General features: G+C 30.5%; 51 protein-coding genes, 1 tRNA gene and 1 other RNA gene (1 of these 53 running past the window's edge). 8 read left to right on the forward strand and 45 right to left on the reverse strand.

The genetic code is table 11. From position 1 onward, the window contains the following. Nucleotides 1-59: 59 nt before the first annotated feature. Complete coding sequence (gene hflX / locus B3J31_RS00470) at nucleotides 60-1,307, reverse strand: GTPase HflX (RefSeq protein WP_346866679.1); 1,248 nt, start codon at nucleotides 1,305-1,307, stop codon at nucleotides 60-62. Between the two features lie 659 nt (nucleotides 1,308-1,966). On the opposite strand from hflX, the gene B3J31_RS00475 reads away from it, so the two are divergent. Then, the gene (locus B3J31_RS00475; RefSeq protein ID WP_346866680.1) at nucleotides 1,967-2,293 is read left to right on the forward strand and encodes a hypothetical protein; all 327 of its coding nucleotides are present in this window, start codon (nucleotides 1,967-1,969) and stop codon (nucleotides 2,291-2,293) included. 100 nt (nucleotides 2,294-2,393) lie between these two features. Here B3J31_RS00475 and hcp read toward each other — a convergent pair whose 3' ends face one another. From hcp to B3J31_RS00545, 14 genes are all read right to left on the reverse strand, one after another. Beyond that, entirely contained in the window at nucleotides 2,394-4,034 is a 1,641-nt protein-coding gene (gene hcp / locus B3J31_RS00480) for a hydroxylamine reductase (protein ID WP_346866681.1), read from the reverse strand. 209 nt (nucleotides 4,035-4,243) lie between these two features. Next, nucleotides 4,244-4,924 (reverse strand): Crp/Fnr family transcriptional regulator, encoded by a 681-nt coding sequence (locus B3J31_RS00485; protein ID WP_346866682.1) that lies wholly within the window; start codon nucleotides 4,922-4,924, stop codon nucleotides 4,244-4,246. A gap of 34 nt (nucleotides 4,925-4,958) precedes the next feature. Beyond that, on the reverse strand, nucleotides 4,959-5,927 hold the full coding sequence (locus tag B3J31_RS00490) for a lysylphosphatidylglycerol synthase domain-containing protein (protein ID WP_346866683.1): 969 nt from the start codon (nucleotides 5,925-5,927) through the stop codon (nucleotides 4,959-4,961). A gap of 208 nt (nucleotides 5,928-6,135) precedes the next feature. Then, complete coding sequence (locus B3J31_RS00495; RefSeq protein WP_346866684.1) at nucleotides 6,136-6,333, reverse strand: hypothetical protein; 198 nt, start codon at nucleotides 6,331-6,333, stop codon at nucleotides 6,136-6,138. A gap of 166 nt (nucleotides 6,334-6,499) precedes the next feature. Next, nucleotides 6,500-6,574 (reverse strand) — tRNA-Glu (locus B3J31_RS00500). 151 nt (nucleotides 6,575-6,725) lie between these two features. Then, complete coding sequence (locus B3J31_RS00505; RefSeq protein WP_346866685.1) at nucleotides 6,726-8,042, reverse strand: 2-hydroxyglutaryl-CoA dehydratase; 1,317 nt, start codon at nucleotides 8,040-8,042, stop codon at nucleotides 6,726-6,728. Between the two features lie 3 nt (nucleotides 8,043-8,045). Next, nucleotides 8,046-10,952 (reverse strand): acyl-CoA dehydratase activase, encoded by a 2,907-nt coding sequence (locus B3J31_RS00510; protein WP_346866686.1) that lies wholly within the window; start codon nucleotides 10,950-10,952, stop codon nucleotides 8,046-8,048. Nucleotides 10,953-11,334: 382 nt separating this feature from the next. Next, entirely contained in the window at nucleotides 11,335-13,347 is a 2,013-nt protein-coding gene (locus tag B3J31_RS00515) for an ATP-dependent DNA helicase (protein WP_346866687.1), read from the reverse strand. Between the two features lie 318 nt (nucleotides 13,348-13,665). Beyond that, on the reverse strand, nucleotides 13,666-13,899 hold the full coding sequence (locus B3J31_RS00520; protein WP_035134530.1) for a TIGR04540 family protein: 234 nt from the start codon (nucleotides 13,897-13,899) through the stop codon (nucleotides 13,666-13,668). Between the two features lie 253 nt (nucleotides 13,900-14,152). Beyond that, nucleotides 14,153-15,094 carry a lipoate--protein ligase gene (locus tag B3J31_RS00525; RefSeq protein WP_346866688.1) on the reverse strand — a complete coding sequence of 314 codons (942 nt, stop codon included), beginning with the start codon at nucleotides 15,092-15,094 and terminating at the stop codon, nucleotides 14,153-14,155. Beyond that, nucleotides 15,087-16,781, reverse strand: coding sequence for a dihydrolipoyl dehydrogenase (lpdA, locus tag B3J31_RS00530; protein ID WP_346866689.1), 1,695 nt, complete (start codon nucleotides 16,779-16,781; stop codon nucleotides 15,087-15,089). Before lpdA ends, B3J31_RS00525 begins: the two co-directional genes overlap by 8 nt. A 96-nt stretch (nucleotides 16,782-16,877) precedes the next feature. Beyond that, complete coding sequence (locus B3J31_RS00535) at nucleotides 16,878-17,231, reverse strand: carboxymuconolactone decarboxylase family protein (RefSeq protein ID WP_346866690.1); 354 nt, start codon at nucleotides 17,229-17,231, stop codon at nucleotides 16,878-16,880. A gap of 99 nt (nucleotides 17,232-17,330) precedes the next feature. Next, on the reverse strand, nucleotides 17,331-17,753 hold the full coding sequence (locus tag B3J31_RS00540) for a MarR family transcriptional regulator (RefSeq protein ID WP_346866691.1): 423 nt from the start codon (nucleotides 17,751-17,753) through the stop codon (nucleotides 17,331-17,333). A gap of 72 nt (nucleotides 17,754-17,825) precedes the next feature. Continuing rightward, on the reverse strand, nucleotides 17,826-18,731 hold the full coding sequence (locus B3J31_RS00545; RefSeq protein ID WP_346866692.1) for an AEC family transporter: 906 nt from the start codon (nucleotides 18,729-18,731) through the stop codon (nucleotides 17,826-17,828). Between the two features lie 171 nt (nucleotides 18,732-18,902). Between B3J31_RS00545 and B3J31_RS00550 the strand changes: the two genes are divergently transcribed. Continuing rightward, nucleotides 18,903-19,169 (forward strand): DUF1294 domain-containing protein, encoded by a 267-nt coding sequence (locus tag B3J31_RS00550; RefSeq protein WP_343824367.1) that lies wholly within the window; start codon nucleotides 18,903-18,905, stop codon nucleotides 19,167-19,169. Between the two features lie 212 nt (nucleotides 19,170-19,381). Here B3J31_RS00550 and B3J31_RS00555 read toward each other — a convergent pair whose 3' ends face one another. The 9 genes from B3J31_RS00555 to B3J31_RS00595 form a co-directional block, all read right to left on the reverse strand. Then, the gene (locus tag B3J31_RS00555) at nucleotides 19,382-19,891 is read right to left on the reverse strand and encodes a flavin reductase family protein (protein WP_346866693.1); all 510 of its coding nucleotides are present in this window, start codon (nucleotides 19,889-19,891) and stop codon (nucleotides 19,382-19,384) included. A gap of 30 nt (nucleotides 19,892-19,921) precedes the next feature. Continuing rightward, nucleotides 19,922-21,076, reverse strand: a complete 1,155-nt coding sequence (orr, locus tag B3J31_RS00560) for an ornithine racemase Orr (protein ID WP_346866694.1) — start codon at nucleotides 21,074-21,076, stop codon at nucleotides 19,922-19,924. Between the two features lie 45 nt (nucleotides 21,077-21,121). Continuing rightward, nucleotides 21,122-22,450, reverse strand: coding sequence for a GlmL-related ornithine degradation protein (locus tag B3J31_RS00565; RefSeq protein WP_150843893.1), 1,329 nt, complete (start codon nucleotides 22,448-22,450; stop codon nucleotides 21,122-21,124). 166 nt (nucleotides 22,451-22,616) lie between these two features. After that, entirely contained in the window at nucleotides 22,617-24,797 is a 2,181-nt protein-coding gene (oraE, locus tag B3J31_RS00570; protein ID WP_346866695.1) for a D-ornithine 4,5-aminomutase subunit OraE, read from the reverse strand. Further along, on the reverse strand, nucleotides 24,797-25,159 hold the full coding sequence (locus B3J31_RS00575; protein WP_346866696.1) for an ornithine aminomutase subunit alpha: 363 nt from the start codon (nucleotides 25,157-25,159) through the stop codon (nucleotides 24,797-24,799). Before B3J31_RS00575 ends, oraE begins: the two co-directional genes overlap by 1 nt. 72 nt (nucleotides 25,160-25,231) lie before the next feature. Beyond that, nucleotides 25,232-26,644 carry a 2-amino-4-oxopentanoate thiolase subunit OrtB gene (gene ortB / locus B3J31_RS00580; protein WP_346866697.1) on the reverse strand — a complete coding sequence of 471 codons (1,413 nt, stop codon included), beginning with the start codon at nucleotides 26,642-26,644 and terminating at the stop codon, nucleotides 25,232-25,234. Nucleotides 26,645-26,668: 24 nt separating this feature from the next. Continuing rightward, nucleotides 26,669-26,965: a 2-amino-4-oxopentanoate thiolase subunit OrtA gene (gene ortA / locus B3J31_RS00585; RefSeq protein WP_346866698.1), complete on the reverse strand. Its 297-nt coding sequence runs from the start codon at nucleotides 26,963-26,965 to the stop codon at nucleotides 26,669-26,671. Nucleotides 26,966-27,002: 37 nt separating this feature from the next. Next, nucleotides 27,003-28,049, reverse strand: a complete 1,047-nt coding sequence (gene ord, locus B3J31_RS00590) for a 2,4-diaminopentanoate dehydrogenase (protein WP_150843898.1) — start codon at nucleotides 28,047-28,049, stop codon at nucleotides 27,003-27,005. 332 nt (nucleotides 28,050-28,381) lie between these two features. After that, nucleotides 28,382-29,740 carry a sigma 54-interacting transcriptional regulator gene (locus B3J31_RS00595; RefSeq protein ID WP_150843899.1) on the reverse strand — a complete coding sequence of 453 codons (1,359 nt, stop codon included), beginning with the start codon at nucleotides 29,738-29,740 and terminating at the stop codon, nucleotides 28,382-28,384. A gap of 236 nt (nucleotides 29,741-29,976) precedes the next feature. On the opposite strand from B3J31_RS00595, the gene B3J31_RS00600 reads away from it, so the two are divergent. Both B3J31_RS00600 and B3J31_RS00605 read left to right on the forward strand, forming a co-directional pair. After that, on the forward strand, nucleotides 29,977-30,744 hold the full coding sequence (locus tag B3J31_RS00600) for a threonine/serine exporter family protein (protein ID WP_150843900.1): 768 nt from the start codon (nucleotides 29,977-29,979) through the stop codon (nucleotides 30,742-30,744). A gap of 1 nt (nucleotide 30,745) precedes the next feature. Then, nucleotides 30,746-31,207 (forward strand): threonine/serine exporter family protein, encoded by a 462-nt coding sequence (locus tag B3J31_RS00605; RefSeq protein WP_150843901.1) that lies wholly within the window; start codon nucleotides 30,746-30,748, stop codon nucleotides 31,205-31,207. A gap of 152 nt (nucleotides 31,208-31,359) precedes the next feature. On the opposite strand, the gene ssrS is transcribed toward B3J31_RS00605, so the two are convergent. From ssrS to B3J31_RS00700, 19 genes are all read right to left on the reverse strand, one after another. Then, nucleotides 31,360-31,539, reverse strand: a non-coding RNA gene (gene ssrS, locus B3J31_RS00610) — 6S RNA. Nucleotides 31,540-31,679: 140 nt separating this feature from the next. Next, a complete protein-coding gene (gene aspS / locus B3J31_RS00615) occupies nucleotides 31,680-33,464 on the reverse strand; it encodes an aspartate--tRNA ligase (RefSeq protein WP_150843902.1) in 1,785 nt (594 codons plus the stop codon). A 93-nt stretch (nucleotides 33,465-33,557) separates the two neighbouring features. Continuing rightward, entirely contained in the window at nucleotides 33,558-35,006 is a 1,449-nt protein-coding gene (locus B3J31_RS00620; protein WP_346866699.1) for a coproporphyrinogen III oxidase, read from the reverse strand. Between the two features lie 62 nt (nucleotides 35,007-35,068). Further along, on the reverse strand, nucleotides 35,069-35,671 hold the full coding sequence (locus tag B3J31_RS00625; RefSeq protein WP_150843904.1) for an MBL fold metallo-hydrolase: 603 nt from the start codon (nucleotides 35,669-35,671) through the stop codon (nucleotides 35,069-35,071). Nucleotides 35,672-35,707: 36 nt separating this feature from the next. Further along, nucleotides 35,708-36,157, reverse strand: a complete 450-nt coding sequence (gene dtd / locus B3J31_RS00630; RefSeq protein WP_150843905.1) for a D-aminoacyl-tRNA deacylase — start codon at nucleotides 36,155-36,157, stop codon at nucleotides 35,708-35,710. Between the two features lie 15 nt (nucleotides 36,158-36,172). After that, nucleotides 36,173-38,344: a bifunctional (p)ppGpp synthetase/guanosine-3',5'-bis(diphosphate) 3'-pyrophosphohydrolase gene (locus B3J31_RS00635; RefSeq protein WP_346866700.1), complete on the reverse strand. Its 2,172-nt coding sequence runs from the start codon at nucleotides 38,342-38,344 to the stop codon at nucleotides 36,173-36,175. A gap of 106 nt (nucleotides 38,345-38,450) precedes the next feature. Continuing rightward, a complete protein-coding gene (locus B3J31_RS00640) occupies nucleotides 38,451-38,969 on the reverse strand; it encodes an adenine phosphoribosyltransferase (protein WP_150843907.1) in 519 nt (172 codons plus the stop codon). Nucleotides 38,970-39,092: 123 nt separating this feature from the next. Beyond that, a complete protein-coding gene (locus tag B3J31_RS00645; protein ID WP_035134475.1) occupies nucleotides 39,093-39,938 on the reverse strand; it encodes a DHH family phosphoesterase in 846 nt (281 codons plus the stop codon). 251 nt (nucleotides 39,939-40,189) lie between these two features. Then, the gene (gene secD / locus B3J31_RS00650) at nucleotides 40,190-42,334 is read right to left on the reverse strand and encodes a protein translocase subunit SecD (protein WP_150843908.1); all 2,145 of its coding nucleotides are present in this window, start codon (nucleotides 42,332-42,334) and stop codon (nucleotides 40,190-40,192) included. A 168-nt stretch (nucleotides 42,335-42,502) separates the two neighbouring features. Then, nucleotides 42,503-43,867, reverse strand: a complete 1,365-nt coding sequence (gene scfB / locus B3J31_RS00655; RefSeq protein WP_150843909.1) for a thioether cross-link-forming SCIFF peptide maturase — start codon at nucleotides 43,865-43,867, stop codon at nucleotides 42,503-42,505. 58 nt (nucleotides 43,868-43,925) lie between these two features. Further along, nucleotides 43,926-44,063 carry a six-cysteine ranthipeptide SCIFF gene (gene scfA / locus B3J31_RS00660; protein WP_035134469.1) on the reverse strand — a complete coding sequence of 46 codons (138 nt, stop codon included), beginning with the start codon at nucleotides 44,061-44,063 and terminating at the stop codon, nucleotides 43,926-43,928. Between the two features lie 27 nt (nucleotides 44,064-44,090). Then, complete coding sequence (locus B3J31_RS00665) at nucleotides 44,091-44,459, reverse strand: TIGR04086 family membrane protein (RefSeq protein ID WP_150843910.1); 369 nt, start codon at nucleotides 44,457-44,459, stop codon at nucleotides 44,091-44,093. A 54-nt stretch (nucleotides 44,460-44,513) separates the two neighbouring features. Then, the gene (gene yajC, locus B3J31_RS00670) at nucleotides 44,514-44,804 is read right to left on the reverse strand and encodes a preprotein translocase subunit YajC (RefSeq protein ID WP_035134465.1); all 291 of its coding nucleotides are present in this window, start codon (nucleotides 44,802-44,804) and stop codon (nucleotides 44,514-44,516) included. A 51-nt stretch (nucleotides 44,805-44,855) separates the two neighbouring features. After that, a complete protein-coding gene (gene tgt / locus B3J31_RS00675) occupies nucleotides 44,856-45,983 on the reverse strand; it encodes a tRNA guanosine(34) transglycosylase Tgt (RefSeq protein ID WP_150843911.1) in 1,128 nt (375 codons plus the stop codon). Between the two features lie 16 nt (nucleotides 45,984-45,999). Then, complete coding sequence (gene queA / locus B3J31_RS00680) at nucleotides 46,000-47,028, reverse strand: tRNA preQ1(34) S-adenosylmethionine ribosyltransferase-isomerase QueA (RefSeq protein WP_150843912.1); 1,029 nt, start codon at nucleotides 47,026-47,028, stop codon at nucleotides 46,000-46,002. Nucleotides 47,029-47,066: 38 nt separating this feature from the next. Continuing rightward, complete coding sequence (gene ruvB, locus B3J31_RS00685) at nucleotides 47,067-48,074, reverse strand: Holliday junction branch migration DNA helicase RuvB (RefSeq protein ID WP_035134458.1); 1,008 nt, start codon at nucleotides 48,072-48,074, stop codon at nucleotides 47,067-47,069. A 38-nt stretch (nucleotides 48,075-48,112) separates the two neighbouring features. Next, nucleotides 48,113-48,706 carry a Holliday junction branch migration protein RuvA gene (gene ruvA, locus B3J31_RS00690; protein ID WP_346866701.1) on the reverse strand — a complete coding sequence of 198 codons (594 nt, stop codon included), beginning with the start codon at nucleotides 48,704-48,706 and terminating at the stop codon, nucleotides 48,113-48,115. Nucleotides 48,707-49,000: 294 nt separating this feature from the next. After that, entirely contained in the window at nucleotides 49,001-49,660 is a 660-nt protein-coding gene (locus B3J31_RS00695) for a hypothetical protein (protein ID WP_346866702.1), read from the reverse strand. 268 nt (nucleotides 49,661-49,928) lie between these two features. Further along, entirely contained in the window at nucleotides 49,929-50,342 is a 414-nt protein-coding gene (locus B3J31_RS00700; protein ID WP_150843916.1) for a DUF3785 family protein, read from the reverse strand. A gap of 233 nt (nucleotides 50,343-50,575) precedes the next feature. Between B3J31_RS00700 and B3J31_RS00705 the strand changes: the two genes are divergently transcribed. From B3J31_RS00705 to B3J31_RS00720, 4 genes are all read left to right on the forward strand, one after another. Continuing rightward, nucleotides 50,576-51,967, forward strand: a complete 1,392-nt coding sequence (locus tag B3J31_RS00705) for a hypothetical protein (protein WP_346866703.1) — start codon at nucleotides 50,576-50,578, stop codon at nucleotides 51,965-51,967. 198 nt (nucleotides 51,968-52,165) lie between these two features. Then, nucleotides 52,166-52,459 (forward strand): metalloregulator ArsR/SmtB family transcription factor, encoded by a 294-nt coding sequence (locus B3J31_RS00710; protein WP_150843918.1) that lies wholly within the window; start codon nucleotides 52,166-52,168, stop codon nucleotides 52,457-52,459. Between the two features lie 158 nt (nucleotides 52,460-52,617). Next, nucleotides 52,618-55,110 carry a CoA-disulfide reductase gene (locus B3J31_RS00715; RefSeq protein ID WP_346866704.1) on the forward strand — a complete coding sequence of 831 codons (2,493 nt, stop codon included), beginning with the start codon at nucleotides 52,618-52,620 and terminating at the stop codon, nucleotides 55,108-55,110. Nucleotides 55,111-55,541: 431 nt separating this feature from the next. Next, on the forward strand, nucleotides 55,542-55,709 hold the full coding sequence (locus B3J31_RS00720; RefSeq protein ID WP_167402853.1) for a hypothetical protein: 168 nt from the start codon (nucleotides 55,542-55,544) through the stop codon (nucleotides 55,707-55,709). Between the two features lie 107 nt (nucleotides 55,710-55,816). Here the strand turns inward: B3J31_RS00720 and B3J31_RS00725 are convergent, their stop codons facing one another. Next, entirely contained in the window at nucleotides 55,817-57,274 is a 1,458-nt protein-coding gene (locus B3J31_RS00725; RefSeq protein WP_346866705.1) for a basic amino acid/polyamine antiporter, read from the reverse strand. A 21-nt stretch (nucleotides 57,275-57,295) separates the two neighbouring features. Beyond that, nucleotides 57,296-57,671: the 3' portion of a dimethylarginine dimethylaminohydrolase family protein gene (locus B3J31_RS00730; protein ID WP_346866706.1), read on the reverse strand. It continues 392 nt past the right edge of the window; the window shows 376 of its 768 coding nt (coding positions 393-768); its start codon lies off the right edge, out of view; its stop codon occupies nucleotides 57,296-57,298.

A 57,671-nucleotide genomic window follows, 5' to 3' on the forward strand; every position in this document is an offset into this window, starting at 1 on the left:
TTTAGGACAAAGTCAAAAATCGTTGACATTCTTTTTAATAATTTTTAATTATTTTTAATTTAGCCTATTACATATTCCCTATATTTTTCATAATCTATATTGGAACACTCAATAGATAACTCAGTACCATCATTTCTATATTTTCTATCTATAATTCTTGCATTATCACTAAAATAAGATAACAAATTTCCTTTGTCATAAGGTATAAACATATTACAATTTATATAATTATTAAATACCTTAGTAGATATAGTTTCTACAAGTTTATCTATACCTAAATTTTTCTTTGCTGATATATAAACTCCATTTTTATCAGTTAAATAATCATCTACTAAGTCAATCTTATTATAAACATAAATCATAGGAACTGACTCTGCTCCTATCTCTTTTAATGTTTCATTTGTTACTTTAAGATGATGTTTATAATCTGGATTAGAAATATCTACAACATGGAGTAATAAGTCAGCTTCACAAACTTCCTCTAGGGTAGATCTAAAAGCCTTTATTAAATTGTGTGGTAAGTTACTTACAAACCCTACTGTATCTGACAATAAAAATTTTTTATTATCATCTAATTTTATGCTTCTTATAGACGTTTCTAAGGTTGCAAACAGCATATCTTTTTCAAAAACCTTTTTTTCTTCACTATCTTTAAATGTATCTATCATACTATTCATAATTGATGATTTCCCTGCATTAGTATATCCAACTAAGGCTATTTGGGGTACACTAGACTTTTTTCTTAAGTTACGCTGTGTTTCTCTTTGATGTTTTAACTCTTCAAGTTCCTTGTTTAAGGCAGCTATTTTTGCCTCAATCTTTCTGCGGTCAAGCTCTAACTTTTTCTCTCCAGTACCCTTATTTTTTGTTCCTACACCTCCACTTTGACGACCTAAATTTTCATTAGCCCCAATTAGTCTTGGCAATAAATACTGAAGTCTTGCTACCTCTACCTGAAGTTTTGCTTCTCTAGTTTTTGCTCTTTCAGCAAATATACTTAGTATTAGTGCAGTTCTATCAATAACTTCACATTCAATAGCCTTTTCTACATTTCTTAATTGCGATGACGATAGCTCATTATTAAAAATTACTATGTCTACTTCTTCACTATTTACTAATGATTTTAATTCATCAAGCTTTCCACTTCCAATATAATGTGCCTTATTGATTTGTTTTGAATTTTGTACAAGCTCTCCTATAGCTTCAATATCACAGGCCATACATAAATTCTTAAGTTCAACCATAGATTCTTCAAATCCATTTTCATTATTTATATTTATTCCTACTACTATTCCTTTTCTTTCCATTTCCATAATCTCCTTTAATCATACTATTTAAGCTACTATAGTATGGATTCATGATTATAGAATTTTAACTTTAAAGTTAACTTCTTTAAAGAAATCTCCATGATATATACGGAGTAAATTCTACTATCTAAATCATATGTTTAGATAGCCACATTTAAGGCAACTCATAAATCCACCTTTTAGCCTCTTAATCTAACACTAAAAATTCCACTCTTAATTCTCATCTTACACGCCTCCATAACCTTGAATTATTTAATAAAAAAATACCTTGGCATAGAAAATTATCCATTTCTCTGCTCAAGGTATTATAATTACTTAAATAAAATATTATAAATTACATAAATAAAGCCTTAAATAACCCTATTATTATAAGCAGTATGGATTTTATTAAATTTCTTTAAAACTATAAATAATTTTTTCATTTCATACCGCTCCTTTTCTTTGTAATCATTTACCAATAATATAGCATACATTACTTCAGTTGTAAACATTATAATAAATTATTAATAAATAAATTATTTTATTTATTAGGTCTACAAAATTTATATTTTATATTTCTTACCGATAATCATTTTAATGAATTATTAATTGCAAATCACTTTCATTTTATGTATAATACATGTTAAATAACCATAAACTTACCTAGAGGAGGTAATAAAATGTCAGTATATCAAATAACTTATTATATAGCTGAAACTCATAATCATGAATGTGACCATGATCACCAGCATGATGAGAATTGCAACCACGACCATCATCACCACCATAGTAATCTGCCTAGAAAAATTAAATCTTTAGGGGCTTGGGCAAACATTATGCCAACCACATTTCTTTTACATACTGAAATGAATTCTAAGGATATAAAGCTAGCTTTAGATGAAGTAAAAGAAGATAATGAAATATTTTTCATTTCTCAAATTACTTTGGATAATGATGGTTCTATGCATCCAGGTGCCCTAGCTTGGATTGAATCCCGACTTAAATAAAGAAATCTATACTAAATTAAGAGGTTCACTAGAATATCAATTTTAGTGAACCTCTTTTAATAGTTACATATTGGGCTTAATTATATATTTATTTTTTCAATTACATTTCCATGAACATTTTCATATCATCTTCTACGTTAGTTATTCCACCTATTCCAAAGTTTTCAACTAAAACATTAGCTACATTTGGAGATAGGAATGCTGGAAGCGTTGGTCCTAAGTGAATGTTTTTTACTCCTAAGTGTAGTAGAGATAATAAAACTATTACAGCCTTTTGCTCATACCATGCAATGTTAAATGCTATTGGTAATTCATTTATATCTTCTAACTCAAATACTTCTTTTAATTTTAAAGCAATTAATGCTAGTGAGTATGAATCATTACATTGACCTGCATCAAGTACTCTTGGAATTCCTCCAATATCACCTAAGTCTAACTTGTTATATTTATATTTTGCACAGCCTGCAGTTAAGATTACTGTATCTTGTGGTAATGCCTTTGCAAAGTCAGTGTAGTATTCTCTTTTCTTTTGTCTACCATCACAACCTGCCATCACAAAGAATTTCTTTATAGCTCCAGTTTTTACTGCTTCTACAATTTTATCAGCTAAGGCCAATACTTGATTGTGTGCAAAACCTCCAATGATTTCACCATGTTCAATTTCTATTGGAGCTTCACAAGTTTTTGCTAATTCTATCAATGCTGAAAAATCTTTATTTCCTTTTTCATCAGCTGCAATATGTGTACATCCTGTATATCCTGCAGCACCTGTAGTAAACACCCTTGCTTTGTAGCTATCTTTAGGTGGTACTATACAGTTTGTAGTCATAAGAATTGGTCCATTAAAGCTCTCAAATTCTTCTGTTTGCTTCCACCATGCATTTCCATAGTTTCCTATGAAGTGTGAGTACTTTTTAAATGCTGGATAGTAGTGAGCTGGTAACATCTCTGAGTGAGTGTATACATCTACTCCTGTACCCTCTGTTTGAATTAACAATTGCTCTAAGTCTTTTAAGTCGTGTCCAGACACAAGAATTCCAGGCTTATTACTTACTCCAATATTTACTTTTGTAATTTCTGGATGTCCATAGCTTTCAGTATTAGCTTTATCAAGTAATGCCATACCGTCTACTCCAACTTTACCAGTTTCTAATGTTAATGCTATATATTCATCTATTGTTATCTTATTATCTGCTGTTGCAGCTAAAGCTTTTTGCATAAATGCACATATGGCTTCATCATCATATCCTAATGCATTAGCATGTTTAACATATGCAGCTAATCCTTTTAATCCATAAGTTATCATTTCTCTTAAACTTCTAATATCTTCATTATCAGTAGATAGTACTCCTACTAAGCCAGCTTTACTATCCATTTCAGCTTCTGTTTTAGCTGTCCATAATGCAGCGTCACTTAAACCTTCTTTATTGCTTAATTTTGAAAGTAATTCTTCCTTAAGATTTAAAGTTTCTTTAACCATTTTATAGAATACTGCGTCATCAAAATTTGCATTTGTAATTGTAGTGAAAAGATTCATAGTCACAGCTCTATTTATTATATTAGAAACAGTTACTCCTTCTTCCCTAGCTCTTGTAGCTACTTCTGATAATCCTCTTGAACTGTATATTAATAAGTCTTGAAGTTTTGCAAGATCAGGAGTCTTACCACAAACTCCTCTTACAGTACATCCGCTGCAACCAGCTGCTTCTTGACATTGAAAACAAAACATCTTATTCTCCATATTTAACTCCCCTTTATTTCTTAATAATATTTTTTACTTTGCTGATTTAATAATTGAATTCATCTGAACTATGGTCTTATTGTACATAAAAAAAATACAGGAGTCCGTAACCTATGTTACGAATTCCTGTAATAATATATTTTTTTATATACTTCTATTTACATTAACCTGTTTTCCATATTTCTTAATACTTATCTTTTATATAATATTTAATTAAACATTTCTTCCTCTAAAGCTTCTATATCTAATATTTTTATATTGCTTCTATCAAAATCTATATATCCCATATCCCTTAGATTTATTAGCTCTCTTGACAATGATGGTCTTGGTATTCCTAAAGCTGCAGCAATACTTTCTTTACTTTCTTTTAATTTAATTACACTATTCTTCTGTAGTTTCATAGTTTCTAATATGTAATTTATAACTCTATGTTTTATATTCTTAAAGGATATATTTTTAATTTTAGAATTTAACATTAGTACTTTATTACTAAGAAGTTCTAAAAAATTCTCAAGAATTCTTTTTTCTCTTGAAAATAGTTCTAACATATCTACCTTATCAATGTATAATATACTGCATTGATTTAGTGCAATAACTGTTGCTGGATAATTTTCTTGCTTTGAAAATATTATGGCTTCTCCAAATACATCACCAAGGGTAAGTTTATTTAAAACTATATATTTACCACTTGGATATATCCTTTGAAGTTCAATGGTTCCTTCTAATATAAGTCCTATAGTACTGCATTTTTCTTCTTCATGGGCAATAATTTCCCCTTTATCATATTTATTAATATGATATTTTGTTTCCTCATAAATTTTTTTTAGATTCTCAGAATCAATTCCTTTAAAAAGGAAATTGTTTTGTAGTAAATTTAATATATCTTTCATTATTCATCCTCTTCTTTTATTGTATTAACTTATTTTATTCTCGTATATGATTACCTAATTTATTTGACCTTAATACTACTCTTCCTACCCATAGAATTACTCCAATAATCCAAGGTATTATAAAGTAATATAATCTAAATAAAAGCGTTATAGACAAAGCTGAGTTAGGCGAAAACCCCAGAGTCTTTAATCCTATTATAGCTACTAAATCAAAGGACCCTACACCTCCTGGTATAAAGCTTATAAGTGCAGCAATACATGCTAATATATTTACTCCTGTAACTGATACAAAGCTTGCATCACCTTTAAAATATTTAGCTATGGTAAAAAACATCATACTTCTCACTATCCACTCACAGGTAGATAGAAGGGTTAATCTTACCTTTAAATTTATGCTTCCTTCAAAGTATAAATTTAATTTTTCAAGTTTATTGCTTAACCAAGTGAACCTATCTAAAAAATAATATATAGGTAGAAAAGCACAAAATATTAATATTACTATCCAAAGCCACTTTTGGCTATGTAACAGTGGATATATTTTAAATACGTCTAATACACCTAAATAGCACATAACAGATAAGCCCACTATAGTTGTAGGTATTAGTATCATATTAAAATTTATCATGTCCTTAGTATCAATATTTTCATCTTTAAATAAAACAGTTCTAAGTGTAGCTCCTGTAAGCCCTCCAAACCCTATTATGTCATTAAAGCTATGAGCAATCCATGCAACTACAAATACCTTAAACTTATTTATATTGTATCTATAATGATCAGCTAGTACTACATCATAAAAGCATAAAAACGATATAGATATAATTGCAGATATTAAAAATATTACAAGATATGTATTAGGTATATTTCTTAATATATCTAGAACCTGATTTATATCTATCTCCTTAAATATACTCCTAGCTTCATAAATTACAAAAAGCATAATTATTATGGGAATTAAAATCTTTCCTCCACTTTTCACTTTGCTTTTTCCTTGATTACCACTCACATTATGTCCCCCTAATCCAATTTGAAAGCTAAATAAAATATATATATTTTATTTAGCTTATATTTTCAACATATTACCATTCTACTACTTATATGCATTAAAATCTATATTTTAGATTATACAGTAGTTCTATATTAAAACAAATAAAGCAAATCTACTTATTTATAAAGTAAATTTGCTTTCCCTTAGATATAATAATTTCAAAATATTAATCTTCTAATGTGTTATAAAGATATCCTTCTCCCTTTTCTATGGAATTTTCTATAGACTCCTTGTTCCTCTTTGTATTAGCTTCACTCTTTAATTCATTATCACTAACCTTGTTTCTTACTTCCCTTCCAAGATCTCTTTCTATAGTTCCTGGATTATTATTTAATAAAGAATGATGTTCATTTTTTAAAGTCATAATCTTACCTCCTAAAATGTAATTTATATTATTATCTTCATTAAGTAAGATTCATATACTTATTTATATAATGGAAAAACTTAATTATTATCTATTCTTTATAAGTTATTTTTAATATAAAAAATTAAAGGACTTAGCTATAATAGCTAAATCCTTCAATACAATATGGTAGCCTGTAGGGGGATCGAACCCCTGTTTCCACCGTGAGAGGGTGGCGTCTTGACCACTTGACCAACAAGCCTTATCAACAGTTTGATTACTTCTTTTCTCTACCTGTTAATAATATCATACAATTTAATTTAATTCCATATTATGAATTATTTTATTATACAATAGATTTCTTAATATCTATTCAGATTTATAATTGAATAACTTTTTTAAAATTTGTAGTTTTACACTAATGCAATTTCCTTATCTATATCACTATTAATATCTTTAGGATTGATATTAAGTTCCTTATGTTCTAGTTGTTCCTTTGCAATGGCAAGCATAAGTTTAATTCTATTTTCCTGATTTACTCTAGTAGCACCAGGGTCATAATCTATAGGTACTATATTGACATCATGATGAATGTTTTTTATTTTTCGTACCATTCCCTTACCTACTATATGATTTGGCAAACATCCAAAGGGTTGAGTGCATATAATATTTTTATATCCTAAATTATTCAACTCTAACATTTCTGCTGTAAGAAGCCATCCTTCACCCATATTATTACCATATCCAACTACACCCTTAGCTAACTTTTTAGTTTCTTTAAAGGATGAAGGTGGTATAAAATCTGAATTTTCCTTTACTGAAGCTATAAGTAAACTCTCAATTTTAAATAGGTAATTCATAAATTTTTGAACAATAAACTTAACTACCTTACTTCCACCATAAAGATTTATATTGTCTATTCTTTCATCTGTACAATAAAATACAAATCCAAGGATTCCTGGTATCATAACTTCACAATTCTGTGTAGCTAAAAATGCTTCTAAATCATTATTCCCTAAGCTTGCATATTTAATATATATCTCTCCCACTATACCCACCTTTACTTTAGGAGTTTTTTCAATTTTTATTTTTGCAAAGTCTTTTGTTATGTTATCCATATTGGTCTTAATTTTTTTTAGAGAATAAGCCTTATTATTTTTAAATTGCAAAGTCAACTCTTCAATCCATTTTTTTATTACTTTATCACTTTCACCTTTACTTATTTCATAAGGTCTCACTTGATTGCTTAAATGCATCAAAAGATCTCCATAAATAACTCCTGATAACATTTTATGAACCATAGGCAATGTTATTTTAAAGCCACTATCTTTTTCCATTCCAGCTAAATTAAAAGAAATAACAGGAACCTGTCCATATCCAGCCTTTTTTAATGCCTTTCTAAGTAAGTATATATAGTTTGATGCTCTGCATCCTCCTCCAGTTTGAGTGATAATTAAAGCTGTTTTATTAATATCATACTTTCCACTGTTTAAAGCATCTATCATTTGACCTATAACTAGTAAAGCTGGATAGCAAGTATCATTATGAACATATTTTAGTCCTGTTTGTACTACTGACTCACCTTTATTAGTTAATAGTTCTATGTGATATTTACTATTCAGGAATACATTTTTTAAAATTTCAAAATGTATGGGTGCCATCATAGGCATTAATATAGTATAATCTTTACTCATTTCTTTAGTAAAGGTTACTTTATTTTCCTTATCCATTACTTATTCACCCTCCCCTTGATGGATTGCTGCAAATAAACTACGAAGTCTTATTTGTATCGCTCCTAAATTAGTAATTTCATCTATCTTAATTTGGGTGTATATCTTATTTGACTCTTCTAAAATTTCTCTTACCTCATCGGTAGTTATTGCATCCACACCACAACCAAAGGAAACTAACTGAACTAAATTCATGTTAGGCTTGTCTGCTATATACTTAGCTGCCTTATATAATCTAGCGTGATATGTCCATTGATTTAACACTTGAAGGTCTACCTTATCTACCTTATGAGAAATCACATCTTCAGATATAACTGCAGCTCCATAGCTATTAATATACTTATCAATTCCATGATTAATTTCACTATCTATATGATAAGGTCTACCAGCAAGGACAATTATATCTTTACCCTCTTTTTCTGCTTTCTCAATAATTTCTTCACCCTTTATCCTTATTTTTTTTAAATATCTATCATATTCTTTGTAAGCAAGAGTAGTTGCTTCCTTAACTTCTTTTAAAGATATGTCCTTAAAATATTTTACCAATATTTTATGCATCTTTTTGGGGAAATCCTTAGGTCTATGAATTCCTATATAATCATAAATATAAGTTACCTTTGAAACATCTGGCATATTTCCTTGAATTACTTCAGAGTAATATGCAACTACCGGGCAGTTATAACAGTTATCAGCTGAACTATCTTGTATATTATAGGTCATGCATGGATAAAAAATTGTATCTACTCCACCATCTATTAATGACTGTACATGTCCGTGAATTAATTTTGCTGGAAAGCATACTGTATCTGATGGTATAGTTGTTTGTCCCTTCAGATAAATTTCTCTTGAAGATGGCTCAGACTTTTCTACCTCAAACTGTAAGGCTGTAAAAAATTTGTACCAAAATGGATATAATTCATACATGTTTAATCCCATAGGAATTCCAATCTTTCCTCTTTTACCTGAAATTTTAGGATAACTATCTAGCAAACTCCTCTTATACTCATATATGTTGGACACTTCTCCATGATTTTTGTTACTTATAGGTCTATCACATCGATTTCCACCAATATACTTTCTGCTTTCTCCAAAAGTATTTATAGTTAATCTACAATGATTATTACAAAGCCCACAGTTAGTCATTTTTACTTCATGATTAAAATTCTCTAATTCATTCTTACTAAGAATAGTACTTTTATCATTATTTTTTTCCTGAGCATACAAAGCTGCTCCATAAGCACCCATAAGCCCAGAAATTGTAGGTCTAAGGACTTGTACATTTAATTCTTGTTCAAAGGCACGAAGTACAGCATCATTTAGGAAAGTTCCTCCTTGAACTACAATGTTTTTTCCTAGTGACTCTGAATTACTGGCACGAATTACTTTATAGAGTGCATTTTTAACTACACTAACAGATAATCCTGCTGATATATCTTCTATGGTAGCTCCATCCTTCTGCACCTGCTTTACAGAAGAATTCATAAATACAGTGCATCTAGAACCTAAATCTACCGGATTTTTAGAGAATAATCCTAAGTTAGCAAACTCTTCCACTGAATATCCTAATGCATTAGCAAAGGTCTGCAAGAAAGACCCACAACCAGATGAACAAGCTTCATTTAAAAATATATTATCTATAGCTCCATTATGTATTTTAAAACATTTTATATCTTGTCCTCCTATATCAATAATAAAGTCAACATTACTCATAAAATGTTTCGCTGCTGTAAAATGAGCTACCGTTTCTACCATACCATAATCTACCTTAAAGGCATTTTTTATTAATTGTTCACCATATCCTGTTGCTGCAACTGCTGAAATTTTAACTTTTGGATATGTATTATATAAATTTTCTAAGTATTCCTTAACTACCTCTACAGCATTTCCACTATTAGGTCTATAAATTGAAGATACAATTTCTTTATCATCATTAATAGCAACAATTTTTATAGTTGTAGAACCAGAATCTATTCCTATAGTTATTGGTGATGAAGTTTCAATTTCATCCTTGATAAGCACCTTACTTTTTTCATGTCTAAGCTTAAACTCATCATACTCTTCTTTTGTTCTAAATAGTGGTGGTGCCATAGAATACGTTTCATCTTCTCGATAATTATTTAAAGTAATAATCAAGTTATCTATATCTATCTTTTCACTAGCATAATAGGCTGCCCCCAAAGCTACATAATATAGTGAGTTATCTGGGCACTTTCCTGTTAAATTTAAAGTTTTGTCGAAGGCTTTTCTCAATTCTGAGTTAAAGCTTAGTGGTCCTCCAAGGTATAATATATTACCTTTTATAACCCTACCTTGAGCTAATCCTGCAATAGTTTGATTTACAACAGCAAAGAAAATACTTGCTGATAAATCACTTTTTACGACTCCTTGATTTAAAAGAGGTTGAATATCTGACTTAGCAAAAACTCCACATCTAGAAGCAATAGTATAAATCTTTTTATAATTCTTAGCAGCCTCATTCATTTCTTCTAAGGACATATTTAACAAAGTAGCCATTTGGTCAATAAATGCTCCTGTTCCACCTGCACATGAACCATTCATCCTTACTTCCATACCATCCTTTAAAAATAGTATTTTAGCATCTTCTCCCCCTAATTCAATGATAACATCCACATCATCTTCTAAAGTAGTTGCAGCAATCCTTGTTGCATAAACCTCTTGAACAAAGGGTACCTTCCATTTTTCCGCCATGCCCATAGCAGCAGATCCAGAAATGCTTAGTTCCATGGACTTTTCTCTTGGATACTTGTCTCTAATTTTCTTTAGCAGTTCTGAAGTCTTTTCTTTTATTTTACAATAATGACGTTCATATGATTGATAAATAACTTCTCCAAAGTTATTTAAAACAACAGATTTAATTGTGGTTGAGCCCACATCAATTCCTATTTTCATAGTAAATCCTCCTAAATAAATGCCATACTATATAGCTTTTACCCTCTTAAAAATAACAATTAAAGATTTAGTTTTATAAATCTTCTACATATTATCTAAACACCATATTATACCATATTATTTACTAAATAACATATATTTAACTATTATTTAACATACTGTAAACAACTATTTCTCGATCTTTAGAAATTATAGTTTTTCAATTTAATAAATATTACTTTATTATTAAATATTTATAAATATATAACCATATACTTTAATTTATATTACTTATATTAATTATTTTCAAGTTACTGTTAATGTGCTTTAAGCCTCTATTTCATCATATTTATAATAAAAAGCAAGATATAGAATAACTTCCTTTCTATATCTTGCTTAAGCTCTATTCATCCATTTTTATCCAAAATCTTTCTATTTCTCTTATATCATTAGTTCTATTTTTAATAGGCAGGGAATCAAACACTATATTTTTATACGAGCTATTAGACATTTCACCAATTCTAGAATCTAAGATTACCACTATACCCTTATCATCATGCTTCCTTATTAACCTTCCCACCCCTTGCCTAAGTTTTACTATCATTAATGGTACACTTACCTCCATTAAAAAATCTTCTGATAAAGTCCTTTTATATTCTATAATTGGATCTGGTACCGGAAATGGTAGCTTAAATATAATTAAATTCGATAATGATTTTCCAGGTACATCTATTCCTTCCCAAAATGTTCCTGTAGCTAATAATACGGAATTCTTATCCTTTTTAAATTCTTCAAGTATATCATCCTGAGAGGACATATGTTGCTGTTTTAAAAGCCTATACTCTAAATTTTTATGTTTTAATATCTCATAAACTTCCTTTAAATCATTTTTAGATGTAAATAAAATTAAGGCTTTTCCCTTTGTAATATTCAGAAGCTTTACTATTTTTTCTGCCCCCAATTTTATAAACCTTTCTCTCGCCTCTACTGGATGAGGCATATTTTCTGTATAATATATCATGGCATTGTAATTGTACGGAAAAGGTGATGGCTTTGGTGTTGATAAAAATCCTGTACTAGTTGGAAATCCTGTACTTTTAATAAAATACTCATATCTCTCTTCTTCACTCCCTTGACTCTTATCCGCAATAGTTGCTGAAGTTAATATGGTAGTTTTTAACTTATCAAAATATAAAGAATTTATCTCCTTGCTTATATTTTTAGGACATGCAAATATATGAATATCATTAAAATTTTCTAACCAAAATAAATCCCTGCTCTTTATAGATATCAAACTTTTTATAAAATCTTGAAGATTCTCTAGTTCTTCGAATACTTCTTCACATAAATTATCATCACTATAAAATTGTACTTTATAATTTATTAAATCAATTTTACTATTTAAAAGTAAAAGCTCTTCTCGTATTTCATCTATATTAATAAAAAACTTTTCCATTTCTTCACCCTTGGGTGATGAGTTAATTTGTTTTTTTACTTGATTATTTAGTTTATTAAAAATAACATTCAAAATATGAGTTATATTATTAAAATTTTCATAACTCTCTCTTCTTATGGCTGATATTTTTATGGTTTCAATTACATCTCCTAAAATAGATTTTATTTTATATTTGTTATAGCTTTCTATTAAAGATGCTCTAACTTTTTCCTCCAAATTATGAGCTTCATCTATAACAATTAAATCTATTTTCTCATTTAAAAGCCCCTTTTGACCTTTCTTTAACTTTTGAAAATGTACAGTTAATAAATCTTGATTACATAAAATTATGCCATCAGTATTTAACATATCTCTTCTTAGAGACATAAAACTGCAATTATTATAATGTTCACACCTATTATGATCTGTTGCCTTTACATTCACATTGTCCCATATATTATTATCTACATCTAATTTTATATTTTTTCTATCTACTACCCCATTATTTATGTAATTACATAGTATTTCTAGATTATCATTAAAATCTTTCCTATTAATCTCTTTAAAATATTTATCGGCTCTACTTTTACATGCAAAATGAGTCATGCCTTTAGCTAAAACTATTTCTGGTTTATGATTAATATAAGAACAAATTTTTTTTACATCCTTAATTAGTTGCTCTTGCAGAGCTATAGTTGACGTAGCTATTAATACAGGTTTATTAAAAAGTTTATTATAATAAAGTAAGGGAACTATATATGCATAAGATTTTCCTATTCCTACTCCTGCTTCCACTATAGTATGTTGTCTGTCAGCTATAGCGTTACATATATCTAACGCCATATCTTCTTGTCCTTCTCTCTGTTCAAAACCTAGTTTAGGAATTTTGTTCATAAAAAAATTCCATACTAGCTGCTGTAACTCATCTTCTTTTGAAAGATTTTTATCTACCTTCTTACTATCTTCTGAAAACCAAAACATCTATATCCCTCCTTATTAAGACTTTTTGTAACATAGCTTTATTTTCACATTTTTCTCCTTAAAATACAACCGTAGATTTCCATATTTAATTTCTTAAACATAGAAAAAGATGTGACTAAATAGATAAATCCATCTAATCACATCTTAATGCCAACTCTCATCTGTATATTTATTTATCAAGTAAATCTAAGTACTCTTCCTTACTTCTTTTCATATATTTATTATTCATAACATATATCCTCCAAAATAAAAAAGATAAGCTTACATTATTTTAATCAATAAAGCTCATCTTTTTTTATAAATCTATAATAAGATTTTTTAATTATTTTTATCTAATATATCTTTTATAATTGCTATTCTATCTTCCTCTAGAATATTTGCAATCTTTATTTCAACATCTCCATTTTTAAAGAATCTTTCTACATTAGAATCTACAATTTTAATAACCTTATCTGATAATTTTTCATAGGTCATTAAATCATCTCTGTATAAATCTACAATATCTCTTAAACAAGCACCTAATTCCTTAGGATTTTTATAAATTGTTCTCATGCTATAATCCTCCATAGTTTTACAATAATAAATATAATGTTAATATATTAGCAATAATTTATTTGTCAGCTACTATATTTACAATATACATATTATACCCTACATTATTTTTAATTACCAAGGTTATTTTACATAAAAATATGGATTATATCATTAAAATATAATCCATATTAAAAATGTTAAATTTTCTTGACTTATCTAGATGAGGTAAATATATTTTAGCCTAAGAATATTATGGTTTATACAAATATTTTTATACATATTTTTCTGATACCTGTCTTACATAGTCCTCTATTAATTTTACAACTTCATCTCTAGCGAATATAATGCCTATAAGCTGTTCTTCAACTTTTCCTAAATTTATATTCTCTAAAGTGTCTGAAAATATTTTAGCCTTTACTATTTTTCCTGACTCCACTGATAAATTTATGTCTATATTACCTATAACAGTTTTTTCTTCGAGAACTACATCATATTGTGGACTCTCACCATAATTCCACAACCTACTAGAGTATTTATCATATAATTTAGGTACATAACTACTCATATTATAAATATATGGGTTTTGTAAATCTCCATAAATATTATTAAAGGAACTTACCAATGACTGAATTAAATTGTCTACATTTAATTCACTACAAACCTCTATTAAATTTATAACCCTACTTTTTACTGATTCTATGCCTTTAGATTTTAATTTTAACTTAGATGGAGTAAGAACCTTTTCAAGTTTAGTAATATCTACATCAATCATAAGAGTACCATGATGAAAATAATTACCATCTTCACAATAAAATGCATGCCCTGAAAACTTTCTATTATTCAAAAGTAAATCATTTCTTCCTGAAAATTCAACCTTAAAACCATAGGACTCTACAGCACCTTTTATAACCTTAAGTTGTTTATCTAAATTACTCTCAACTTCCTTTGTTATAAAAGTAAAGTTTAAATTTCCTAAATCATGAAAAACTGCGCCACCTCCAGAAATTCTTCGAGCTAATGTAATATGGTTTTCTTTCATATAATCTAAATCGCATTCTTTATAAGGATTTTGATTTCTTCCAATAACTACAGTATTTTCGTTTTGCCAAAGATATAATATGGTTTCTTCGGACTTTATATTTCTTAACAATTCTTCTTCTAGGGCTAAATTATAATAGGGATTAACTTCCTTTGAAATAATTACTTTATTCATTATAATGTATTGCTCCTATAGATAATCCTAATACTGCTTCATGTATACCTTCACCTGTAGTTGGATGTGCAAATACAGTTTCTGCTATGCTCTCTTCTGAAATATTCTGCTGAATAATAAGAGTTATAGTGCTTATTAGTGATGAAGCATCTGGACCTATTATTGACCCTCCAACCATCTTACCTGAATCTAAATCTTTTATTATTTTAATAAATCCATACTCTTGACCCATAGTTAAGGCTTTTCCGTTAGCTGCAAAAGGGAACTTACTTATTTTTATATTCATATTTTTATCAATACATTGTTTTTCAGTAAGACCAACTGAAGCAATTTCTGGAGCTGTAAATATTACATTAGGAATACATTCATACTTCATCTCTTTATTTTCTCCTAATATATTATCTACTGCTACAATTCCTTGATGTGAAGCTACATGGGCTAATTGGATCTTGCTATTAACATCACCAATAGCATATATTCCTTCCACATTTGTCTTTAAATTATCCTCAACCTTTATACCTCTATTCCTGTCATTTAGTTCTATATCAGTATTTTCAAGATTTAGTCCTTCCATATTAGGCTCTCTTCCAATTGCTACTAACACCTTTTCTGAAACTAAAAGCTTCTCATTACCTTCATTTTCAAATATAACTATACCTTCACCTGATTCAGATTTTTCAATTCTAGTAACCTTTGAACTTGTATATATACCTATGCCCTTTGATTTTGCTATATCAAGTATTTCCTCAGAGACATCTAAATCCACCATGTTAAGAATTCTATTTTCGTATTCAACCACGTTTACTTTAACACCAAAATTTGAATACAAGAATGCAAATTCCATACCAATAACTCCACCACCAATTATAGTAATTGATTTTGGTAATTCTGTGTTACTAAGAGCTTCTGTACTATTTAATACAAAAGGTAGCTCTATGCCTGGGATACTTATTTTTGATATTTTAGAACCAGTAGCAATAATGATATTTTTAGCTTCAATAGTATACTCATCTTTACCTTTTTTCACTAATATTTTATGATTATCTATAAAGGATGCTTCACCCTTTATAAGTCTTATATTATTTTTATTTAATAAATAGTCGATGCCACCAACTAAATTATTTCTAATTTTATCTTTTCTAGCTATGACCTTTTTCATGTCTAGCTTTATATCTTTTATTTCAAATCCAAATTCTTCTCCATTTAATGCTTCATTGTATGCTTCAGCAGATTTAACTAGAGATTTTGTAGGAATACATCCTACATTAAGACAAGTCCCTCCTAAATTATCCTTTTCAACTATTATAGTTTCCAAACCTTTTTTAGCTCCATATATAGCAGAAACGTATCCTCCTGGTCCTGCACCTATTACTAAAAGGTCTATATTTAAATTTTCTTTTTTACCCTTTATTAAGCTACCAAAGTAATCAACTTTTTTAGTTTCTTCTACTAAAGCTTCTCCACTTACTATAAGTAATGTATCTCCAACCTTTACCTCTTGTCCCTCTGTAACCTTTATCTCTTCAATTTTATAGCTTCCTTTAGCTTTTACAGGTGAATTTCCCTTATTTGTTTCTATCTGAAACAATACATCATTTAACTTAACATTATCCCCAACTTGTATATTAATTTTACCTACTTTAGCAGACTTGCTTTTTCCTGATAGACTTTCCAACTTAATATCCATTTCAACCTCTCCTTTAATACCAAATATATATTAGTTTAAGATTCTGGATTTAAGACCCTGAGCATAATACTCAAGGTCTTAAATTTAAAATCTTATTTAGTTAAAATCTTTTTCAAATTCATCAACGGCATCTTTTAATAAAGTTACAGAATATGCCATACTAGGACCTCCACCAAAGGCAACAGATACCATAGCAGCTTCCATTATTTCAGCTCTAGTTGCTCCTGCTTCTAAAGCTTTGTAAACGTGGAAAACTATACAATATTCACATCTGTTATAAGCAGCAATTCCAACACTAATTAATTCCTTTGTTTTAGTATCTAATGCACCATCTTCATAAGTCTTACCTAACAGCCCCATGAAAGCGTTAACATTATCTCCATTAGTTTCGCCTAATTCACCAAGTCCGTTCATAAAGTCATTTAACATTTCTCTTACATCTTTTTTCATATCTATACCCCCATATGATTTAATAGTTGCTAGTGCAATAGTTAGCACTACAAGTATTTATGATATAAAAATACCACCATGGGGTGGTATTGTCAATAGCTAACATATATTATCTGTCATCCTTTGCAAAACTTCTTTAAAAATCTCTAAATTTTCTTTCGATATTCCCTTTAATACATCATCTTGGAACGCTTGTCCTCTAGGCATAAGTTCTTCTTTTAAAAACTTACCTTTATCAGTTAATATTATCTTTGTTATTCTTCTATCTTCTAAATCCTTTCTTCTCTCCACTAACTCTTCCTTTTCCATTCTATCTATAAGTCTTACCATTGAAGACTCTTTAATATCCATATAATCCGAAAGTTCTTTTTGAGAAATTTCTCCTGCTTTACCTATATAAAATAAAGCTATCCATTGTACTCTAGTTGTACCATTCTCTTGTAATCTTCTATTAAATTCATCAGCTAATTTCTTTGCACTTTTATTTGTTATAAATGCAATGCAATCATCTAAATCAAACATATATAATTTACATTCCCTTCTATACTTATTTAAAATAGCTAAATCATTGAAACTTATTATCTATTTAATTAATTATCTTACTAAATATATAAATAGTGGAATAGTTATTACGGATAAAAGTGTAGTTATAAATACACACTGTGAGCCATACTTACCATCTCCACCAGCAGATAATGCAATTACAGGTCCTACCACCGCTCCTGGCATAGCCATAAGTAAAGTGCATATAGCTACCAACATTGAATCTATATTAAACATATTCATAGTAAAATATGTTGCTATAGGAACTAAAATTAGTCTAACTATAGATAAATAGTATAAACTAAAATCTCCTATCATTTCTTTTATGTTAGAACCACAAAGCATAGAGCCAATGATTATCATAGATATTGGAGTCGTCATATTTCCTACACTTTTTACAGTTGAGTTAATGGCAAAGGGTAGTTTAATTTGACCTACAAATATTATAATTCCTATAATTACAGCCCATATGGATGGATTCTTTAAAATGCTTTTACTAGCTTCCTTCATAGATATTTTCCCTGTAAACAAAGATACCCCTATGGTCCACACTAAAGCAGTGAATACCATAGTAAAAATTGAAGCATAAAACACTCCTATTTCTCCAAATATGCTGTTTAATACTGGATAGCCCATAAATCCACAGTTAGAAAAAGATGTTGTAAATATAAGTAGTGGTTTTTTTCTATCACTAGCCTTAATATAAATATATCTTGATAAAATAAGTAACACCAAATGTATAACTATGGAATAGAAGAATATCTTTATAGCATTTCCCATAATAGCTTTATCAAATTCTAAGCAAAAACTATTTATTATCATTAATGGTAAAGTTATATTGATTAATATTGCACTTAATCCCTTCTCTACTCTATCATCTATAAAGCCTTTCTTTCTAGCATATATTCCTATAACCATCATAATGGATAGAACTAAAACTTGATTTACTGCATCCATTAAATTATCCCCCATACATAAAAAAATTTAATTCCATATTAATTATACTCTATTTTCTTTGGTTTTTAATTATTATTTTATTTTTTATTTTGAACTTAGATTAAATATATCCTTATTGCTTTTTATTTTTATATAATATAAATTAAATATATAAATACTTTAGGAGGTCTTATGTTTAATAATTTTATTTTATATTTAGTAGTAATAAACCTAATTGGATTTTTTATAATGTTAATAGATAAAAGGAAGGCTATAAAAAGACAATGGAGAGTTAGTGAAAAAGCTCTTATCTGTATATCTATAATAGGAGGTTCCATTGGTATGTTAGCTGGTATGAGCACTTTTAGACATAAAACTAAGCATAAAAAATTCACTATTGGTATTCCTCTTATCCTTGTTATACAAATAGCTATATTAACTTATTTTAGCAGTTTATAATTATAGAAACGGCTTCTTAATCCTTGAGCTTTCAGTGTGTTTTCTCTGGTATTATATGGTAAAACCCTAAAACCCGCATGAATAGAACAAATAGTTAACTAGTTATATAGTTTAATAGCTTCATAGTTAACTATTTTTATAGTTCCATATAAAAATAGCTTCCTATACAAATATTTATATAGGAAGCCATTAATTCAATTTAAAATATAATTCTATAGTTTATAGCAAGCTTCTACTTCACCTGCATATAACACATGATAGTCTTCTGCTGGATAGCTTGAACTCTTTATTTCATCAGATAAAAATTCTGGATTCATTTCTTGTTTATAAACTATTTTACATTCATAAGTCAATACATTAGATTTTTCTATTATTGGAGTATCTACAGTTTTAGCTGGAATTAGTTTCAAATCACATTCCTTAAATTTATCATAATCTCTTCCTGATTTAGTACCGCAGAATTTAATTTCCTCCTTTAAGGTATCATCAAGAGGAATTGTCACAGTAAAGTTATCAGCTTTTTCTATAATAGAAAAGGTATGTCTATGCTTTCTTACTAGTACTGTAAATATAGGTTTTCCCCATTGGAAGCCAACATTTCCCCAACCTATTGTCATAGTATTAACTTCATCTCCAGCCTTTACAGTTAAAAAGGCACCTTTTTCATGCAGATTCCTTATTGCTATATTTAAGTCTTCAGTAAATAATTTAAAATCAACCATTTAAATCTCTCCCTAAAATTATTTTTTTATTTACATTATACACTTATTTATATAGGAGGAGGTCATTGAAGATAATAATGCTCCATAATCTACATCAAAGGAAATTATATCACCAACTTTGTAGTCAGCTTCACTTTCCGTTACATCTAGTAAAAGATGATCACTACTGCCACCTAATATTCTTATTTTTTCATCTCTAGGAGTTATTCCATCAATTTTTACGTCTTGTCTTCCCATTGAAATTATAGCTCTTTTTATTGTTCCTCTATCCTGAAAGGTGGGAACCTCTCCAAAGGCATCCATGCCAATATTTCCTATTGGTACTGATGGCTTATCCTTAATTTCTATAATTTCACCTTTTAAGGTAAACACATCTTTAAACATTCCTGGAATATCTCTTCCATAAGCAGTTTCTCTTCCTAAAACCACTGATTCCCCAAGTCTTAAATTATTAATTCCTTCTGGAATAGTTTTATTCATTACCATATACAAACTACTAGAATTTCCTCCTGATACTATAGGTATCTTAATATTTAATTCTTCTTCTATAGTGTTTTTTATTTTTAGCAACCTTCCTAAATTTACTTCATCAGGTATTACTCCTCCATAGCAAGTTAAATTTGTTCCTATCCCCATAAGCTTTATATTCGGCAATTTAATAATTTCCCTGGACATTTCTAGTGCATCTTTCTCTAAAACACCTTCCCTTAAATCTCCCAAATCCACCATTAAAATTATTTTATGAGTTTTCTTAGCTCTTATAGCTTCCTTTGATAATGCCTTAATTGTATCTATCTCTGAATTAAGGGAAATATCACTATACATGATTACTTCTCTTACTTCACTAAGAGCTGGAATTCTAAGAAGTAGCTTTTCACAATTTAAATTTGCTATCTTTTTTAAATTAGCCACTCTTGAATCTCCTATGGTTTTTACCCCTGCATCTAAAACACCTTTAACTATATCAGGATGTGAGCAAAATACTTTAGTTACTACAGCTACATCTATCATCTTTCCATTACACATGTTTAATAAAAATTTAGTATTGTAAGTCAATTTTTTTAAATCAATATCAATCCTAGGATATCTATCCTTTTCTTCTTCTTTCCATAACTCTTGTTCAAGGGCAGTATTATAAGTTAAATTTTCTTGATTTAATTCTACTTCTGAATAACATTTTTCCATTCTCTAACTCTCCTCCTTTACAGAAACTAAAAATCTAATTTGTCATTATAAATTTAAACTAGCTTTAAGCAATTCTATTGCAGCTTCTTTATTTTCTCTACTTAAAACCCCAGCACAGGCCATGATATACATATTATCTAGGAGTACCTTTGCATCTTTTGTGGGACGCATGGTAATGTCTCCCTTAACATCCTTTATACTCTCTAGCATTTCCTTGCCTTTACCTAACCTAGTTAGAGCCCCACCTGTACCTATGATATACTTAACCATTGATAAATCCTTTCCATAGGCACTAAACTTTCTTCCTGAATTATATACTCTTTTAATTTGCCCTACATGTCTATCTATGGCAGTGTTTACGGCCTTTTGAGCAAGGACCCTACTCCAATATTTCTCTTCTTCTGTAGTTGGAATGGGCTTAATGAAACTACTTATACTTTCCTTAGTTCTTCCTTCTAATTCGTATGGTTGTAAAAGTTCTAATACATTTTCTCTATTTACATATACCCCTAAATCACCTTCTACGGTACGCTTTGCTTTTGGTTCTGGAGTCACTAATATATCTAAAATTTCCACACTACCTTCTGTTACGGAATGAACATCTGTAGTAGCTCCTCCAACATCCACCACTATTACATCACCGATTATTTCATAGAGTAACTTTGTGGCTTCCATTACAGCTCCAGGAGTTGGCATTATAGCTCCATCCACCATTTCCTTAATTTTATCCATGCCACCTGCTTTAACAATATTTACTTCAAAAGCATCTTGAATTATTCCTCTAGCAGGCTCCACATTTAATTCATCTACCCTAGGATATACATTATCTATTACATAAAGCTCTCTACCTTCAAATATCTCTTTTATTTCCTCTTGGTTAGCTATATTACCACAATAAACCACGGGAATATTCAGCTCAGCATCTCTTATAATCTCAGCATTGTCTAAGGCAGTTTCTCTCTCTCCATAGTCTGTACCACCTGCAATCATTATAAGATTAGGATTTATTTCTTTTATTTTCTTAATATCCGTTCTTCTAAGCCTACCTGCTGTTACCATTTTTATAATTCCGCCTGCCCCCAGGGCTGCTTCCTTTGCAGCTTTAACTGTCATATCTTGTACTAATCCATGAACAGTTATTTTTAATCCTCCTGCGGCGCTACTAGTACCTATCATTCTGTCATATTCAATGGATTCTCCTAGCTGTTCCTCCATTTCATTAATTGCATTTCTAAGTCCAATAGTTACATCACCTTGTAAAACAGAAGTAAAGGCCTTACCTTGTCCTACAACCTCAACTCCTTTTTTAAAATTAAAGGCTGTTACTACTGTGGTTGTACTTCCGATTTCCGCTATTAAATATTCAACTCTCATAGCTTCCCTCCTAGTTTAATGGGGATACCTCAAAATTTTACTAAGCATTAATCTATCCTTAAGGTAAACTTAGTTTAATTATTTGAGACACCCCCAGTACTCTATATAAATATCATATATTTTTTATTATTTAATCTAGTTTATCAAATAATAAATCTTCAAATTATTATTGTTCTTTTTTCATTAAGGTTTCAATGATAAAGGAGGCAACATTATTTCCATGAGTTCCTCTACCAAAACCTGCATCCATACCATGAGCTACAGCAATCTCATTAGTTACTTGAGTTCCTCCACAAGCTATAATGAATTTATCTCTTACACCTTTTTCTATGCATAGATCATGAATCTTTTGCATGTTCTTTGTGTGTACATCATTGTGAGTGATAATAGTACTCATTATTATAGCTTGAGCCTTTGTTTCAATAGCTGCATCTATTAATTTTTCTACTGGACAAGAAGTTCCAAGATATACTACATCTATACCATATCTTTCAATACCGCCATGCTTAATATCTATAATTTCTCTAAGACCAACAGAGTGTTCATCTTCTCCAACAGTAGCAGCTACCACTCTAATAGGATTATTCTTAACGTAATCTCTCATTACATCATCTGGTAAAAGCTCTTGCTTTTCTGGAATCTTAAGTTCATCTTTTTTAATTGCAAAGCTTACTCTACCTTTGATTTCTACTAAGGTACCTTCTGCATCTTGCATAACCTGTTTATGAATAACTTCTACATCAGTTAAATTCATTCTTCTTCCTATTTCAAGGGCTGCAGCCTCTGCTATATTTTCCTCCTCAGTAAGGAATAATGTTGTAGATACGTAGCCATCATTCTTCCACTCTACTTCTGGAATTATAGTTCCTTCCTCTTTACTATTTTTAGCCATTCTTACATTAACATTATCTTCTTCATCAAGTTCATCTATATAAACTATTTTGCTATGATTACATAATGTACATTCATCTATTGCATCACATGGTTTGTTATATTCTTCTGGAACATTATTATATCCAAAGTGAGCACATACTGGAGCAAAGTATTCTTTATCTCTTGGAACTACTGTATCAACAGCAATACCTCCATCTATCTTTCTTACAATACCATCACTATTTCTTTCTGGATATTCTCCTGAATCTACAAAGAATCCATCTTCTACAGCTTTGAAGTATCCACCATTTTCAATCATTTCCTCTAGGAATAATACTGCTCTTTCCTTAAGTTCTCTAACCTTCTCTGGAAGATATCCATCCTTTTTAAGCTCTATCATATCCATTAAGCCATCCATACCAATTAAAGCTTGCTTAGCTGTATTTACAGCATGGATATTATTATAATGCCAAGGTACATTTCTTCCTTCATCAGGAGTGATAGTACTTTGAATATCTGCTGAAGTAAGTTCAGATATTAACAAGTTTAGTGAATGAGTTACTGTAGCTTCTCTAGTACAAGATGCCATGTATTTTGTGTTCATCTGTGCTCTCATTTTATAGTTTTCAAATAAGTCTCTAAGTGCTACAGCATAAGGTAAATCATATCTTAAACATGGAGCTGGTGGTGCTGTTGGTGGTACTGTAGATAGTGATATATTGCTTTGTTTCATACCAACCTTCTCAGAGAATTTTGAATTTATAGCATGTTGAACCATAAGTTCAGGCATTACCTTATAACCCTTCATTGCAGTTGCGTTTGCATTATGTGCTCCATCTATTTGTAAAATATCAGCCCATGCCATTATATGTTTTGCTACTGCTGCATCAACGAAGGATCTAACCATATTTATGTTTCTGTAAAGTACATTATATTGAGGATCCTGGTGAGCTCCATTTATTCCTTCCTCTGCAAACATTACAGCAATATCTGGACCTGCAACCCCTGATACATAGGAGTGGAAATTTATTGGTCTTCCTACTTCTTCCTCAATCATATCAAGAGCTTTTCTTGTAGCTCTAACTTCTTTTCTAGTTATTGGAACTCCTCCAGTTCCTTCTGGACTTCCTTCAATTAAGCTATCATAGTGACTTTGTCCTGATGTTCTTATAACCATTATATGGTCTGCACCATGCCAAGCTGCCATTCTCATTCTTCTAATATCATCTTCAAATCTTCCTGAAGCTATTTCTGAAGTTATTACAGCTTTTGGTTGAGGGTCTATATTAGCAAAGCTAGTTGCTGATGGAAGTGCTTTACTATTTTTTAGGGGTTTTGATATCTCCTTATATTCAAACTCTCCCATTGGCTCTTTATATTCTTCTCTCCAATGCCAACCTCTTCTTTTAGGTTCATACTTATCTAAGTCCTTAAGTATTTCTGCTACATCTATTTTCTTATTTATATCTAGCATTATTTATTCCCCCCAAACAAATTAGTTACTTCATTCCAGCCTTTTCCTTCTCCAAGTTCTCTACCAGCTTCTAAATATGGCACACTCTTTAATTTGGCATATTTTAAAACTACGTTTCCCATACCTTTTCCAAGAAGTCCTGCTTTTAAGCCTTCTTGGACTATAGCTTGAGATTCTATGCTTGAGAAGCCCATTCTAAGAAGTACTGACCTTTCTATAGAGGATGAGGTATTTCCATATGCTAAATCCACCATTGGATTTACTATTTCTTCTGTCAATTTCCAAAACCTTTCATATAATTCTTTATCACTTAAACTTTCTAAATGTTTTCTTCTTATTTCAAAATCGTCTTCTCTTTTCACTACTTCTCTCCCCCTAATGGTTTTTTTATCTTTTCACACATTATTTATCTTTACCCTATTTACTTATTAACCCTATTTCACATTAATCCCAAATTCTTCAAGAATATCTATTACTGTTTCTTTTCTAAGTTTTGTTTCCTCACATAAGAAATCTAAATCTACCTGTCCAATTTCTTTTTCTTTTAAAAGCTTTACTGTGTTTTTAATTAATGATTTTCTATAATCGTCTAGCTCTTTATTATCTATTTGCAAGTAAGATGGATCCTCTGGAAGTATAATATTTTCTCCTGGAACTTCATCCATTGGATTACCTCTAAGCACTTTAATTCCATTTTCCTTTGCAAAGGTTAATTGTGGAACTATATGCTTTCCAGCACCAGTATACTCAGTTTCCTGAACTACTAAAATTGCGTCATCCTCCATCTCTTGAGCTATGACAAAGGCTGCTGCTAAAGAAGTATTTCCAGCTGGTCCTCTTTCAAGTCCTTCAAGCTGTGCTAAAAGCTCAGTCATGTAGAACACTTCCCCTTGAGGCAAGGTTACATATCTATCTAAATATCTAAGAGGTCTTGCTGCACTTCTTGGTACATCACTTCTATCTGGCCATACCATGAATGGAATACCAAATCCAGTGTGTCCAGTAGTGAAGGATTTTCTATTAAAAGCTTTATCACTTGCCATATGAAGACCTTGTAAATTTACAGAAGCCCCAATAACTTTTGTATTATTTGCTCCTGCCTTTATAAGTCCTCTTGCAGTACCAGTAACATTTCCACCACCTGCATGGGTAATTACTACTGCTTCCGGATCCTTTCCAAATCTCTCTCTACATTCTGTGGCTATCTCATAACCTAAAGTTTCAACTCCCGCTATTCCATAAGCAGAATATAAGGATGCATTATAAAAACCTGTTTCTTCTAAAGTCTCCAGATAGGTGTAGAATAATTCTGGTCCTACTGTTAATTGTAAAACTTCAGCTCCTAACCATTCACATTTTCTGCCCTTCTCTATAATCTCTGGTTGTCCTACTTTTTTAGAATCATAACATTCTTGGACTATGGTGCATTTTAACCCCTTCATAGCTGCTTGAGATGCTACTGCAGCTCCATAATTTCCAGAAGTAGCTGATGCAACCCCCTTATAGCCTCTTTCCTTAGCATCATACACAGATACGGATGCTCTTCTATCTTTAAAACTTCCAGATGGATTACAGCTTTCATCCTTAACAAATATCCTAGCTGCTTTTCCAGTCTTTGATACCTTTCTTGCCAAGGCAGTAATATTTCTTAATTCTAATAGTGGTGTATTTCCAACTCCCACTTCTCGTTGAATTTTCATAATATCACTTAAGGAGTATCCTATATCTCTCATCATTGCTTCATAATCAAAAGCTATACTTCCCTTTTCATATTTGTCAAAATCCATTCCTACAGACTTAATCATAATTTGATTTTTTCTGCTCATAACCTCTTCATACTTATTCATATCAATCACCTACTTTCTGTATAACTATTCATTGAAAATCATTTCCTTAGCTTGCTTTCCAATATATGCTATTTCACTTACATAGCTACCAAAATTATGAGAATATGAAGGTTCTACCACCTTAGCTATACCTCTTATAGTTCTTCCAATAGTTGTAGTGATTTCAACTTCATCCCCCAGCTCACAATCTGAATTTACGAAACCCCTAACCCACATTTTAAGTGGAGTTTCCTTTGTATCTTCTGGAATTGCTGGCGATCTATCCTCACATTGTAATACTACTGTTTCTATTTCAATAAATGTGTCCTTCTTAATCAACACCTTCACCTCCGAAGTAAATATCTATAATTAAATAAGTTTATCTATCTATGAAATTTCTAAAGTCTCCCATTATAGCCCTTGGTACTGGTAAATCTATCATAGTTTTTAATCCTGGATTTGCATTAATTACATGTGGAATCATGTTAACGCACATAGCAATTGTTCCAAGTCCACCATCAACCTCTGGCTTAATTGACATATTAACTTCTGGTGTACCTTTTATTGTGATGTAATCTCCAGTAAATGTACCTTCCATTTCAGGTTCTATTTGTTGTGGATGAATCATATCTATTTTTACTTCTCCATCAACATATCCTTGACCTGTCATATTAACACCTGCAACATCTCCAGCAGCTGCAAAGCCATAAGGTGACTTTCTATCTACAGTAGTTACTATTGGAGCCATTTGTTGTTCAAACTTATCAACTTTCCAGCCCATAGAATCAGCTATCATATTTACAGATTCTATAAATCCAACATGTCCTGCTAAACTTCCATCCTTAACTCCTGCATTAAAATCTTCAACCTTCATACCAACTCCTTGTTCTTCCATAACAGCTGGTCCAAATGGTGATAAACTATTTACTCTCTTCGCTTCAACATGTGTTACTTCAGTCATACAACCTGTTAAACATACAACAAGTAAATCCATGATTAATCCTGGATTTATACCTGTTCCAAGAATTGTAACTCCATTTTCCTTTGCAACTCTATTTAACTCTGCAGCTAGTTCAGGATTTTTAGCTTGAGGATAAGACATTTCTTCTGCTGTAGAAATAACATTTATTTTCTTTTCAAGTACAGATTTCAACTTTGGAAAAGCATTTTTTGTGAAAGAATCTGTTGCACATAAACAAATATCACAGCATTTTTCTGTTAATACTTCATCTATATTAGCTTTTATTATTACATCTTCTCTGTCTCCTCTTTCTACTCCCAAAACTTGAAAAATACTTTTTCCTGCTCTAGCAGGGTGCATATCACAAACCCCTATTATGTCTACACCTTTTTTAGTTAATAGCATTTTTGCCATTCCACTTCCCATAGCACCAAAGCCCCAAATTGCTACCTTAACATTTTCCATTGTAAAATCCCCCTCGTGATTAAATTATTTTTATAAATTCTATATTTTACTAGAGCAATTCCCATGCCAAAGAAAATATATTATTTAGAGAATTTCATAACTTTAAATAGGTTAAATGTATATAATTTCATCACTTTTTAAAATTTACCGCAAAAAATTTTTCTCTATTTACTTATGTTCTATCCACTTAAAAAGCGTATGCAAAATTATTTGCATACGCTTTGCCGAATTTTAGGCATATATGTTTCTAAATCTTTTTAATATTTAATTTATTCTTTTTATTAACACATTGTTTATATTTTTCATATTTTAATTCTCTAAAAAGCAAGTAACTAAAGTAATTTATGCTTCTTCAGTTTGTATTGAAGGTTTTGTCTTGATATTTTCAATTCCTCTGAAGTTTTTGTTATGTTTTTATTGTTCTTTTTGTAACTTTTTTCTATTATATTTTTTTCAAGACTATCTATATATTCATTTAAAGGGACATCTCCTCTAAATCCCTCTTCTGCAGTTACTTCTACTACAGAATTAATCTTATTACCAAAACACTCCTTTGTTAATATTTCTCCATCTTCAACCATGTTCATAGCACTTTCTATATTATTCTTAAGCTCTCTTACGTTTCCAGGCCAACTATAGTTTAAAAATCCCTCCATAACATCTTCACTAATTCCTTTTACATTTCTATATAGAATACCATTATAATAGTTTATAAAAAAATCACATAATTGGCTTATATCTTCTTTACGTTCTCTAAGTGGTGGTATCATTACTTTAATTACACTCAATCTATAATAAAAATCTTTTCTAAGCTTTCCTTCTCTTATAAGTTTGTCTGCTTCCTCATTTATTGTTGCTATAATCCTTACATCTACATCAATAATCTTATTACTTCCTAGTGGTCTTATATATCCATCTTGGAGCACTCTTAATAATTTTGATTGTAAATAGGGATCCATAGAATTTATTTCATCAAGTAGAATAGTTCCTCTATGAGCTTCTTCGAAAAGACCTTTTTTATTTTCTGCTCCTGTAAAACTACCTTTAACCGTTCCAAAGAGCATTCCCTCTAACAGTGCACTTGGTATTGCTGCACAGTTAATAGCTATAAAGGGCTTGTCTCTTCTTATTCCTTCATAATGTATACCTTGTGCAAATAGTTCCTTACCGCATCCAGTTTCTCCATATATAAGTACTGAGGAATTAGATATACTAGCTTTTTTACTTTTTAAAATCTCTTCATTTAGTACCTTACTACTTCCTATGATATCATTAAAGGTATAATAATTTTTCTTTGATTTACTTTTATTTTCTAACTGACATATAGTTTCATTTAATTTCTTTATTTGTGTCATATCTCTAGCTATTTCAATTACTGCTTCAACTTTTCCATCTACCATTACTGGAATAGTAGAGTTTACACTTGTTATTATCTTTCCTGCCCCATTACTATAGTTTTGTATAGTATCTCTATAGGTGTGTCCACTTTTTAAACTTTCTAAGATAGTTGAATGTTCTATATCCCTAAGATACTCTTGAATTTCCTTTCCCATTACATCTTCACTTTTCATACCTTCTATATTTTCCATGGCATGATTATAATGTATGGTCTTACCTTTACTATCAACTATGTGAATTCCTTCTTTTAAGTTACTAATTAGACTTTCTAATAATATATTTACATTATCCATAAAATCCCCCTTAGCTATCTCTTTAATTGAACCTAAACTTGAAAACAATATCATATTGAAAGTTTTCCTTGATTATTGTAACCTTATAATATTTGCCTATATAATAAATTTAACACAATATTGTAATATAATAAATTTATTATTCTAACAATTATACATTATCTTGTTTTTTGTTCTATAATATCTTTGATGAATGTTAATAATAAGATATTGTAATATAACAAAGGAGTACCATTATGATTACTGATAATATAGTAAACTTGGCTGCAGAGGCCGGAAAAATAATGCTTGAAAATGGTGGTGAAACCTACAGAGTTGAACAAACAATAAATATGATATGTAAGTCTTATGGCATAGATAATGCTGAAAGCTTTGTTTCTCCTACAGCAATAATCACCTCAACTATGGATGAAAACGGTAGGAATAGTACCATAATTAAGAGAATTACTTCTAGAGCCACAGATTTAGAAAAGGTAGCTTTAATTAATAACTTATCTCGACAAATACAAAGCCATCCTTTAACTTTAGATGAACTTAGAAAAGAATTGAAATATATACGCAGCTTTCCAAAATATTCTAATAGCATAAAAACTTTTTTTGCTGGAGTAACTACTGGTACATTTACCTTACTTTTTGGTGGCAGCCTTAGTGACTTCATTATAGCCTTTGGCGCAGGAGTTTTAATTAATTTATTATCCTCCATGTTATCTCGTTTAAGTGTTAATGAATTTTTTATTAATGTGGCAGGTGGTGCTTTAGCAGCTATAATTGGACTTTTCTTTTCTTACATAAATCCTATATTTCATAAAGATGTGATAATTATTGGTTCAATTATGTTACTTGTTCCAGGCTTAGTTATTACTAACGCTATTCGGGATACTATATCTGGAGATTTACTTTCAGGTCTTTCAAGAACTCTGGAAGCTATTATGATAGCTGGAGCCATTGCTATTGGGGCTGCATTTAGTTTCAAAATATGGATGTTTATTCTAGGAGGAATGTAAAATGTTTTTTCAAGTTATATATGCTTTTATTGTTTCCTTAGGCTTTGGAGTTCTCTTTAATGTAAGGGATAAAAATTTGTTCTTTGCAGCCCTTGGAGGTGCCGTTGGATGGTTTTTTTACAGCCTTACTCTGAACTTATCTGACTCTAACATCTTAGCTATGCTTATAGCATCTATAAGCATCAGTATCTATGCTGAAATCTTCTCTAGAGTTTTAAAAAATCCTGTAACATTATTTTTAGTTTGTTCTCTTATTCCCTTAGTTCCTGGAAGTGGAATGTATTATACAGTTTTTGAAGCAGTTGAAGGTAATGTATTTGATTCCTTAAATAATGGAATCGAAACTCTTTCTTTAGCAGGAGTTATAGCTGTTGGAATTATTTTAGTATCTACTTTGAGTAGATTGATGCAAAAATTAAAAATCAGAAGAACTCAACGTAAACTGGGAAATGTTGAGGAATAATATTTTCTAATAATACATCTTATATTAAATTTATAAGATGTATTATATTTTATCCCATACCTAATCTTCATAGAAGCTAAAGATTCTGTTTATCTAAAGCATATCTAAAAAGGAGTAAATACAAAGTATTTACTCCTTAATATTAAAACTATTGATACCCACCGTGCCGTATTAATGATGTATTTGAACCCTGTCTACCAGGGGTGGAATCGCCTCATTACTTCTGGTACCAACTATAAAATAGCCAGTCAACACTCCATAATGAGAACATCAGCCACAACGTTTAAATGTTGGCTCAATATAAACCATTTCCACGCACACAGCAGAATATTCTTTAGTATTATTATATAGCAATTGTAATTAAATTGCAATTGTAAAATAAATATTAATCACTAAGTATCAATAGTTTTATAAAGTTATTATGTCCATATAACTTATTATTATTTTCTATAATAATAAATCTTCTATTAAATTATTTATCTACTTTACTTACTTCTATTCCTAAATCAATCAATTGTTTTTTATCAACTACATTAGGTGCCTCACTCATTGGGCAATAAGCATTTTGATTTTTAGGGAAGGTAATAACATCTTTTATGTTATCAGTTCCTGCAAGGAACATAACCATTCTATCTAAACCATATGCAAGGCCGCCGTGTGGTGGTGGTCCATATTTGAATGCCTCTAGTAAGAATCCAAATCTTTCCCATGCACTTTCATCAGTAAAGCCTAGAAGATTAAATATTCTTTGTTGAAGGTTTGTATCATGAATTCTTATACTTCCTCCACCAAGTTCTTCTCCATTTAATACTATATCATAAGCCTTAGCACGAGCTCTTCCTGGATCTGTTTCTAGAAGTTCTAAATCTTCATCCATAGGTGCTGTGAATGGATGGTGAAGAGCTACGAATCTCTTCTCTTCTTCGTCATACTCAAACATTGGGAATTCAGTAATCCATACAAAGTTAAATTCTTTGTTTCCTTCTAAGATTCCAAGTTCCTTAGCAAGTTCTAATCTTAAAGCTCCAAGAGATTGAAGTACTACGCTATCAACATCTGCAACTATTAAAACTAAATCTCCCACTTCTGCTCCAGCAGCATTTAACAATTTAGACATATCTTCTTCTGAGAAGAATTTAGCTATTGGAGATTTTATTTCTCCTTCTTTATAAGCTATCCAAGCAAGCCCTTTTGCTTTATAAGTTTTAACAAACTCACCTAGTTTATCAATTTTCTTTCTACCCATGTCTGCACAGTTTTTAGCTACAATAGCTCTTACTGATCCACCATTTTCAATGGCTCCTTTAAATACAGCAAAATCTGTACCTCTTACTGCTTCAGTAATATTTTGTATCTCCATACCAAATCTTAAATCTGGCTTGTCACTACCATATTTATTCATAGCTTCTACATAAGGCATTCTCTTTATTGGAAGTTGTACATCTACATCTATAACTTCTTTAAATACTCTTTTTAGAAGACCTTCATTTAAAGCTATAATATCTTCCATTTCAACAAAGCTCATCTCTAAGTCTATTTGTGTAAATTCTGGTTGTCTATTAGCTCTTAAGTCTTCATCTCTAAAACATTTTACTATTTGAAAATATTTATCATATCCAGAAACCATTAATAATTGCTTAAATATTTGTGGAGATTGAGGTAATGCATAAAACATTCCTGGATAATTTCTACTAGGCACTAAGTAATCTCTAGCTCCTTCTGGAGTACTCTTAGTAAGCATTGGTGTTTCCATTTCTAAGAATCCATTTTCATCTAGATAATCTCTTACTACTTTTCCAGCTTTATGTCTAATCATTAATATTTTTTGCATATCTGGTCTTCTAAGATCTAAATATCTATACTTTAATCTTATATTTTCACTAGCATCTAAGTTTTCTTTAATATATATAGGTGGAGTTTCTGATTCTGAAAGTATTTTAATATTCTCTCCTTTAAGCTCTACCATTCCTGTTGGTAAATTTTTATTAGGAGATTCTCTTTTTATAACCTCTCCAGTAACAGCTATGCAGTACTCAGATTTAACTAAATCAGCTTTTTCAAAGGCTTCTTTATTTATTTCTTCACCAAATACAACTTGTAGTAGTCCAGTTCTGTCTCTTAAATCAACAAAAACTAAACTTCCTAAATTTCTTTTTCTTTGGACCCAACCCATAACAGTGATTTTTTCAGAGATATTTGATTCTCTTACTTCACCACACATAATGGTTCTTTTAAGTCCATTAAGTGATTCTCCCATTTAAATTCCTCCTATTTACTTATTAAGTCTAAAATATATTATAATATCATTACCCAAATGAATTTTTCTTTAAAACCTATGTACATAATTGTTTTAATATAGTGTATTGAGTAATTCTATCTTTCTACCTATCATCTCGTCTATTCTATCATTATACTCTTTTACATCCTTAACATTTGCAAATCTCTCTATTCGATTTTCATCTAGGAAAACAACTTTTGAAACTCCATCTGCTCCAAGAGCTATAATAGTTTGTTTTTCCTCTATCATCTGAATATTATATATACATATTTTTTCATCTCTACAGTAGCCTACATTCTCCATGTTACCTACCATATTTTTTTGTCTATACATATAATAAGGCTTCATATTTAATTCTAAAGAAAGATTTTTTGTAGCTTCATACATAGCATTTAACTCATATTGATTAGGAATAGTAAACTGTCCCTTATTAACTAGATTTTCATATAGTCTAGAGCCTCTTTTAATAGACATACCATGTATAGTTATGCTATCTGGATTTAGTTTAAGTATTTCTTCACAACTTCTATTTATATGACTTAGCTCTTCTCCTGGGAGACCAACTATCATATCCATATTTATATTATCAAAACCTAGACTTCGCGCTAGATTAAAGCAGTTTTCTACATCCTTACTACTATGATTTCTACCAATATTTTTTAAAGTATCATCATTCATACTTTGGGGATTTATACTAATCCTATGAACCTTATATTTTTTCATAGATTGAAGTTTTCTTTCTGTTATACTATCTACCCTTCCACATTCTACAGTAAATTCTTTAACACCCTTACCTTCAACAAAGCACTTATATATCTTATTCATTATATCTTCAAATTCTTCATCATTTACAGAAGTAGGCGTACCTCCTCCAAAGTAGACACTTTCAATAGTTAAATTCTTTTCTGAAACATATTTACTTATAGCTTTTATTTCCTTGGTAATAGCATTAAGATAGTCTTTAACTAAAGTTGACTTTCCACCTATAGGATTTGAGGTAAAAGAACAATAAATACATCTAGTTGGACAAAAGGGCATACCCACATATATACTTATAGTATTTTTATCTTTGTTAACTACGCTTTTTTCGTACTTAGCTACATCAATACAAAGTTTTGTCTTCTCTTTGCTCGTTTCATGTCTATCCTTAAATTCTTTTATTACATCTTCTTCACTATATCCTTTTTCTAAAAGATCTAGTGCTTTTTTAGAAGGCCTTATCCCAACTAAAGTTCCCCATGGAAGAACCTTGCCAGTGATATTTCTAAGATATATGAATAAGGACTTTTTAACTTCCTCTGAAAGCTTATAATTTCTATTGATTTCATAATTAAAGAGTCCTTCGGTTCCTTCAATTATAATACTTCCTGCTTTTTCATCTATATCTATAGATAAATCAAATTCCTCATTTACAAATTCTATATTAATAAAACTATAAAATAGATTTATCATAAGAAATATATCATATCTAAAATTCATATTACTTAGCTTTACTTTTATAGATTTTATATCATTTGTCATATTTATCAAATCCTTATTTCAAATTACCTTCTTATAACCCAATATACAGTTTAAATTTTTACCTATAGAAATGGGTTTTCCATTCTTTCTTGGCCTATGGTACTACTTGGTCCATGACCTGGGTGAACTGCCACACTATCACTAAGAGGCATTAAATTATTTTTTATACTTGTTATAAGCTCATTATGATCTCCACCAGCTAAATCACTTCTGCCAACAGATCCCTTGAATAGAGTATCTCCAGTAAACACATTTCCATCTACTAAAAGACTTATTCCTCCTGGTGTATGTCCTGGCGTTGCTAAAACTTCTATTTTATAATTACCAAACTTTAATATATCACCATGTTTTAATAAAAGTTCTGCTCCTCCTTCAATAAGTGGTCCATAATACATTATATTATTTAAAATCATATCATTATCTTCTTTAGCCATAGCTACAGTTGCTCCTGTTTCAGCCTTTAATCCATCTACCCCTGTAGTATGATCAAAGTGACCATGGGTTAATATGATATATTTAGTCTTAGCTTCTAATTGATTAAGAGCTTTGCATACATCATCTATGTCTCCACCCGGGTCTAAAACTACAGCTTCCTTTGTTTCTTCATCAAATAATATATAACAGTTAGCAGCATAAACTCCTGCCATCATTCTTTTTATAATCATAGTATCACCTCAAAATGCCATATATTTCTTAAAATTTTAAAATTCCTTCTTACTCTCTAATAAAAGTGTTACTGGTCCATCATTTATAATTTCAACCTTCATATCAGCTCCGAACTCCCCAGTCTTTAGATTAGGTATTTCTTTTTTAAAGGCTTCTACTAGTTCATTATATAATTCTCTAGCAGCATCTCCACCTTGTGCCTTCATAAAATCAGGTCTCTTTCCCTTTCTACAATCACCATATAGAGTAAATTGAGATATTATTAATAGCTCCCCCTCTATATCTTGAAGTGAAAAGTTCATTCTTTCATCTTCATCTTCAAAAATTCTCATTCCAAGAACTTTTCTTACTATATAATCTATATCTTCTTTAGTATCTTCCTTACTTATTCCCACAAGTAAATTAATTCCTTTTCCTATTTCACTAATAACTTTATTATCTACTTCAACCTTTGAAGATTTAACTCTTTGTACAACAGCTCTCATATTAAGCACTCCTTTTTATTGTTTCCTTCTATAGACATCCTTAACATCCTTGATTTTCTTAAGTTTAGTTTGAATATCCTTTAAATGCTCTATACTAGAAATATTTATTTTTAGGCTTACAACTGCTATATTTTTTTTATTTGTTACAGCACTTATTGATAAAATATTAGCCTTTACAAGCCCCAGTATCTCTATAATATCTGTAAGAAGACCTAACCTATCCTCAGCTATTACTTCTATGTCAGCAATATATTTATCTTTATTTTCTTTTCCCCAAGCTACTTCAACTATCTTGTGACTTTCTTTATCCTGTAGGTTAATTACATTCTTACAGTCACTTCTATGAATAGATACACCCTTGCCTCTTGTAATATATCCAATAATATCATCTCCATATACAGGACTACAACATTTTGCAAACCTAACTTGAATATTAGACATATCCTTAACTGTAACTCCAGAATAAGTATTATTATTTTGTTTTTTACTTTTTTCCTCATGAATTAGCCTTAATTCATCAAGTTTTAACTGCTTAGAGTTCTCTTTATCATAAGCATCCTTTAGCTTGCTTATCATATTATTAGGGTTTATGTCTCCAATTCCTACACCATGGTATAAATCATCCATGTTCTTTAGGTTATATCTTCTAATAATTTTCTCAATAATGTCCTCATTAATTACTTGAGAAAATATACAATTTTGCTTCTTACACTCTTTATCAACTAATTCTTTTCCCTTTGCTATGGTCTCTTCTCTATTTGCCTTTTTAAACCATAGTTTAATTTTACTCCTTGCTTGATTACTCTTAACTATATTCAGCCAATCAATGCTAGGTCCTTTTGAATTAGTAGCTGTAATTACCTCTACAATCTCTCCTGTTCTGAGCTTATAATCTAGAGGTACTATCTTCCCATTTACCTTACCTCCAACACACTTGTGACCTACTGCAGTATGTATAGCATAGGCAAAGTCTATAGGTGTAGAGTCATTTGGCAAATTTATAACATCACCCTTTGGAGTAAACACAAATACTTCATCTGAAAATAAATCTATCTTAAAGCCTTCCATAAATTCTTCAGCGTCAGAAGTCTCTCCTTGCCATTCTAGCATTTCTCTAAGCCAATATAGCTTTGAATCTAGAGATTTATCCTCATCTTGAACACTTTCTTTATATTTCCAGTGAGCTGCAATACCATATTCAGCAGTTCTGTGCATTTCAAAGGTTCTAATTTGTATTTCAAAGGGTTTTCCGAAAGGTCCTATTACCGTTGAATGAAGTGACTGATACATGTTAGGTTTAGGCATAGCAATATAGTCCTTAAATCTACCTGGTATAGGCTTATACATAGTATGTACTATTCCCAATGCAGCATAGCAATTTCCAATATCGTCTACTAATATCCTTACTGCTGTAAGATCAAATATTTGATCTATGGTTTTACTACTTTTTATCATTTTTCTATAAATACTATAGAAGTGCTTTGGTCTACCTTCTATTTCTGCTGTAATTCCACCCATATTAAGATTTAATTTAAGTTGTGATATGATATGACTTATTTGCTCTTCTCTTTCATTTCTCTTATCTGAAATCAGCTTTACTAAGTCATAATATTCTGTTGGATTTAAGTATCTTAATGCTAAATCCTCTAACTCCCACTTTATTTTTGATATACCTAATCTATGAGCTAAAGGCGCATATATATCTAGAGTTTCCTTAGCCTTTTCCTTTTGTTTATTCTCTGGCATGTATTTTAACGTTCTCAAGTTATGTAATCTATCAGCCAATTTTATAAGTATTACTCTTATATCTTTAGCCATAGCAAGAAGCATTTTTCTAACATTATCTGCTTGTTGTTCTTCTTTTGACTTATATTTTATTTTACCTAGCTTAGATACCCCTTCTACTAAATCTGCCACTTCTATAGAAAAGATGTTACAAACATCTTCATATGTATATTCTGTATCTTCAATTACATCATGTAAAAGACCTGCCACTATGGTAGAGGTATCAAGTCCTAGTTCAGCCAAAATACAAGCTACTTCTAAAGGATGAATAATATAAGGCTCTCCTGACTCTCTTTTTTGTTCTTTATGGGCATTTACAGAAAATTCATAGGCCTTATTTACAAAATTGATATCTACATTGTGACAATTACTATTAATTTTTTCTATCAATTTATCAATCATTGTAATACACTCCTAAAATTAAAGGCTGGTTAATGAACCAGCCACCTATTTAAACTCAGTAATAATTATATACTATAACCCAAATTATTGCAATTTATGTTCAATTCTAAAATGGATAGTCTATAACAGACATAATATCATATTGTGCTATTTTCTCTCTACCTTTAAGTTCTGTTAGCTCTATTAAAAAGTCTATGGCTACAACTTCTCCACCTGATTCCTCAACAAGCTTTGCAACAGCAGCTACGGTTCCTCCTGTAGCAAGTAAATCATCAACAATTGCTACTCTCTGACCTTTTTTAATAGCATCCTTATGAATTTCTAACGCATCACTTCCATATTCTAAATCATAGGAAGTTTTAATAGTTTCATAGGGTAATTTACCTGGTTTTCTAACTGGTACAAAACCAGCTCCTAAAGCATAAGCTACCGGTACTCCAAATAAAAAACCTCTAGCTTCTGGTCCTATTACTATATCAATTTTTTTATCCTTCAAATGATTGGCAATCACATCTATTGACTCTCTTAACGCCTCTCTATCTTGAAGTAAAGTAGTTACGTCTTTAAAACTTATACCTTTTTTCGGAAAATCTTCTATTATTCTAACTTTATCTTTTAAATTCATTTTCTACTCCTCCTAAAGCCTTTACCCAAACACATCTTTACCATAATTAAATTATATATTAACCTTGATATTTAATGCAACACTTTAAAAAATATGTATATTAAAATGCTTTTATATATTAAGCTATTCTAAACTCATCATAACCTCTTTATATAAGTATTTTGATATTTGCTTTGCCCTATAACTATCATTAGTAGTAAAAAGTTCAACAATTATCCTTGCATTATCTAGCTTATTCTTGGAAATCATCTTTGGTAAGAGCTTTATAATACCTTCATCATAAAACTTCATTATACCACCATAATTCCGCTCATGTTCTCTTATCAACGCCCTAACTCCATAATTATTAGTTTGTTTTAATTTTTTGCACCCTTCTTCTACAAAGTATTTATTCTCTTCTTCTATTTCTATCTCTGTTGTAATTATACCCATCATTACTAAATCTAAATACTTTTGTGTGCAACTTATCTTATAATAAGAAGCTATAACTTCTATGAATTTATATATAAGGGAACAAGCTGTAAAATCTTTAAAAGGATAATTACAATTTGTTTGATAGGTATTTATTGTTATACAATTATTATCCTCTACTATGTGATTATGATAATCCGTTACAATTATATCTATGTTGTTTTCCTTACAAAGTTGTATTTCTGCTTTAGATTTAACTCCACAACCAACTGTTATAATTAAATTTGCTCCAAGACATAATAAATTATTCTCTATATCTTCTTTATTTAAATTTCTATCATTCCTATATACACTGGGTATATAATACTCTACATCACTATTTACATATCGTAATACTAACATAAGAAGAGATATGGCACATACGCTATCAAAGTCATGATAGCCATATATAACTATCTTTTCTCTCTCATTGATAGCTTTCACAATTCTGTTTAATGCAATTTTCATATTTCCTAATAGAAACGGATCATTATCTTTCCTATTCATACTATACTCCATATGCGCTCCTCCAAATTAGTTCCATGAGTAGTTTTTTGATCCCTTATATTTTCATCATATATTCAGTGATCACATTCTCCTTGAACAAAAAACTTCTAACTCCATATTACTTGTACATATTATGGAGTTTAAGAAATCTATTTATAGAAAACAAATATATTATAATTTAAAACTGACAATTTTACAAACAAATTATTATAAAAATGGCGAAAAACATGATAAAATGTTTTTCGCCATGAACTTTGTTTATATTATGCTACTACTTTAGCTTTCTTTTTTTGCTTTGCATTTTTAATTATTACCCATAGTGGTGAAGCTATAAATATTGAAGAATAAGCTCCACAGGCAATTCCCACTATAAGTGGAAGTGAAAACTCTCTTATGGATGGCACTAGAACATAAACTGCCACTATAGTTATAAGTGTTGTTAAGGATGTATTTATACTTCTAGTCATAGTTTCTTTTATACTCATATTAGCAACTTCTAATTGATCCATCCTTCTATTTCTCTTAACATTTTCTCTTATTCTATCAAAGATAACAATAGTATCATTAATAGAATATCCTACTATAGTCAAAATAGCTGCTATAAATGGTGAATTGGCTTGAATTCCAAATATAGCATAGAAAGAAAGAGTAATTAATACATCATGAAGTAAAGCTATAATAGATGCTGCTGCATAGCTAAATTCAAATCTAGCAGTAATATATATAAGCATAGCTATAGAAGCAACTCCTAAGGCTAACAGTGCCTTCTTCTTTAATTCATTTCCAACAGTAGCTCCTATACTTTCCTTGCCAATAAGTGCACTATCTTCTAATGAATACTTTTCCTTTATTTCATCAATAAGAGCATTAGTCTTTTCTTCATTTAATACCCCTTCTTGAACAATAATTTGTATCTCTTTCCCTTCATTGGCTGATTTTGTAGAGTATTTATCTTTAGCATACTTATCAATAATAGTATTTACATCAACCTTATTGAATTCTTTATTCATATCTAAAGTAATTAATGTACCACCCTTGAAATCTATTCCATAATTTAAACCTTTAGTTGCTATAAATCCAACTCCAATAGCAATTATAATTATTGATATAGCAAACCATATTTTAGTCTTCTCTATTATTTTTAAACTACTAAATTCATGTTTTTTTCCTTCTCTTACGCCAAAATATGAAGGCTTATTTATCCACCCAGCATTTACAGCACTGTTAAGTAAGAACTTAGTAACAAAAAGAGCTGTAAAAATACTTATAAGTATACCTACAAGTAGTGTTACTGCAAACCCTTTTACAGAACCTGAACCTAGGAAATATAACACTAACGCTGCTATAATTGTAGTTATGTTAGAGTCTAAAATTGATGATAATGCTCTATTATATCCTGCTTCTACAGAAGTCTTAATAGATTTTCCTAACCTTAACTCTTCCTTAGTTCTTTCAAATATGAGAACATTAGCATCTACAGCCATACCAATGGTAAGTATCAATCCAGCTATACCAGCTAGAGTTAATACTACTCCAAATTGGGAAAATACAATAAGTACCAAGCTTACGTATAAAACAATAGCCATAGAAGCAATTATTCCTGGAACTCTATAGTATGCAACCATAAATAGTATTATACAAGCTATACCAATCATGGCTGCCTTTTTACTAAGGGATAATGCTTCAGCTCCAATAGTTGGTCCTACTGTTTTAACTGAAATAGCTTCTATTTTTACTGGAAGAGCTCCTGAAGTTATGATACTAGCAATAGAATTTGCCTCTTCTAAAGAGCTCATACCTTCAATAATTGCTTTTCCATCACTGATAACAGCATTAACTGTTGGATTAGTTAAAATTTCACCATCCATTTTTATAGCTATACTTTTATTTAAAAAAGTCTTAGTTGCTTCCGCAAATTTTTCAGTTCCAGCTTCATTTAATTCAAGGTTAACAATATACTTATTATCTTGAGATATATATGCTCCTGCTTCTTTAACCTCTTTACCAGTTAAAATTACTTTTCCATCTGGACCTTCAAAGGTTAATTCACCAGTTTTACCAATGGTGTCTAAAACCTTATCTGTATCAAACTCTCCGGGTATTTCTATTCTAATTCTATTTTCCCCTTCTTGAGTTATAGGAATTTCGCTTACTCCATCTTTATTTATTCTCATAGAAATAAGCTCTATAGTTCTATCTATAACAGCTTGATCTACCTTCTCCTCCTTTATCTCCATTAAAAGAGAAGTTCCTCCTACTAAATCAAGTCCTTTATCAATACTACTTCCAAAGGTCTTGATTCTATAATCACCTAAATTCACCCCATAAAGACCAGCGTATGCAAAAAGACCTATTAATATTATTGCTATGATAACTACAATTCCACTTTTTCTGTTTTTCCTCCTCATGGTTATCCCCTTCCTGTTATTAAATTGTATTTTTCTAATTGTCTATTTATTATTTATTTTACAGGTATTGTATGGATAAAATCAAGTATATATAATTTAATTTTCTGTATATTACTCATTTTTATCAAAATAAGGATAGAATTTAAAATTCTATCCTTTAAAACACAATTACTTATTCATTGTTTTCGCTTTTAAAGCAATAGCACACTCTATTCTCTTCTTTTGCATTTTACAACCTAATTCATATGGCACGTGAACATCTCCATTAAAGTTAAAGTTGTTAGCTTGACATCCTCCACTACAGTAGAATCTTGCCCAGCAGTTTTTACATGTAGGTTTATTATATATATGAGCATCCTTAAGATTTTGAACTATAGAAAAGTCTTTAACCCCTTCATATATATCTCCCATAAGAAAGTCTTTATTCCCTACAAATTGATGACAAGGATATATTTCTCCATCAGGTGTAACTGCTACATACTCGTGTCCAGCTCCACATCCTGAAATTCTCTTATAGATGCATGGACCTCCTTGTAAATCTATATTGAAGTGATAGAATTTAAAGGATTTTCCTTCTTCATATTTTTCAACCATATATTCATATAATTTATCATATTGCTGAAAAATTGTAGGAAGGTCCTCTTCTCTTAATGAAAGTTCATGTTCATCAGGAAGTACTACTGGTTCAATAGATACTTCATCAAAGCCTAGCTCCACCATATGCTTTACATCTTCAAAGAAATCTGTATTTTCTCTTGTAAAAGTACCTCTTACATAATAAGTCTTAGACTTATCTCTTATATCTACCATTTTCTTTATTTTAGGTAATATGGATTCATAGGTACCAGTTCCATCAAATCTTATTCTTACTTTATCATTGACTTCTTTTCTTCCATCTATACTTAAAATTATATTTCCCATGTTTTTATCAAGGTAGTCCATTATTTCATCATTTAAAAGAGTAGAGTTGGTAGTCATAGTAAATCTAATGTTTTTATTGTGAAGTTTTTCTTGTTCTCTACCATAGTCTACTATTTCCTTTATGATATCAAAGGCCATAAGTGGCTCTCCACCAAATAAGTCAATTTCTATATTTTTTCTTTTTCCTGAGTTTTTTATAACAAAATCTATAGCGTCTTTACCGGTTTGTGCGCTCATGGTTTTTCTACAACCCTTATATTCTCCTTCATCTGCAAAACAATATTTGCACTTCAAATTACAATCATGAATTATATTAAGACAAAGGGCTTTTATAGCTACCTCTGCTTGTCCACTCATCATTGCTATATTTTCATATAAATCTTTAGAATAAAGCATTTCTTCATGAACTAAAGATTGTAATTCCTCATATACCTCATCAATTTCTTCACTGGAGTATCTATCCTTATATATTTCTTTTAACTCGTCTTTATCTTTAAGTTTATCTGAGTCTAGCATGTCATATACAAGCTCATCTACTTCATGAACTGCACCTGAATTTACATCTATAATATAAAAATCATTGCCTTGTCTAAATTTATGAATCAATTCCATTGTTTTTCCTCCTAACTAAACACAAAGCAGTAACTTTTTGTTACTGCCTTTAAAATGATTAGTTTTCACACTCTAAATTAGCTACTGTACAAGAAGTTTTGCAAGCTGATTGACATGAGTTAGCGCACTCTTTACAACCTGGTTTTTTTAAACTTTCTTTAATGTTAGATTTGTTGATAGTTTTTATATGTTTCATTTTTATTCCTCCTAAAATTGATAATATCTATAGATTCACTCCTAGCATTCCTGACAATGATCCTGCTGCTAATGCTAAAATTAATCTAACTACGTCTTTTCCTCCTAATGCCAAGTCATTTCCAAAGCATAAGGATACTATATAAAGTATTAACATATAAAATACTGCTACTAGCAATCCTACAAGCCATCCTTTACTTCCCATTTTTAATGTAGCATATATAGCTCCATATACCACACTAGCCAATGTAGCTATAACTAAAAATACTGATGTGACTGCATCACTAAATGGGAAATATGAAGTAACCAATGAATATACTAAAACGCAAATTACTGTTAAAATTGATGCTCTAAGCACCCCTACTCCTATAGCGGAATAATTAAGCTTTTTATACATACCCAAAACCCCCTTATATTAATTAATATGTTTATATAAGGGGTTTTATGATGATTATGCCTTTATTTCTTCTGGTTCATTAGCTGATTTTGAAACTGAAGCAATACCTAGTTTGCTCATTTTTATTCTCGCTCTATCTGGACCACTTTCTAAAATAATATATTCTTCTTGAATATTTATTATTCTTCCCATGATTCCACCTTTAGTCATAATCTCATCATTTATAGCTAAAGAATTCAACATATCATTGTATTGTTTCTTTCTTTTCTTTTCTGGCATGAAAATCATGAAGTAAAACAACACAAGTACAAGTACCATTGGAAGAAACGCCATTAAGTTTTGCATAATATCTCTCCTTTCACTAGTTATGTATATATTAAAAAAATAGATACCTAATTATTTTTTTCCCCACTCTGAAAGTCTTTGATTTTTAAACTCTTCAAAGTAATCCCCATCAATTGCATTTCTTATATCTTCCATTAATTTATTATAGAAATACAAGTTATGAAGCACACAAAGTCTCATTGCCAACATTTCCTTGGCTTTAAATAAGTGCCTTATGTATCCTCTTGTATAATGCCTACAAGTCGGACAGTCACAGCCTTCATCTATAGGATTTTTATCTAATTCAAATTTAGCATTCATGATGTTTATTTTACCATACTTAGTAAACACATGTCCATGCCTTCCATTTCTAGCAGGTAATACACAATCAAAGAAGTCTACACCTCTTGAAACAGCCTCTAATATATTTTCTGGAGTACCTACTCCCATAAGATAAATTGGTTTATCCTCTGGAAGATATGGAACTACTGCATCAATAACTCTATACATGTCCTCATGACTTTCACCAACAGCCAATCCTCCAATTGCATATCCATCTAGGTCTAGTTTTCTAATGGTCTTAGCATGTTCTATTCTAATATCCTCGTAAACTCCACCTTGATTTATACCAAATAGCATTTGCTTTTTATTTATAGTATTAGGATCTGCATTTAATCTATCCATCTCTACTTTACATCTTTCAAGCCATCTAGTAGTTCTTGCTACAGATTTTTCTACATATTCTCTTGAAGATGGATTTGGAATACACTCATCAAAGGCCATAGCAATAGTTGAAGCTAGATTACTTTGAATTTGCATGCTTTCTTCAGGTCCCATAAATATTTTTCTACCATCTATATGAGAGCTAAAGTATACACCCTCTTCTTTAATTTTTCTCATACTTGCTAATGAGAACACTTGAAACCCACCTGAATCTGTAAGAATAGGTCTATCCCAATTCATAAATTCATGAAGTCCTCCCATTTTTTTAACTACTTCATCTCCTGGTCTTAAATGAAGATGATATGTATTTGACAATTCTACCTGACACCCGATTTCTTTTAAATCCATGGATGATACTGCTCCTTTTATTGCAGCCAAAGTTCCAACATTCATGAACACAGGGGTCTGTATTGTACCATGAGGAGTAACAAATTCCCCACGTCTAACTTTTCCACTCTTTTTAAGTAATTTATACACCTATTCATCGTCCTTCCTATTCATGGATAAACATAGCATCACCAAAACTAAAGAATCTATATTTGTTTTCTACTGCAATTTCATAAGCATTCATCACTATTTCCCTAGTTGAAAAAGCACTTATAAGCATTATTAAAGTAGATTCTGGCAAATGAAAATTAGTTATTATGGCATCTACTATTTTAAATTTATATCCTGGATATATGAATATACTAGTATATCCTGATTGTTCTTTAACTTGACCTTCTTCATTAGCTATACTTTCAAGGGTTCTATTTGATGTGGTTCCCACAGCTATAACTCTTTTCCCACTTCTTTTAGCATTATTTATTATTTCAGCGTTTTCCTTATCTAAAATATAATACTCAGAATGCATTTCATGATCCTGAATATCTTCAGCTTTTACCGGTCTAAAGGTTCCAAGTCCCACATGCAAAGTTACAAAAGCTATATTAATCCCCTTTTTCTTGATAGCTTGTAGTAGCTCATCTGTAAAGTGTAGTCCAGCAGTAGGGGCTGCTGCAGAACCTACTTCCTTTGAGTAAACCGTTTGGTATCTTTCTCTATCTTCCAGTTTTTCTTCTATATATGGTGGCAATGGCATTTCACCAAGTCTATCTAATACTTCTTCAAATATACCATCATAGTAAAACTTTACTTTTCTATTTCCATTGTCTAAAACTTCTACTACCTGGGCTTTTAGTTCTCCATTTCCAAATACAAATTTAGCTCCAACTTTTCCTCTTTTGCCAGGCTTAACTAAAGTTTCCCATATATCATCTTCATGCCTATTTAAAAGCAAAAACTCCATTTTACCACCGGAGCCTTCCTTAGCTCCATAAAGTCTAGCCGGCATAACTCTTGTATCATTTAATACAAGACAATCTCCTGGATTTAAATACTCTATAATATCTTTAAACACTTTATGTTCTACTTCACCACTTTTTTTATTTAGAACCATAAGCCTTGATTCATCTCTTTTTTCTAAAGGATGCTGGGCTATTAATTCCTTTGGTAAATCAAAATAAAAATCTTTTACTTTCAAAGTCTATACACTTCCCTATTCTATCTATATGTTTATTTCTATAATATATGATCTGGAATAATCCTTCCTAAATGTTCATAGGCTTTCTTTGCCGCCATTCTCCCCCTTGGAGTTCTTACAATAAACCCCTTTTGTATTAGGTATGGTTCATATACATCCTCAATGGTACTGACTTCTTCACCTATAAAATAAGCTAAAGTTTCAACTCCAACGGGCCCCCCATTAAAGTTATCCACTATGGCTTCTAATATCTTATTATCTAATCTATCAAAACCTTCTCTATCTACTTCTAAAAGTTCAGCTGCTTGCTCCACCATGTTACTATCAATTACATTTATACCTTTAACCATAGAGTAATCTCTAACTCTTTTTAGTAACCTATTAGCTATCCTTGGTGTTCCTCTAGATCTCATTCCCAGACTAAAGGCACCTTCCTTATCAATTTCAACTCCCAATATTTCAGAAGACCTTAAAACAATTTCTTTAAGCTCGTCATCATTATAATATTCCATTGAGCATAGTACTCCAAATCTATCTCTTAAAGGCGCAGTTAAAAGTCCTACCCTTGTAGTTGCTCCTATGAGGGTAAATTTAGGTAAATCTAGTCTTATAGATTTTGCTGATGCCCCCTTACCAATAACAATATCTAGAGCAAAATCTTCCATGGCTGGATATAAAATTTCTTCTACAGATCTATTCAATCTATGAATTTCATCTATGAATAATACATCATTGGTATTTAGATTAGTTAACAATGCTGCTAAATCTCCTGCTCTCTCTATAGCAGGCCCAGATGTAATTTTCAAATTTCCACCCATTTCCTTTGCTACTATGTTAGCTAATGTAGTTTTGCCAAGGCCTGGTGGTCCATATAATAATAAATGGTCTAAGGGTTCTTTTCTCATCTTTGCAGCTTTTAAAAATATATCTAACTTATTTTTAACTTTTTCTTGTCCTATATATTCCTTAAGGCGCTGAGGTCTTAAGGAATATTCTACTTCTATATCTTCCTCAATAATATTAGATGTAATAACTCTATCTTCCATAATCCCCCTCCTTAACTAGAAAACCCTTAATAAGGTTATTATCCCATTAAAATTTTCAAACATTCCTTTATAATATCTTCAACACTATTACTTCTATTAGCTTTTTCTATTGCTTTTTCAGCCTCTTTATCCGAGTATCCAAGAGCTATAAGTGCCCCCACTGCTTCTGATAGTTTTTCATTATCTATGTCAATATCACTAATAGTAGTTCCCTTTGGCATGGAGCCTCCTACGGTTATCTTATCCTTAAGTTCTAATATGATCCTTTGAGCAGTTTTCTTACCAATGCCCGGTGCCTTAGTTATTAATTTATCATCATCGGTAATTATAGCATACTTTAATGTGGAAACATTGGCAATAGACATGAGTGATAGTGCCGCCTTAGGTCCTACACCATTAATGGAAATAAGAAGATTAAACATGGATATTTCATCTTTAGTTAAAAAACCATAAAGTCCAATAAAATCTTCTCTTACAATTTGATGAGTATAAATCTTTATTTGTTGATCAATAGCTGGCATATTAGAAATTGTACTACCTGATGTGAAAATTTTATATCCAATATTACCACATTCTATAACTATATATTCCTTTTCTATAGACTTAAAAATTCCTTTTATATATTCATACATGCTTTGTCACCTATCTTTTTTATTTAACCATTTGTTAATTCTTCATTACTTTATAGTCATCATCTGCAAATTTAGACCTATAATCTATTATATACCTATATGTATTGATATTAAACTTCACAAATTAATTATATTACCTTACAATCGTAACTATATTATACTTTACCATCTACAATGTAACAATTCAATAAAAACTATTTTAAACTTATTTTAAATTAAGTGTATACCATTCCTACAATTTCTCATGAAAAAAGAGTGCTTCAAAATTCCTTTCGAAACACTCCTTTTCTGATTCTATGTGCTACAAAGAGCCTGAGCATATTCCATAGCCTCTTGTATATTGGAAAACTGATAATCTTTATGTCCTTCGTAGAATGTCCTCAAAAGATTACCTCTGTTCTCTATGTCGTTAATTTTTAAATACGACTGTCCACTATCATCTTTAGGATTCACTATCTTCTCTTCTACTACTTTTATTGTTCCATTAGAATCCTTATTATAAATAACAATATTTACATCCTTTATTCCTATAAAATAAGAATCTTCTTTGTAGGAATACCCTTCTATGTCCTTTACAAATATAATATCTTCTTTTGTGAATTTTTCTACCTTGTATCCAAAACTAGAAAATATCTTTTCAGCTTGCTCTTGATTAAGACCAATCAAATTATCTTTTTCTACATTTAAAGTTTTATCTAATTTTTCATTAATCTTTACCTTACCTAAAGAGTTTTTATAGTTTAACATGAACTCTATATTACTTTTATCTGAAATTAATACATCATTCATATTTAAAAAGCTTGCTTGAGATGCTTCGCCTAAAATTCCAGCTCCTCCATCTTTTGAACTTCTTAAGAAGGCTATACTCACAGTATAGCTAAGTAAAAAAACTATTATTCCTACAGAGGCTATAAAAATATATAATCCTTTATTTTTTTTATATCTTTCAATCATACAATCCCTCCTACTAGGAATTGTATCCAGCTTTGATATGTTTATACACTATTGCTTACAAAAATTTATAAATTATACATCTCCACTCTTCTTCCATTAAAGAGTATATGGAATTAACCTAAAAATATACACAGATAATTAAATTCATGTCACATATATTTAAATTCATGTCACAGATAATTAAATTCATGCCACAGTTATTTAAATTCATGTCACAGATAATTAAATTCATGTCACAGATATTTAAATTCAAGTCACAGTTATTTATTTACATATCACACTGTTCAACTTCTATGGCAAAATTCTTACAACTTTCACAGATGATAATAGATACTATATAACTTTCATCAATTTTTTTCAGTCTCTCTAATTGGGAATAAGTAGTAGTTTCAAACTCATTACTTATATTACTAATTATATATTTTCCTTCTTTAGTAAAAATATAAAAATGATACTCTAAATATCTATAATGTTTTTTATCTATAGCTTCACTGTTTCCACATGCTTCACAGTTATCAGCATAATATTCATAGTCAAATTCTACTTTTTCTTTACCTTCTTCTAAAATTTCTAACACTTTTTCTGTGGTAAAATCTTGTATTTCCTCCGCTTCAATATAAGAAAGGTTATCTTCTGATAAAATAAACTCTTCATCCTTATGTTTAAATTTAAAATTATTCATATTATTTCTCCTCAATTCTTCAATTTGTTCCAAAATATCATACTATTATTATATATTATTTGAAACTATTTAAACAGTTTTATTCATAATATAAAACCTCTTATATTTTTAGTCCATAGAACTCACTAATGAAAATATGAATTTTTAAAATTTCCATCTTGCTTTTTTAACACTAATTTCTCCTGTCAGCATATTCTATTATTAAATTAGGATAAGTTATTAGGAGGCTACAAATGATTGAATTAACCACAATACACTATATATATTTAATTTTTATTATATTAATTTTAATAGCAATGATAAAAAAACTAGACTGTTCCCTTATTTGCATTGTTGGAGTAGTATTAATTGCATTAATTAGCACTAAATCTATTCCTGCATCTCTAATTAGCATTTTTAATAGTTTTATCTACTCAATTACGGAATTACTGCCAACAATACTTATAATATCTATAATTGCTGGATTAAGTAAAGCATTATCCTATACTGGCATAAGTAAAGTTATGATAGAACCCTTCAGTAAGTTTATGAAAAATGATTTTATAGCCTTTTGGGGTATAGGTATAATAATGATGATTATTTCTTATTTCTTTTGGCCATCTCCAGCCGTCGCATTAGTTGGAGCTGTATTAGTTCCTGTGGCTATCAAATCTGGTCTCCCTGCCATAGGTGCTGCCATAGCTATGAATCTTTTCGGTCATGGTATCGCATTGTCTACAGACTTTGTAATTCAAGCTGCTCCAAAGTTAACTGCGGATGCTGCTGGCATTCCTGTATCTGCAGTAGTTAAAGCTAGTGTTCCTCTTATAATTATTATGGGAATTGTGACTACTGTTACAGCCTTTATCATGCTTAAGAAAGATATGAAAAATGGAACCCTTGAAAATCTCACCTATACTGAATATTCAGAAGAGGTCGAGTCTACAGATGAATCTCTTTTAAGCAAAGGATGGAAATCCTTTTTTGCAATATTAATTCCTCTTCTCTTTGCTATTGATGTATTTTTAATGGTTTCTTTAAACTTAAAAGGTGGAGATGCTACAGCACTAATCGGTGGTACAACCTTAATTATACTCATATTGATATCTGTAAAGGCTTATAAAAAGGCTTCTCTTGATAAAATCACTAGGCATCTGGTAGAAGGTCTCCAATTTGGCTTTAAAGTTTTTGGAATAGTAGTTCCAATTGCTGCCTTTTTCTATGTAGGCGGTGATGGATTTACAGCTATTATAGGTAACTATTTACCTAGGGGCTCCTTAGGTATAGTAAACGACTTGGGATATGCCCTTTCTAAGGCAGTTCCACTAAACAATTTTTTAAGTGCTTTCGGTGTAACTACAGTAGGTGCAATCACTGGACTAGATGGTTCTGGATTTTCCGGTATAGCTCTAGCTGGTTCCACTGCAAATTTATTTGGAACAGCTACTGGTGGAAATGTGGCTACTTTAACCGCTCTTGGACAATTAGGTGCTATTTGGGTAGGTGGAGGTACATTAATACCTTGGGCAATTATCCCCGTTTCTGCTATATGTAAGGTATCACCTTTTGAGCTTGCAAAGCGCAACTTTAAACCAGTAGTTTTAGGTTTAATTGTTACTACCATAGCAGCCCTATTCTTCTTATAATATTTAATTCAACTAAACTTCATAGAGAGGTTTATTCTCACTGAAGTTTAGTTGAGTTTAACTTTTTATATTACAACACAATATCTAAAATTAAAATAAGTTATTCTTTTAAAATATATAAATTTTTTTTACTTTTCATTGACACATTTGGAACTATATCGTATTATATGAATATAGTGATATGGAGGTGTATAAAACATGACTGAGAATGACACATTTTTAACTAACCCAAAACTCTTTGAAGAAAAAGCAAATATTTTAAAGGCATTAGCCCACCCCGTAAGACTATGCATTGTTAAAGGTCTCATTGAAACTGGTGGAAGCAATGTTACCAATATGCAAAATTGCTTAGATATGCCTCAATCAACTATATCGCAACACATTGGAAAGCTAAAAGCTTTTGGCATTATAGACTGGCAACGTAACGGTCTTGAAATTATATATAGTGTTAGTGACGAAAATATAAAAAAGTTAATAGAAGTATTATTTTAACTATTAAGAAGTCAAAATTCTTTAGACTTCTTTTTTATAAATACTTTATATCGTATTATTATGATATACAAATATTAAGATTTAATTGTTCTTGAGTATTGTAAAGGTTATATTGTTTATACTATTTATATTGTTTAATATTGAAAGGAGATTTTATTATGAGTAAAAAAGTTATTATCGTTGGTGGAGTTGCTGGTGGCGCTTCTACTGCTGCACGTTTAAAAAGACTAGATGAATCTTTAGAAATAATTATGTTTGAAAAAGGAGAATATATTTCTTTTGCCAATTGCGGACTTCCTTATTATATAGGTGAAACTATAAAGGAAAGAGATAACCTTCTAGTTCAAACAGTAGAAGGCATGAGTTCTAGATTTAATATTGACATAAGAAACTTTAGTGAAGTTATTAAAATTGATAAGGATGCTAAAAAAGTTACTGTAAAAAATCATAGTTCTTCTCAAGTTTATGAAGAAAGCTATGATGTATTAGTTTTATCACCGGGTGCTAGTCCAATAACTCCACCTATTCCTGGCCTTAAAGAAGCAACCAATTTATTTACTCTTAGAAATATACCAGATACAGATAAGATTAAAGCCTTTGTTGATAATAACTCTCCAAAGGAAGCTGTAATTGTTGGTGGTGGCTTTATAGGTCTTGAAATGGCTGAAAACCTTAATGAAAGAGGAGTTTCTGTAACTCTTGTAGAGATGGCAGATCAAGTAATGGCTCCTCTAGATTACGAAATGGCAGCAATAGTTCATGAGCATCTACTTCAAAATGGAATTAATTTAATTCTTAAAGATGGGGTTAAATCCTTTGAAAACCGTGGTAAAAAGGTAGTTTTAAATAGCGGTAAAGAAATTGTAACAGACATGATTGTTTTATCAATAGGAGTTTCTCCTGAAAGTAAAATTGCCATAGAAGCTGGTCTAGAAGTTAACAATAGAAAAGCCATTGTTGTAAATAAAGAAATGAAAACTTCTGATGAAAACATCTACGCTCTTGGTGATGCTGTAGAAGTAATTGATTATATAAATGGTAATCCAACTATGATTCCACTTGCATGGCCAGCTAATAGACAAGGGCATGTTGTAGCTGATAATATCTGTGGTAAAAAAGCTGAATATAATGGTACTTTAGGTTCTTCTGTAGCAAAGGTATTTTCACTAACTGTTGCAACTACAGGCAATAATGAAAAAACTTTAAAAAGACTTAACTTAGAGTATAAAGCAATCCATTTACATCCAAATTCCCATGCTGGTTACTATCCTGGTGCCTTCCCTATCTCTCTTAAAGTTTTATTTAATCCAAAGGACGGAAAAATATTAGGAGCACAGGGTGTAGGTTTAGATGGGGTAGAAAAGCGTATTGATGTTATAGCTACTGCTATAAAAGGAAATCTAAAAATAATGGACTTACCAGAACTTGAATTATGCTATGCTCCACCATATTCTTCTGCAAAAGACCCTGTTAATATGGCTGGTTATATAGGAACTAATATAATGGATAATTTGGTTTCTATAGTTCAATGGGATGAAGTTGATAATTTAATAGCTAACAATGAATTTATTCTAGATGTAAGAGAAGAGATGGAGTTTGAAGTTGGTCATATAGAAAACGCTTTAAATATCCCTCTAAATACTCTTAGAAATAACTTAAATAAGATACCAAAGGATAAAACAATCTATGTTTATTGTCAAGTAGGTCTTCGTGGATATATTGGCTGTAGAATACTTTCTCAATATGGATTTAATTGTGTGAACTTAGATGGTGGTTATAAAACTTATGCTACCGTTAAATCTTCTTTAAATGATAAAGATACTCAATCTAACTTAAATAATAATACTGAAGACTGTACTTGTGAAACTAGTGCTTCTCCTAATATAGAAGATTCTAGTAAAGTTACTGTAAGTCTTGATGCTTGTGGACTTCAATGTCCAGGTCCCATTAGAAGAGTTTTTGAGGAAATGGGCAAAATGAAGGATGGAGATATCTTAGAAGTTAAAGCTTCTGATCCAGGTTTCCAAAAGGACATCAATAGTTGGTGTAGTAAAACAGGAAATACCCTTGTAAAAGGTGAATTTGATAAAAAAGAAAAAGCCTTTGTAGCATTAATCAAAAAAGGTACCTCTCAAGATCTAACAAGTAGCTCATCGCCTATTAGTTGTGATATTTCTAAAAAGGATGGTGCAACCCTTGTAGTCTTTAGTGGTGACCTTGATAAAGCTATAGCTTCCTTCATCATAGCTACTGGTGCAGCATCCATGGGAAAACCAGTTACCATGTTCTTTACCTTCTGGGGACTTAATATCTTAAAAAGAAAAGATAAGCCTTCTGTTAAAAAGGATACCATGGAAAAAATGTTTGATATGATGCTTCCAAGCAGCACTGGAAAGCTTCCATTATCTAAAATGAATATGGCTGGTATGGGCCCTGCTATGATTAAAAACATTATGGCTAAAAACAATGTAGATGACCTTGATACTTTAATTGCTAATGCTCTTAAAATGGGAGTTAAAATCATTGCTTGTGCTATGTCCATGGATCTAATGGGTATTAAACATGAAGAATTAATTCCTGAAGTTGAGGTTGGTGGAGTTGCAACGTATTTAGCTTCCACAGAAGATGCTGGACTTAACTTATTTATATAATGAATGCACCCATAGATAAATAGTTCTATATTTATATTTTTATATTCCTATTTAAATAAAGGATTATCTCAACAAAGAGATAGTCCTTTATTTGTTTGAATCACTCTATAGCATAAACAAACATATTAAATTATTCTTTTTCCTTAGGAGATTTAATTCCTGCCTTTGAAGATATATGATCTTTTACATTCCCTGTCTTGGGATTACTTGGAGTATGTTCATGTTTTTTATTATTTTTAGCCATTTTTAATGCCTCCTATATAATTTTATTGTCAATATTATTATGTGTCCAAACATTCAATCTATACCTTTAATAAAATGGCAATGTTTCTTTCTAAGGAAGCTAATCCTTTACTTTCCTTAATAATTTCTTACTTTATGGACAAAATAATTGTGTAGTTATCCTTTATATAATTTAAGGAGGTATTCTTATGGTTGATAATAATAAAAGTCGTCTTAAGGATAGAAAAAGAAGTCAGGCTGAACTTAGAAAAATGTATCCAAAGGATGGAGCTGACGTAGGAATAATCGATGGAGTTAAAATAGGCTCCTATGCTAATAGCAAAGACCATTCTGAGAAGGACGAAATAACTTATTAATAAAAAATCAGGAAATTTAAAATAATTTCCTGATTTTTTACTATGAATAATTTAGTTTCTAATTAAATTTATTTTATAATATAATAATTGCATTTATACATTATCACTTAAAATGGAGTTATTGTGCCATTAAAAATAAGAATTAAAGATAATATAGCCATAGCAACTATTACTCCAAGGATAATTTTATCCTTCACAGTTTCAAAACATTTTTCACCTTTTTCCTTTTTAGCTTTTATATATACTAATGTCCCTGGAGCATATAAAATGGCTGTAATTAGTAATCCAGTAAGTCCACTAGCATAGATTAGCCAACATCCATATATTGTTCCAAGAATACCTATAAATTTAGCCATATTTACAGTCTTATTACTTTCTCCTACAAAACCATCCTTTCTAAAGGAAATTAATAAATAGTACATTGCACTTAAAAGGTACGGAATCATAATCATACTAGCTGAAATTGTATAGAATATTTGATAGGTTGACTCATTTAAATAAGTTATTATAAGAAATAATTGAATTATTCCATTGGTTAAAAATAGTGAATTCACAGGAGCCCCATTCTTATTTTCCTTAGCAAAAGCCTTAGAAAACACTCCATTTTTAGCTGCTAAATACGGACACTCTGACGCTATTATTGTGTATCCCAAGGTAGCTCCAGCAAGGGATATAATTACCCCTATATTTACAAGAGCTGCTCCCCAAGGTCCAACTACACTTGATAATATAGCTGCCATAGGTGGGTTACCTAATTCTGCAAGTTCTGCCCTTGGCATAACTCCCATACTAAGCATAGATACCATTATATAAATTGATATTACAGCTAAAAATGCTGTTATTGTAGCTTTTCCAACATCCTTGGAACGTTTAGCTCTACCAGAGATAACTACTGCTCCTTCTATACCTATAAAGGCCCATACTGTAGTTCCAGAAGTTGCCTTAACTTGCTCTATAAAGGATAATCCTCCTGGTTCTCCCCAGAAATTAGCCATAAATATAACTGGATCAAAGGCTCTTATAAATATTACTGCAACTATAAACACAAGTATAGGAATAACCTTACTGATAGTTACTACTAAATTTATACCAGCTGCCTCTTTTACACCTCTTAATACCAAGTAATTCATAAACCAAATAACTAATGATGCACATACTATAGACCACAAATTATTACCTGTTCCAAATATAGGTATAAAGTAAGCTATAGCAGCAAATAGTAAAGTTGCATAAGATACATTGGCGAGTAACGCACTTATCCAATATCCCCAGGCAGAGTTAAAACCTACATAATCTCCCCAACCTTCATTAGCATAGCTATATATTCCTCCTGTTAAGTGAGGCTTAATTTTATTTAATCCAAAAAAACACATAGTAAGAGCTAGCATACCTATTCCACAAATTATCCACCCTACTATTACAGCAGCAGTATTAGCTCCATTAGCAGCCATGTCCCCTGCTAAACTAAATACTCCTCCACCTATAGTTGCACCTATAGCAACAGATGCAAGTCTTGCATATCCTAAGCCAGTTGATTTATCTTTTAAACTGGTGTTATTCACCATATAAAATCCTCCTATTATTAATTAAAACCTAAGTGATAAGCAGCTTAATCCACCATCAATTTTCCTATATTCAGAAGTGTCTACTTCTTTAACTTCATAGCCTACATCTTCTATAGCTTTTTTAGTTGTTGGATAACCTGCGGGAACGATAACTACATCATTTACCCAAATGCAGTTAGCAGAGTAATTTTCATCATCATTAATTATGATTTTATTAAACTCTTTAAATATTGGACTAGTAACAAATTCTCCAGCTACAAGTAAATTATTATTCTCTATATAAGAAAGTCCTGTTTTAAGGTGTAATACTTCTTTCAAAGGTACAATTGAACCATCTAAACCATATTTTCTAAGTATATCAATAATTTGTTTCGCACCTTCTTCATTAGTTCTAGCG

It is taken from the genome of Clostridium sp. UBA5988 (assembly GCF_002435615.1).
Classification (GTDB): Bacteria; Bacillota; Clostridia; order Clostridiales; family Clostridiaceae; genus Clostridium_J; species Clostridium_J sulfidigenes.

What these genes read in the sequence shown, in the direction of transcription:
- hflX (WP_346866679.1), bottom strand. Translation starts at nt 1,307, where the DNA reads ATGGAAAGAAAAGGAATAGTAGTAGGAATAAATATAAATAATGAAAAT.
- B3J31_RS00475 (WP_346866680.1), top strand. Translation starts at nt 1,967, where the DNA reads ATGTCAGTATATCAAATAACTTATTATATAGCTGAAACTCATAATCAT.
- hcp (WP_346866681.1), bottom strand. Translation starts at nt 4,034, where the DNA reads ATGGAGAATAAGATGTTTTGTTTTCAATGTCAAGAAGCAGCTGGTTGC.
- B3J31_RS00485 (WP_346866682.1), bottom strand. Translation starts at nt 4,924, where the DNA reads ATGAAAGATATATTAAATTTACTACAAAACAATTTCCTTTTTAAAGGA.
- B3J31_RS00495 (WP_346866684.1), bottom strand. Translation starts at nt 6,333, where the DNA reads ATGACTTTAAAAAATGAACATCATTCTTTATTAAATAATAATCCAGGA.
- B3J31_RS00505 (WP_346866685.1), bottom strand. Translation starts at nt 8,042, where the DNA reads ATGGATAAGGAAAATAAAGTAACCTTTACTAAAGAAATGAGTAAAGAT.
- B3J31_RS00510 (WP_346866686.1), bottom strand. Translation starts at nt 10,952, where the DNA reads ATGAAAATAGGAATTGATGTGGGCTCAACCACAATTAAATCTGTTGTT.
- B3J31_RS00515 (WP_346866687.1), bottom strand. Translation starts at nt 13,347, where the DNA reads ATGTTTTGGTTTTCAGAAGATAGTAAGAAGGTAGATAAAAATCTTTCA.
- B3J31_RS00520 (WP_035134530.1), bottom strand. Translation starts at nt 13,899, where the DNA reads ATGAGAACAATTTATAAAAATCCTAAGGAATTAGGTGCTTGTTTAAGA.
- B3J31_RS00525 (WP_346866688.1), bottom strand. Translation starts at nt 15,094, where the DNA reads ATGAATAAAGTAATTATTTCAAAGGAAGTTAATCCCTATTATAATTTA.
- lpdA (WP_346866689.1), bottom strand. Translation starts at nt 16,781, where the DNA reads ATGGATATTAAGTTGGAAAGTCTATCAGGAAAAAGCAAGTCTGCTAAA.
- B3J31_RS00535 (WP_346866690.1), bottom strand. Translation starts at nt 17,231, where the DNA reads ATGAAAAAAGATGTAAGAGAAATGTTAAATGACTTTATGAACGGACTT.
- B3J31_RS00540 (WP_346866691.1), bottom strand. Translation starts at nt 17,753, where the DNA reads ATGTTTGATTTAGATGATTGCATTGCATTTATAACAAATAAAAGTGCA.
- B3J31_RS00545 (WP_346866692.1), bottom strand. Translation starts at nt 18,731, where the DNA reads ATGGATGCAGTAAATCAAGTTTTAGTTCTATCCATTATGATGGTTATA.
- B3J31_RS00550 (WP_343824367.1), top strand. Translation starts at nt 18,903, where the DNA reads ATGTTTAATAATTTTATTTTATATTTAGTAGTAATAAACCTAATTGGA.
- B3J31_RS00555 (WP_346866693.1), bottom strand. Translation starts at nt 19,891, where the DNA reads ATGGTTGATTTTAAATTATTTACTGAAGACTTAAATATAGCAATAAGG.
- orr (WP_346866694.1), bottom strand. Translation starts at nt 21,076, where the DNA reads ATGGAAAAATGTTATTCAGAAGTAGAATTAAATCAAGAAAATTTAACT.
- B3J31_RS00565 (WP_150843893.1), bottom strand. Translation starts at nt 22,450, where the DNA reads ATGAGAGTTGAATATTTAATAGCGGAAATCGGAAGTACAACCACAGTA.
- oraE (WP_346866695.1), bottom strand. Translation starts at nt 24,797, where the DNA reads ATGCTAGATATAAATAAGAAAATAGATGTAGCAGAAATACTTAAGGAC.
- ortB (WP_346866697.1), bottom strand. Translation starts at nt 26,644, where the DNA reads ATGAATAAGTATGAAGAGGTTATGAGCAGAAAAAATCAAATTATGATT.
- ord (WP_150843898.1), bottom strand. Translation starts at nt 28,049, where the DNA reads ATGGAAAATGTTAAGGTAGCAATTTGGGGCTTTGGTGCTATGGGAAGT.
- B3J31_RS00595 (WP_150843899.1), bottom strand. Translation starts at nt 29,740, where the DNA reads ATGGATAATGTAAATATATTATTAGAAAGTCTAATTAGTAACTTAAAA.
- B3J31_RS00600 (WP_150843900.1), top strand. Translation starts at nt 29,977, where the DNA reads ATGATTACTGATAATATAGTAAACTTGGCTGCAGAGGCCGGAAAAATA.
- B3J31_RS00605 (WP_150843901.1), top strand. Translation starts at nt 30,746, where the DNA reads ATGTTTTTTCAAGTTATATATGCTTTTATTGTTTCCTTAGGCTTTGGA.
- aspS (WP_150843902.1), bottom strand. Translation starts at nt 33,464, where the DNA reads ATGGGAGAATCACTTAATGGACTTAAAAGAACCATTATGTGTGGTGAA.
- B3J31_RS00620 (WP_346866699.1), bottom strand. Translation starts at nt 35,006, where the DNA reads ATGACAAATGATATAAAATCTATAAAAGTAAAGCTAAGTAATATGAAT.
- B3J31_RS00625 (WP_150843904.1), bottom strand. Translation starts at nt 35,671, where the DNA reads ATGATTATAAAAAGAATGATGGCAGGAGTTTATGCTGCTAACTGTTAT.
- dtd (WP_150843905.1), bottom strand. Translation starts at nt 36,157, where the DNA reads ATGAGAGCTGTTGTACAAAGAGTTAAATCTTCAAAGGTTGAAGTAGAT.
- B3J31_RS00635 (WP_346866700.1), bottom strand. Translation starts at nt 38,344, where the DNA reads ATGATTGATAAATTGATAGAAAAAATTAATAGTAATTGTCACAATGTA.
- B3J31_RS00640 (WP_150843907.1), bottom strand. Translation starts at nt 38,969, where the DNA reads ATGAATTTAAAAGATAAAGTTAGAATAATAGAAGATTTTCCGAAAAAA.
- B3J31_RS00645 (WP_035134475.1), bottom strand. Translation starts at nt 39,938, where the DNA reads ATGGAGTATAGTATGAATAGGAAAGATAATGATCCGTTTCTATTAGGA.
- secD (WP_150843908.1), bottom strand. Translation starts at nt 42,334, where the DNA reads ATGAGGAGGAAAAACAGAAAAAGTGGAATTGTAGTTATCATAGCAATA.
- scfB (WP_150843909.1), bottom strand. Translation starts at nt 43,867, where the DNA reads ATGGAATTGATTCATAAATTTAGACAAGGCAATGATTTTTATATTATA.
- scfA (WP_035134469.1), bottom strand. Translation starts at nt 44,063, where the DNA reads ATGAAACATATAAAAACTATCAACAAATCTAACATTAAAGAAAGTTTA.
- B3J31_RS00665 (WP_150843910.1), bottom strand. Translation starts at nt 44,459, where the DNA reads ATGTATAAAAAGCTTAATTATTCCGCTATAGGAGTAGGGGTGCTTAGA.
- yajC (WP_035134465.1), bottom strand. Translation starts at nt 44,804, where the DNA reads ATGCAAAACTTAATGGCGTTTCTTCCAATGGTACTTGTACTTGTGTTG.
- ruvB (WP_035134458.1), bottom strand. Translation starts at nt 48,074, where the DNA reads ATGGAAGATAGAGTTATTACATCTAATATTATTGAGGAAGATATAGAA.
- ruvA (WP_346866701.1), bottom strand. Translation starts at nt 48,706, where the DNA reads ATGTATGAATATATAAAAGGAATTTTTAAGTCTATAGAAAAGGAATAT.
- B3J31_RS00695 (WP_346866702.1), bottom strand. Translation starts at nt 49,660, where the DNA reads ATGATTGAAAGATATAAAAAAAATAAAGGATTATATATTTTTATAGCC.
- B3J31_RS00700 (WP_150843916.1), bottom strand. Translation starts at nt 50,342, where the DNA reads ATGAATAATTTTAAATTTAAACATAAGGATGAAGAGTTTATTTTATCA.
- B3J31_RS00705 (WP_346866703.1), top strand. Translation starts at nt 50,576, where the DNA reads ATGATTGAATTAACCACAATACACTATATATATTTAATTTTTATTATA.
- B3J31_RS00710 (WP_150843918.1), top strand. Translation starts at nt 52,166, where the DNA reads ATGACTGAGAATGACACATTTTTAACTAACCCAAAACTCTTTGAAGAA.
- B3J31_RS00715 (WP_346866704.1), top strand. Translation starts at nt 52,618, where the DNA reads ATGAGTAAAAAAGTTATTATCGTTGGTGGAGTTGCTGGTGGCGCTTCT.
- B3J31_RS00720 (WP_167402853.1), top strand. Translation starts at nt 55,542, where the DNA reads ATGGTTGATAATAATAAAAGTCGTCTTAAGGATAGAAAAAGAAGTCAG.
- B3J31_RS00725 (WP_346866705.1), bottom strand. Translation starts at nt 57,274, where the DNA reads ATGGTGAATAACACCAGTTTAAAAGATAAATCAACTGGCTTAGGATAT.